General features: G+C 47.1%; 46 protein-coding genes and 4 pseudogenes (1 of these 50 running past the window's edge). 48 read left to right on the top strand and 2 right to left on the bottom strand.

The features are described from left to right. Window positions 1-442: 442 nt before the first annotated feature. Window positions 443-556 (top strand): DUF4362 domain-containing protein, encoded by a 114-nt coding sequence (locus HH215_RS35905; RefSeq protein ID WP_169284799.1) that lies wholly within the window; start codon window positions 443-445, stop codon window positions 554-556. Between the two features lie 516 nt (window positions 557-1,072). On the opposite strand, the gene HH215_RS35900 is transcribed toward HH215_RS35905, so the two are convergent. Next, a complete protein-coding gene (locus tag HH215_RS35900) occupies window positions 1,073-1,321 on the bottom strand; it encodes a hypothetical protein (protein ID WP_169279584.1) in 249 nt (82 codons plus the stop codon). Between the two features lie 1,541 nt (window positions 1,322-2,862). Here HH215_RS35900 and HH215_RS35895 point away from each other — a divergent pair. From HH215_RS35895 to HH215_RS35815, 17 genes and pseudogenes are all read left to right on the top strand, one after another. After that, on the top strand, window positions 2,863-3,237 hold the full coding sequence (locus HH215_RS35895; RefSeq protein ID WP_169284798.1) for a hypothetical protein: 375 nt from the start codon (window positions 2,863-2,865) through the stop codon (window positions 3,235-3,237). A 353-nt stretch (window positions 3,238-3,590) separates the two neighbouring features. Beyond that, window positions 3,591-3,752 (top strand): hypothetical protein, encoded by a 162-nt coding sequence (locus HH215_RS35890; RefSeq protein WP_169284797.1) that lies wholly within the window; start codon window positions 3,591-3,593, stop codon window positions 3,750-3,752. Window positions 3,753-3,769: 17 nt separating this feature from the next. Next, a complete protein-coding gene (locus tag HH215_RS35885) occupies window positions 3,770-4,126 on the top strand; it encodes a hypothetical protein (protein WP_169284796.1) in 357 nt (118 codons plus the stop codon). A gap of 207 nt (window positions 4,127-4,333) precedes the next feature. Beyond that, a complete protein-coding gene (locus HH215_RS35880; RefSeq protein ID WP_169284795.1) occupies window positions 4,334-4,936 on the top strand; it encodes a hypothetical protein in 603 nt (200 codons plus the stop codon). Window positions 4,937-5,541: 605 nt separating this feature from the next. Then, window positions 5,542-5,682 (top strand): hypothetical protein, encoded by a 141-nt coding sequence (locus HH215_RS35875; RefSeq protein ID WP_169279579.1) that lies wholly within the window; start codon window positions 5,542-5,544, stop codon window positions 5,680-5,682. An 862-nt stretch (window positions 5,683-6,544) separates the two neighbouring features. Beyond that, complete coding sequence (locus HH215_RS35870; protein WP_254450653.1) at window positions 6,545-7,075, top strand: class I SAM-dependent methyltransferase; 531 nt, start codon at window positions 6,545-6,547, stop codon at window positions 7,073-7,075. 403 nt (window positions 7,076-7,478) lie between these two features. Continuing rightward, window positions 7,479-8,242, top strand: a pseudogene (locus tag HH215_RS35865) (creatininase family protein). A gap of 95 nt (window positions 8,243-8,337) precedes the next feature. Beyond that, complete coding sequence (locus HH215_RS35860) at window positions 8,338-8,781, top strand: NUDIX hydrolase (protein ID WP_310735630.1); 444 nt, start codon at window positions 8,338-8,340, stop codon at window positions 8,779-8,781. 169 nt (window positions 8,782-8,950) lie between these two features. Then, window positions 8,951-10,042: a hypothetical protein gene (locus HH215_RS35855; RefSeq protein WP_169279576.1), complete on the top strand. Its 1,092-nt coding sequence runs from the start codon at window positions 8,951-8,953 to the stop codon at window positions 10,040-10,042. 326 nt (window positions 10,043-10,368) lie between these two features. Next, window positions 10,369-10,593: a hypothetical protein gene (locus tag HH215_RS35850; protein ID WP_169279575.1), complete on the top strand. Its 225-nt coding sequence runs from the start codon at window positions 10,369-10,371 to the stop codon at window positions 10,591-10,593. After that, window positions 10,577-10,846, top strand: coding sequence for a type II toxin-antitoxin system RelE family toxin (locus HH215_RS35845; RefSeq protein ID WP_169279574.1), 270 nt, complete (start codon window positions 10,577-10,579; stop codon window positions 10,844-10,846). The genes HH215_RS35850 and HH215_RS35845 overlap by 17 nt, the downstream gene beginning before the upstream one ends. Window positions 10,847-11,406: 560 nt before the next feature. Beyond that, window positions 11,407-11,592 carry a hypothetical protein gene (locus tag HH215_RS35840; RefSeq protein ID WP_169279573.1) on the top strand — a complete coding sequence of 62 codons (186 nt, stop codon included), beginning with the start codon at window positions 11,407-11,409 and terminating at the stop codon, window positions 11,590-11,592. Further along, window positions 11,574-11,789, top strand: coding sequence for a type II toxin-antitoxin system RelE/ParE family toxin (locus tag HH215_RS35835; RefSeq protein ID WP_169279572.1), 216 nt, complete (start codon window positions 11,574-11,576; stop codon window positions 11,787-11,789). Before HH215_RS35840 ends, HH215_RS35835 begins: the two co-directional genes overlap by 19 nt. A gap of 575 nt (window positions 11,790-12,364) precedes the next feature. Then, window positions 12,365-13,514, top strand: a pseudogene (locus HH215_RS35830) (IS3 family transposase). A gap of 768 nt (window positions 13,515-14,282) precedes the next feature. Beyond that, complete coding sequence (locus HH215_RS35825; protein WP_169279571.1) at window positions 14,283-14,540, top strand: hypothetical protein; 258 nt, start codon at window positions 14,283-14,285, stop codon at window positions 14,538-14,540. Window positions 14,541-16,073: 1,533 nt separating this feature from the next. Continuing rightward, window positions 16,074-16,624 (top strand): annotated as a pseudogene (locus HH215_RS35820) (nucleoside/nucleotide kinase family protein). A 263-nt stretch (window positions 16,625-16,887) separates the two neighbouring features. Beyond that, complete coding sequence (locus tag HH215_RS35815; protein WP_169279569.1) at window positions 16,888-17,409, top strand: 2'-5' RNA ligase family protein; 522 nt, start codon at window positions 16,888-16,890, stop codon at window positions 17,407-17,409. 631 nt (window positions 17,410-18,040) lie between these two features. Here HH215_RS35815 and HH215_RS35980 read toward each other — a convergent pair. Beyond that, window positions 18,041-18,910 carry a hypothetical protein gene (locus tag HH215_RS35980; protein WP_174887716.1) on the bottom strand — a complete coding sequence of 290 codons (870 nt, stop codon included), beginning with the start codon at window positions 18,908-18,910 and terminating at the stop codon, window positions 18,041-18,043. A gap of 394 nt (window positions 18,911-19,304) precedes the next feature. Here HH215_RS35980 and HH215_RS35805 point away from each other — a divergent pair, with 394 nt between their 5' ends. From HH215_RS35805 to HH215_RS35660, 30 genes and pseudogenes are all read left to right on the top strand, one after another. After that, entirely contained in the window at window positions 19,305-22,565 is a 3,261-nt protein-coding gene (locus HH215_RS35805; protein WP_169284794.1) for a hypothetical protein, read from the top strand. An 835-nt stretch (window positions 22,566-23,400) separates the two neighbouring features. Further along, window positions 23,401-24,228, top strand: a complete 828-nt coding sequence (locus tag HH215_RS35800; protein WP_169284793.1) for a ParA family protein — start codon at window positions 23,401-23,403, stop codon at window positions 24,226-24,228. Then, window positions 24,176-25,120, top strand: coding sequence for a ParB/RepB/Spo0J family partition protein (locus HH215_RS35795; RefSeq protein ID WP_240908720.1), 945 nt, complete (start codon window positions 24,176-24,178; stop codon window positions 25,118-25,120). Before HH215_RS35800 ends, HH215_RS35795 begins: the two co-directional genes overlap by 53 nt. A gap of 83 nt (window positions 25,121-25,203) precedes the next feature. Continuing rightward, on the top strand, window positions 25,204-25,374 hold the full coding sequence (locus HH215_RS35790) for a hypothetical protein (RefSeq protein WP_169284792.1): 171 nt from the start codon (window positions 25,204-25,206) through the stop codon (window positions 25,372-25,374). Between the two features lie 2 nt (window positions 25,375-25,376). Further along, the gene (locus HH215_RS35785) at window positions 25,377-25,988 is read left to right on the top strand and encodes a hypothetical protein (protein WP_169284791.1); all 612 of its coding nucleotides are present in this window, start codon (window positions 25,377-25,379) and stop codon (window positions 25,986-25,988) included. Between the two features lie 47 nt (window positions 25,989-26,035). Continuing rightward, window positions 26,036-27,157, top strand: coding sequence for an SAF domain-containing protein (locus HH215_RS35780; protein WP_169284790.1), 1,122 nt, complete (start codon window positions 26,036-26,038; stop codon window positions 27,155-27,157). An 11-nt stretch (window positions 27,158-27,168) separates the two neighbouring features. After that, window positions 27,169-27,876 carry a hypothetical protein gene (locus HH215_RS35775; protein WP_169284789.1) on the top strand — a complete coding sequence of 236 codons (708 nt, stop codon included), beginning with the start codon at window positions 27,169-27,171 and terminating at the stop codon, window positions 27,874-27,876. Window positions 27,877-27,890: 14 nt separating this feature from the next. Further along, entirely contained in the window at window positions 27,891-28,730 is an 840-nt protein-coding gene (locus tag HH215_RS35770) for a CpaE/TadZ family protein (RefSeq protein ID WP_169284788.1), read from the top strand. Next, complete coding sequence (locus tag HH215_RS35765; protein WP_169284787.1) at window positions 28,727-30,589, top strand: Flp pilus assembly complex ATPase component TadA; 1,863 nt, start codon at window positions 28,727-28,729, stop codon at window positions 30,587-30,589. Before HH215_RS35770 ends, HH215_RS35765 begins: the two co-directional genes overlap by 4 nt. Beyond that, complete coding sequence (locus HH215_RS35760) at window positions 30,586-32,655, top strand: hypothetical protein (RefSeq protein WP_169284786.1); 2,070 nt, start codon at window positions 30,586-30,588, stop codon at window positions 32,653-32,655. Before HH215_RS35765 ends, HH215_RS35760 begins: the two co-directional genes overlap by 4 nt. Window positions 32,656-32,728: 73 nt before the next feature. Further along, window positions 32,729-33,208: a hypothetical protein gene (locus HH215_RS35755; RefSeq protein WP_028598712.1), complete on the top strand. Its 480-nt coding sequence runs from the start codon at window positions 32,729-32,731 to the stop codon at window positions 33,206-33,208. Between the two features lie 67 nt (window positions 33,209-33,275). Beyond that, a complete protein-coding gene (locus HH215_RS35750) occupies window positions 33,276-33,668 on the top strand; it encodes a hypothetical protein (RefSeq protein ID WP_169284785.1) in 393 nt (130 codons plus the stop codon). Beyond that, the gene (locus HH215_RS35745; protein ID WP_169284784.1) at window positions 33,665-34,213 is read left to right on the top strand and encodes a hypothetical protein; all 549 of its coding nucleotides are present in this window, start codon (window positions 33,665-33,667) and stop codon (window positions 34,211-34,213) included. Before HH215_RS35750 ends, HH215_RS35745 begins: the two co-directional genes overlap by 4 nt. Beyond that, a complete protein-coding gene (locus tag HH215_RS35740) occupies window positions 34,200-35,183 on the top strand; it encodes a hypothetical protein (protein WP_169284783.1) in 984 nt (327 codons plus the stop codon). Before HH215_RS35745 ends, HH215_RS35740 begins: the two co-directional genes overlap by 14 nt. A 68-nt stretch (window positions 35,184-35,251) precedes the next feature. Next, window positions 35,252-36,223 (top strand): DUF916 domain-containing protein, encoded by a 972-nt coding sequence (locus HH215_RS35735; protein WP_169284782.1) that lies wholly within the window; start codon window positions 35,252-35,254, stop codon window positions 36,221-36,223. 126 nt (window positions 36,224-36,349) lie between these two features. Next, window positions 36,350-37,462: a copper amine oxidase N-terminal domain-containing protein gene (locus HH215_RS35730; protein WP_169284781.1), complete on the top strand. Its 1,113-nt coding sequence runs from the start codon at window positions 36,350-36,352 to the stop codon at window positions 37,460-37,462. Beyond that, complete coding sequence (locus tag HH215_RS35725) at window positions 37,463-41,296, top strand: DUF5704 domain-containing protein (RefSeq protein WP_248551617.1); 3,834 nt, start codon at window positions 37,463-37,465, stop codon at window positions 41,294-41,296. Window positions 41,297-41,326: 30 nt separating this feature from the next. Then, window positions 41,327-41,815 carry a hypothetical protein gene (locus tag HH215_RS35720; protein ID WP_169284780.1) on the top strand — a complete coding sequence of 163 codons (489 nt, stop codon included), beginning with the start codon at window positions 41,327-41,329 and terminating at the stop codon, window positions 41,813-41,815. Window positions 41,816-41,829: 14 nt separating this feature from the next. Then, window positions 41,830-42,096: a helix-turn-helix domain-containing protein gene (locus tag HH215_RS35715; protein ID WP_084781212.1), complete on the top strand. Its 267-nt coding sequence runs from the start codon at window positions 41,830-41,832 to the stop codon at window positions 42,094-42,096. A gap of 13 nt (window positions 42,097-42,109) precedes the next feature. Continuing rightward, window positions 42,110-49,316 (top strand): annotated as a pseudogene (locus HH215_RS35710) (helicase-like domain-containing protein). 78 nt (window positions 49,317-49,394) lie between these two features. After that, window positions 49,395-49,682, top strand: a complete 288-nt coding sequence (locus tag HH215_RS35705) for a hypothetical protein (RefSeq protein WP_169284779.1) — start codon at window positions 49,395-49,397, stop codon at window positions 49,680-49,682. Between the two features lie 100 nt (window positions 49,683-49,782). Beyond that, window positions 49,783-50,718: a DUF3991 and TOPRIM domain-containing protein gene (locus HH215_RS35700; RefSeq protein WP_169284778.1), complete on the top strand. Its 936-nt coding sequence runs from the start codon at window positions 49,783-49,785 to the stop codon at window positions 50,716-50,718. Window positions 50,719-51,457: 739 nt separating this feature from the next. Next, window positions 51,458-51,841: a plasmid mobilization protein gene (locus HH215_RS35695; protein WP_254450652.1), complete on the top strand. Its 384-nt coding sequence runs from the start codon at window positions 51,458-51,460 to the stop codon at window positions 51,839-51,841. A gap of 14 nt (window positions 51,842-51,855) precedes the next feature. Beyond that, window positions 51,856-53,247, top strand: a complete 1,392-nt coding sequence (locus HH215_RS35690; RefSeq protein ID WP_169284777.1) for a relaxase/mobilization nuclease domain-containing protein — start codon at window positions 51,856-51,858, stop codon at window positions 53,245-53,247. Further along, window positions 53,189-54,151 (top strand): PcfB family protein, encoded by a 963-nt coding sequence (locus HH215_RS35685; RefSeq protein ID WP_169284776.1) that lies wholly within the window; start codon window positions 53,189-53,191, stop codon window positions 54,149-54,151. Before HH215_RS35690 ends, HH215_RS35685 begins: the two co-directional genes overlap by 59 nt. After that, the gene (locus HH215_RS35680; protein WP_049868196.1) at window positions 54,148-55,062 is read left to right on the top strand and encodes a hypothetical protein; all 915 of its coding nucleotides are present in this window, start codon (window positions 54,148-54,150) and stop codon (window positions 55,060-55,062) included. Before HH215_RS35685 ends, HH215_RS35680 begins: the two co-directional genes overlap by 4 nt. 46 nt (window positions 55,063-55,108) lie before the next feature. Then, a complete protein-coding gene (locus HH215_RS35675) occupies window positions 55,109-55,300 on the top strand; it encodes a hypothetical protein (protein ID WP_021877380.1) in 192 nt (63 codons plus the stop codon). Further along, the gene (locus HH215_RS35670) at window positions 55,287-57,056 is read left to right on the top strand and encodes a VirD4-like conjugal transfer protein, CD1115 family (protein WP_169284775.1); all 1,770 of its coding nucleotides are present in this window, start codon (window positions 55,287-55,289) and stop codon (window positions 57,054-57,056) included. The genes HH215_RS35675 and HH215_RS35670 overlap by 14 nt, the downstream gene beginning before the upstream one ends. Beyond that, window positions 57,056-57,361 (top strand): glutamyl-tRNA amidotransferase, encoded by a 306-nt coding sequence (locus HH215_RS35665; RefSeq protein ID WP_169284807.1) that lies wholly within the window; start codon window positions 57,056-57,058, stop codon window positions 57,359-57,361. Before HH215_RS35670 ends, HH215_RS35665 begins: the two co-directional genes overlap by 1 nt. A gap of 68 nt (window positions 57,362-57,429) precedes the next feature. Beyond that, window positions 57,430-57,671: the beginning of a VirB6/TrbL-like conjugal transfer protein, CD1112 family gene (locus tag HH215_RS35660; RefSeq protein WP_094869230.1), read on the top strand. 598 nt of this gene lie beyond the right edge of the window; 242 of the gene's 840 nt are visible here — the first part of the coding sequence; it begins with the start codon at window positions 57,430-57,432; its stop codon lies beyond the right edge, outside the window.

Raw genomic sequence — 57,671 nt, 5'->3', positions numbered from 1 at the left:
CCGTTATTTTCACGTTGTGTGAGTAGTCAGGTGATGAGAAGTTTCTACTATACTGTAACGGATCGGGAGGGGATTGGGAAGATAGATCGTGGAGCAGGCAGGGCGGGGTTTATTTTATTTTCCAGAAGTTAGAATGTTTTGGTAAAATGGGAGGGTGCGAAGGGGAGCGGGAAGGCACGGCTTAATCGGGAATGAGGAAGTGGACCGAATTGAAAAAGCGAATGCGAAAAGGTTAATTGGATGGATGATCGTTTCATTAATATTGTCGTCATGCAATTCTCATCTAAATCTGAACCGACGAAACTTGAATCCTCTCACTCTGACTTGTCTTACGGCGAAGCGACGAATCAAGGTTATGTCGTTGCGGGGCCGGCGGGATTAGCGATGTGGCTAAATTAGAGGCGTTCTTCGAGGACTATAGGAGTAAGAGAAAAGTAGCGTTATGATCGTTCGATATACCGATGAGGGGGACCCCATCTACGTGGATTTGGACTTCGACGGGGAAAACATCGAGTACACTTACGATAATTCCTGGATGGATTCGGCGACAAGATAAAGGAGTAAGGAAAACCAGTTGCAAAGAAATGGGCAGAGAATCGGACCTCGAGGAGACATGACGGGCACGGAATATTACCTGAGCTCTTGCGAAGATAATATTGGATATAGCGATGTGGAGAAAAAAGAGTATTTTATATTGTTTGTGAGCAGCGATGCGAAACATGAATTGATGGCAATGCTTGAAGGCGGGATGAGGTTAATAAATTGAATGTAACAACTTCGACCTTAACATTCGGTATTGTTCCATTTGTAATTGGGGTTCTTGCGGTTATTGGCCAAAGCAAATTTTATAAGCAATCTGTGGAAAAATTGAAGGAGGAAAATAAGAAGTTTAAGGCAATGTATGAGAGTGAAAATAGGAATGAATGATGGAGGAGAAAATAGTGAAGAGGGGAAATAGTGCGGGAGAAAATTAGTTCTAGGACAAAAGAAAAACCGCCCATTGTATTGAGCGGTCAATCCCGAACTATTGTTCATGCTAACTTATGGTCAAATGTCCGTCGAATGTATGGGTTCACGCGGCTTGATCGGTTGCTTCCCGATTTTCCTGATTTATCTCGCTAGCAGGTTCGTCGTCCGCGATTTTATAGTATTTTTCGTAGATGATAACCGGGACGATCAAACATAAACCCACGAATACTAAGCAGAAGGCGAAGAACCCAGAAATGCTTGATATGTCGATAATCAGCTGATTGCCTTCCGAGGCCAATTTGGCAACACTTTCGCCGGTAGGGGGCAGGTTAGACATCATTTCGATCTTCATTGATGTTTCCTCCAATTTGGGTTGATTTGTTGGGAATCGGAGTCGCCGGATAGAGATAGAATCGCAATAGATTTATGACCTGCAACTCCGCTATTATTCGGTTGCTTTCAACAACAGTGAATGATGTTCTTTCTGATTTCTATATTAAACGGTAGACGGAGATTGGATGTGATGGAAATCACAAAGTATTAAAATCATATGATTAACAGAACTTGGAGAAGGTTAAAAGTAACAAAGGTTATGCCGGATGATCACTAGACTGTATTATCGTTGGATGATGCTTTCGTGTAGATTGGATAGCCCGAAGGAGTGAAAATGTACGAATAGTACAGCTTTAAGCTTTCGACTTAGTGAAGGACGATAATACGTAGTAAACTAAAAGAGCTCACGTAATCGCGTGGGCTCTTTTAGTTGAATCGGTAATAGCTCGGTTACTTCGGTTTTCGGACTATTTCGTTCAACGCAAATGAACAACCCCGCTTGCCATGTGGCTGGCGGGGTTAGATATGATAAAAACTTATAACTTAAATCCTTCAAGTTTAACTCATGTTAGCTTTTGAGTTTCCCATTCTAGATGCAGGTTCACCATTTTTCTTTGCTTCATGTTCAAGGTTGCGAAGCCGACTTGAAATATCCATCAAATACTCGACCATCATACCTAATGCATACAATACGATAGCTGTTACAATTCCACTTACCACCACGAAATTGCTAAGCCCCACCTGAATCCCGATTCGTAATATCTACCCACCAATTCACGCATTACCTCGTCAGCTTGATTCGCTTGAATAATGCCCATAATTATGGCTGCTAGGCAGTGACGTACGCCAAACCTTTTAAGAGTTTATCCACAAAATCACCGGAAACGATCCTCATCGGTTGAGGGATTTGCTAGAGTTACCAGACGACAATATTATACATGAGAAGCTCTTATTTTGGCGATATGTGGAAGAAAAGATTGCAGAATGATAAATTCTAAAATGGACTTATTGGAAATTTCTATGAGCAACCGTTTGTAATTATCCGACAAATTTAGCCAAAAATAAACCTATAATCTGTATAATATTCCTGTGCCTGCGTTTAAAAAATCGGGAGCCGCCCTCGGTCTGAAGCGGGGCGAGGCATTTCAGCAGCAAAGAAGCAGAGCCAGTCGGACATATCCGCACCACCTAGCCGCATCGCGACCAGTCACTTCGTGACCTTAAGGTGGTGGGAAGTCGTGAACACGGAAACGTTATAGGAAATCAACGCAAAGCAATAATCATACAGGGAGTAGTTTCTGTGAAGACAAAATTAATAATAATTGATGGCATACCTGGTCGGGCAAGTCAACGACCGGAAGCTTTATAAGTGAAAGATTGAATGAGTCAAAGATCCCTAATAGATTTTATCACGAACTAGAAGACAACCATCCATTGAGAATTTACGACAAGCAGTTTATTCTTTTACTATTCTAGAAAAGCAGAATGGTTCGCTGCAAAGGTCGAGCAACTCTTTAGTGATTTATTAATGATAAATTAGATCGAGAAGAAATCACAATTATGGAGAGCTATGTATTTCAAGACACAATTGGATTTGCTTTTAACATGCAAATGGAAGAACAAAGATTGTTGGATCTGACAAAGAAAATACAATCTATTTTAAGTCGGCTTGATCCCGTTCTAATCTATTTTTACCAAGTGAATGTAGAACAAAATTGGAGATGGATTTGTGAGATTCGTGGACCTGAATTCACTCAAGGTGTATGTGGAATTCATACAGATAACGATTTTGTAGAAGCCGGGAAGTTCTGGACTATAAATCAGGATTTTGTATTCAAAATCGTTCAGGAATGGGATATTTCAAAGCTAATAATAAGAAATGAGAATTACAAATGGGATGAATATAAAGACAGAATAATTGATTTTCTGGGGTGAACTCGAAGAAGGCGCTGACATCCTATAACACCATATTCACGCATCGGGCATTCGCCCCTCGGTCCGGCAGAAGTTGGAGAGGATTCGATGGAAGTGAACTCAAACACAGGGAAGCAGAAGCAGCCGGACACATCCAACTCCCTAACCGCATCGCGGCCGCCCCGTTGGGGCTTAAGGGAGTTGGACGTCGTGAATACAAGAACGTTAGATGAAATGGCTGAAAGTTCTTAAAATACATTAATAATGAGCGTATCAATAATACTTTCATCAAATTCCAATTACATTATTTAGAAGGTAAATGGAATTTTATGTCGAAATTATTTCTATCTTGCAATATGGAGGGTTATATTTTTATGATTAAGGGACAGTTTCTTGTTCAACTTAAACAAGATCTTTTGATTAGTATTCCGAATGCCGTAAAGCGTATTAAACTTGATGAGGGAGATAAAGTTTGTTATATCGCACTATATGGTTCTGATGACGAACCCGTCATTGGATTGATACAATTAGGGTAGAATCCTACCGAAAGCAGATGATTGAAGAAGAAGGTACTGATGACAAGTGGCTTTTATGGAATTTTGGAGAAATGCCAGTTAATTATCAAATCGGTCTAGAGTCGGAAGATCCAAATTTCCCAGAAAAGCAGAATACACTTATTGAAATATTTGGTGGACAAGAAGAATATGAAGAGTGGTGGGAAGTATCACAAAATCTTCGATTCGAAATAGCATATGAATTAAATAACTATGACTGGAGTGGAATAATACCTACTTCAGATGATTTTGTAATTTATTCGTCCTGGGAAGCTATTGATGTAATCAATGGTGATTTGACTCGCAGTATACCAAAAAATAAATACGAATTACTTGAATCAATGGGACTAATATAACTACAAAGTTTATTTGATAAAACCGCAAATTGCGGTTTTAATTTTTTCATTAATGTGTAGTCAGTGAAGTCAGCCACATCATCTAACAGCATATTCGCGCTGCGGGCCATTTGGCCCTTGATCTGCCCGGAGAGATTTCGAGGAAGCCGAGTCAGTCAGATACATCCATTCCCCTAAGATAAGAGCTATCTAAGGGAAATGGACGTCGTGAATACACGAACGTTATGCGCAATTACTGCAGAGCTTAAAGATCAATATGAAAGAAGTGATTCTTATCTGCAATTATTTTTTTTGAAATTGCTGATATTTGTAAAAAAAATATGTTTAGATCTACGACCAAGCTCTATTATTGATTCTAACAAATTCGAAAATTTGTATTCATTATTTTCAAGATATAAGAATGATCTGTTATCAAATAAATTAGTAAGAGCAGATTTTGTTTGGATTCTTTTTTATACATCAAATTCAATGATTGTTCAATGTAACTACTCAAAACATAATAGGCAATTACTTGAGGAATGGGAAAAGTATAATCAGGCATTATTGAGTTTACAAGAAGAATATAATCCAGAAGAAGTTGATGATAAATGGATTGAATCAAATATTATTTATGAAGACGGACGAGCAATTACAAGTGATTTCTTTACTTTTTTAAGGTATCAATATAGCCTACTAAATCAATCTGAACTGATGACAAATCCTAACAAATTTACTGAAATAGGTTCATTATTTAAGTCAGAAGATAATAATTTAAGAGACTATTGGAAATTATCTAGAAAAGTACAAAATCGTCTTATTTCAAATAAATAGTTAAGTATTTCAAGTAGGCAGTAACAGCGTATAACACAATATTCGCGCTGCGGGCCATTCGGCCTTGATCTGCCAGGAGAGTTTTCGAGGAAGTGAATTCAGGCAGATACATCCATTCCCCTAAGATGAGCGAAAAATTTAATCAAATCCAGGTGCATAAAATGAAAATCATTATTTGAGGCTGAACACTACAGGATCGGTATGTTTATAAGCTGTCCCTTATGTAGCATAGAAACCGAAGTGACTGTTCATAAGTACAGTCAAAACTCGGGATATGAAATAACATTTAATGATTTAAAGAGAGCATTGAAAATGAAAAAGAAAGATTAGAAATATTACCACTGATTGAAAGGTGGTATAGCAATAAATTAGTATTAGAAGTTAACCAATATGTCTTTTTTAAGTAAAAAAGAAAAGGAAAGCATTGAAGAAATACATTTAAGAATAAAGACGAATAAAGAAAATCAATACACTATCTATCAAAAACTAATGAATATATGGAGATGAATGTAGATTCATAGAAGGAGGATCCTTCGTCTAACACCATATTCACGCATCGAGCCATTCGGCTCTCGGTCCGGTAGAAGTTAGAAGTGGATTCTAAGATGCAATTGGCAGTAGCAGAGAAGCGGAATCAGCCGGACACATCCGCACTGTCTAACTGCGCAAGCGCAGCCGGTTCCTGCGGAACCTTAAGCCAGTGGGACGTCGTGAATACGGAAACGTTATCCGAAACCTCCGAGTGACTATTCTGATTGTAGATGCTTGAGGAAAAGATCGGTTACAATCAGCTCATCAAGCACTTGTATTCTTGGTATGTGATACTCATTAATGAAATAAACTTACAATACTTGATTAAGAAATCTACAATCCAATTTTGGAGGGGAGGAACTACGCGAATGGAAACGTTGGGAAGAGGGTGTCTCTGGCTTATTCTTGGTTCCATAGGATTGTTGGGTCTCGCCTTTATCACAGAAAGTACGATCAACATTCCATGGTTCATCTTTATCCCAATTGTGATACTTGTCTTCTGGATGGCATCGAAGAAAAGTAAAAAATGAATAGATGGAATCATAGGTTTGTAAATTAGCTAATTGATTGAAGCGTGTATTACTCGTGACACGATTTCTACAAATCGGACAGAGACAGAATCGTAAACCGTGTATATGTAAATAAGTGATGATAAACGCTCTGATATGGATTACAATTCCATTTAAGGGCTATTTTTTATTTAAATGAAAACTCAAAACTCACGAAGATCAAAAACTCGAAGAGATCAAGATAATCATGATGATTTAGGGAGTCATGAAGAGTTCAAAGAATTATATTAAGAACTCATATGTAAGCAAATTCAGGAAGACAGAGGCATCGGATAACATTATATTCACGCATCGGCAGTCAAGCTGCCTCGGTCCGGACTGAAGTAAGAAGTGGAATCGATGTTGTAATTTCAGCAGCAGTAAAGCAGAATCAGCCGGACACATCCGCACCGACTAACCGCATCGCGGCCGGCGACTTCGTCGCCTTAAGTCGGTGTGACGTCGTGAACACACAAACGTTAGCTGAAACCACCCAAGTGCGAATAAACTATATAAGATAAGGTGATCTATGAATAAATTTATTCAAGCTCGCACAGAAGAGATCAAATACCACGAATCTTTTTACCTAGAGAGTACGCTCTTTGAACCTGGAACTTGGTTAGCTAGGCCAGTCAAGATCGTATTGAAAATGCTAGACTTACTGAATAACCCAAATATACGAATACTTGATCTTGGTTGTGGAGTAGGTAGAAATAGCATTCCAATAGCTCAGATAGTAAAGAATCTTAATGGAATGATTACTTGTGTTGATTTGATCCCAACTGCAATAGATTTATTGATTGAAAATTCTAGGAAGTATAATGTTCAAGATCAGATCATTGCGGAAGTTGCTGATGCAGAAGAGTACTTAATAACCCCTAGAGAATTTGATTACATAGTCGCTTGTTCTTGTTTAGAACATGTATCTTCAGTGGAAGCATTAAAGATGGTAGTAAATCGGATGATTACAGGAACAAAAGACAACGGAATAAATGCAATATTAATGAGTACTGAAGTAAAGGAAATAGATATTGAAACTCAAGAAACTGCTGACGGTTAATAGAACTTAATTTAGAAACAGACAGAACAATATTACTACTAGAGAATCTATATCATGGTTGGGAGATCCTTTATAAGAGCTATCTACCTCAATCTATGAAAGAAAAGAAATATGATAAGGAAATAGAATTCAAAAGCAATTGGATCACGTTTGTAGCTCGAAGAAGGGGTGGCATCAGCTAACACCATATTCACGCATCGGGCCATTCGGCCCTCGGTCCGACAGAAGTTGAAGAGGATTCGATCGGAGTGAACTCAGAACAGGGAAGTGGGAACAGCCGGACACATCCAACTCCCTAACCGCATCCCGGCCGCCCTTCTGGCTTAAGGTAGTTGGACATCGTGAATACAAGAACGTTATCCGAAATTCCTGAGACCATAAAAGACAAGGATGAGATTCTTTTATGTTGAACTATACGAATACAACCAAAGAATTATCAGAAAGCGGTATTGATACCGCTATTATTTCTGTAGGTGCAACCGAACAATTTGGTCCATATTTGCCCATGCACTTGGATACTGTAATAGCTGAACTCTATGCCGAAGAATATGGCAAGCATTAAATGCTTATGTATTACCCACTTTACCGTTTAATACCTCTGAGGAACATGCGAATTTTAAAGGGACAGTAACAATTAGCCCGAACCAAATAACATTATTATTAGAAGAGATTGTGACTGGACTAATACGACAAGGATTTAAAAAGTTTGTTTTATGTTCAGGACATGGTGGTTCCTATTGGGAAGGATCTTTTATCAAACATATTAACTATAAATATCCAGAAATTATATTGATTCATCCAAATCATAATGGAGATGCTTGGCAGACAGCTATTCAAGCCTCAGGACTGGAAGGGCTAAATGAAATGCACGGCGGGTTATTGTCTGTATGTACAGCAATGTGGTTATGTCCAGATAAAGTGAAGTTACTTTCAATGGGTTCTCAAATTCCTACAGAAAACAGAAAATATGCTGATTTTATGGGCTGGGATAAGCTTACAACAGATGGATGTTGGGGGAGTTTTGATCCAGATGGTTATTCGCCGGTAGAATTAGCGCGTAAAGGACAGATTTTTTGGAATACATTCATAACGAAGAAAGCTGAAGGAATTAAAGAAATATTAGAAGATGCATATAAGAGAAAGGTTTCATTTCGGGGTAACTCATAGAGGTCAGGAACTTCGGATAACACCATATTCACGCATCGGGGCATTCGCCCTCGGTCCGGCAGAAGTTGAAGTGGACTCGATAGGCGTGAACTCAGATACAGGAAGCGAAGCAGCCGGACACAATAGGCGGAGTTCACTGCATTCCACTCCTTGATAATGGTAACTTGATGATGGTCTGGGATCGAGAAGAGAAAGTACTCACAACAATTGGTGGGAGATTAGAACAGAACGAAACAATAGAAGATGGATTAGATAGAGAAGTGATGGAAGAAGCAGGAATTGAATTAACTGAAATTAGAGTGCCCTTCGCTAGCTGGTTTTGGAAGGAATCTAACGGATACACTATTTATTTCTTAACACTTGTAAAAAGGATTTGTGAAATACCAAAAGGATATGAAAAGACTGGATATGTAATAATGAATTTTGAAACCGCTTTAGATATGATAAAGAATATTGAAGGCAGAGAAGAAAGAATAGAAATTATCAGAAGAGCAGGGATATTGTCGGGCAATCTCAAGGATGAGGGCAACAGCAGATAACACCATATTCACGCTGCGGCCATGCGGCCCTTGATCTGCCAGGAGTGATTTCGATGAGGTAATTCAGGCAGATACATCCATTCCCTAAGATAGGAGCTATCTAAGGGGAATGGACGTCGCGAATACATGAACGTTATCGGAAATCCAAGCAATTAGGAGGAAGCAATTCATGGTAGAGAATGTATTTATTCTAGGTGCTGGTGCATCTTTTGAATCTGGAGCACCATTAATGAATAATTTCCTTGATATATCCGAGGAATTGTTAATGACAAATGTACTAAATGAAAAAAGAGAAGCATTTCAAGAAGTTTTCTCTATCATATCTGATTTGCAGATTATTCATTCAAAATCTTATTTAAAATTGGACAATATTGAAACGCTTTTCGGAGCTATTGAAATGGCTCGAATTATCAATAGACTTGGCACGAGGACGGGCAATGAAATTGAAGTTGCTAGAGAATCACTTATCAAATTGATTGTTAAAACCCTTGAAAAAACAATAAAGTTACCAGCATCGGATAAGCATATAAGACCGACAAAATCATATCTAGAATTTGCTAATCTAATAAACGATCTACAAGCTTCAAATTCAAATAACAGTACTTCTTCAATAATTTCATTTAATTATGATGTTGCTTTGGATTTTGCTTTACATTACACGAGTCAGAGTCCAGATTATTGCTTGTCTCACTCTAATGACAGAAGTCGACTCCATTATTTAAAATTGCATGGATCAATTAATTGGGGTAGATGCAAACATTGTAAAGAAGTACTTCCTTATAACTTTAATGATTATTTTAGAAAGTACAATTGGAGTCGGTTATTAGGTGAAGTAAAGAATGTATTACTTACTCCAAGTGAACATTTACACGACTTAAGTCATTGTAACGAATCTGTAGAAAATATTCCTGTAATTGTCCCTCCAACTTGGAACAAAACAGATTATCAAGGCACTCTTACAAATGTCTGGACCCAAGCGGCAGAGGACTTAAGTACTGCTAGAAATATATTTGTAATTGGTTACTCTCTTCCAGAATCCGATGCCTTTTTTAGATATTTATTTGCATTAGGAACAGCTGGCAAGTCGAGAATAAAACGATTTATGGTATTTGATCCGAATAACACAGGGGAAATTAAAGGACGTTATGAAACCTTAATTGGCAGAGGAATATATGATAGGTTTGAATACCGTGAAATGAAATTTTCAGAAGCAACCCCATTTATTAGAAATATTCTAAATGTAAAGGAAAATAAATATTGAGTTTATCAATGAAGGCTGGGACATCCGATAACAATATGTTCACGCATCGGCGGACAAGCCGCCTTGATCCCGGGAGATAAGTCGAAGAAGCAATCGCCGGGACACATCCATTCACCCAACCGCATCGCGGCCGGCCGAGATCGTGCTAGTCGCAGGACTCTTGCAGCTTAAGGTGAATGGACGTCGTGAACACGGAAACGTTATAAGAAATTGGTGCAAGATCGATTTCTACGAGTAACTCGAGATGAAGTATAAAAACACTAAAATCTGGAGCATCCTTATATATTGGCGTATAATAAGAATGATAATTCAAAGGGGTACAAGTCATGAGTGTCCCAAATGATGAGCTTGAGCAAATTTTAGATCATTTGAATGATAAGAATAAAGTTGTAGCGAAGAGCTTTTTGTCCTGGTTACTGGAAAAACAAATAGATGAAGAAGATGACTATTTAACACCTGAAGATATCCAGGCTATTGAACAAGGACAACTTGATCTTCAAAGCGGCAGGACTAAATCATTGGAGGACTTACAACGTGAGCTCGAAATATAGGGTAATCTTTTCGGGTGAAGCAGAGAAGTCACTAAAGAATCTAGAGAAAGATACTATTAGAAGAATTTTTAATGCACTTCAACAATTGAGTGAGAAGCCATACGAAAACCCACATACTAAGAAGATGAAAGGTAAGGAAGGCAATTATTATAGACTTCGTGTGGGGAGTTACCGAGTTATCTATGAAATCAAAAACAATGAATTAATCATATATGTAGTACGCCTAGGTCCAAGAGGAGACATATATAAATGACAACTAGAGTAAGTCCCTGACATTATAGTTAGGGACATTTTTTATAGTTGTGGAGTATTTCAGAGAAGACGCCAACATCTTATAACACCATATTCACGCTTTGGGCCATTCGGCCCTCGGTCCGGCAGGAGTTAGATGTGGATTCAGAGATGTAATGTCCCTAACCGCGTCGCGGCCGCCCTTCGGGCTTAAGGGAGTTGGACGTCGTGAATACAAGAACAACTATGTGAGCCATGCATGCAGTCAATAGAAGATGAAATAGATATAACAGAAATAGTGTACTAATCGAGAGATTTTAATAGCTTATTCAAGATGGCAGATACTTCTGATAACACCGTATTCACGCATCGGCCATTCGGCCCTCGGTCCACAGAGGCATTTCGAGGAAGATTATTCAACGGACACACCCGCACCACCCAACCGCGTCGCGGCCAGTCGCTTCGCTCCTTTAGGGTGGTGGGACGTCGTGAATACAAGAACGTTATCTGAAAGAGCGAAGCTTATTTGAAATTCATCAAACCAAAACCCTTATGATATAATGTAGCTGAGGTGATGCTAACATGTTAAAAGATGATGTAAAACAAATGATTGATAAACTTCCTGAGAACTGTTCAATTGAAGACATCCAGTATACATTGTATGTCAGATCCAAAATTGAAAAAGGACAGAAGGACATTGATGAAGGCAATTTACTATCCCATGACGAGGTTAAAGCGAGGATGGATAAATGGCTGAACAAACAATAATATGGACCGTAACGGCGTATAAAGATTTACAAAACATTGTAGAATATATTTCTCAGGATTCCATGTATTATGCCTTAGCATTTTATGATGATGTAATGGATAAAGCACAGACACTAAATGATTTCCCGCATCGAGGACGTGTAGTTCCAGAAATGGACGATCCTGAGGTGCGGGAAATTTTTATACATCGGTATTGATTGATTTATCAAATACATAATGATCGGATAATCATAAAGACCATAATACATGGAGCAAGAAATTGTCTTAATGAATAAAGGCGAATTGTGGGTTTAACAGGAGCTCCTTCAGATAACACCATATTCACGCTTAGGGCCACTCGGCCCTCGGTCCGCCCGAGGCATTTTCATGGGAGCATAATCAGCTGGACACATCCGCACCATCTAACCCCATCGCGACCGGTCACTTCGTGACCTTAAGGTGGTGGGAAGTCGTGAACACGGAAACGTTATAGGAAATCAACGCAAAGCCAATAGATCATACAGGGAGTAGTTTCTGTGAAGACAAAATTAATAATAATTGATGGCATACCTGGGTCGGGCAAGTCAACGACCGGAAGCTTTATAAGTGAAAGATTGAATGAGTCAAAGATCCCTAATAGATTTTATCACGAACTAGAAGACAACCATCCATTGAGAATTTACGACTAGCAGTTTAATTCTTTTACTATTCTAGAAGAAGCAGAATGGAGTTAGAGTGAATAGTAGACACAGATTATACTAGATTCAATAACTGAGCGGAGGACACTGTGTCTATGAAACAGATCAAGCATGATGAAGCGTACAAAAAGCAAACAGTTAAATATATAAAGGAGTGGGAAGTCGGTAGCAGAGATCGGTCGGGAACTTAAGATTAATGCAAATACTTTGTATGGCTGGGAGAAAAGGTATGGCGGTGAGCCAGAAATCGTTGCTATACAAGCGCTAGTCCCAGAAGATCAGAGAATAAAAGAGATGCAAAAATATATTCGTGATCTCCAAGAGGAGAATGAAATCCTAAAAAAGGCGATGCACTTCTTCGCGAAAGACCGTCGGTAAAATATACGTTCATCCACGAACACCGCTCCGAGTACCGACTGGAGAAGATGTGCCGCATAATGGAAGTATCTCGTAGCGGCTATTACAAATGGTTAGGACGCCCTGAGAGTGAACGTGAGCGTCAGCACAAGGAATGGACGGACCAAGTCAAGGAAGTGTACGACCAGAATAGGCAGCTATACGGAAGCCCTAAAATTACCGAACGATTGCATCAACAAGGTGTCAACATCTCTCGTCGTACCTTCACCCGTATCATGAAGGAGAATGGAATCCGTTCCAAGACCGTAAAGAAATACAAGGCAACAACCAACTCCAAGCATTCCCTACCGGTTCAAGAAAACGTAATGAACAGGGAGTTTGCTGCAAGTAAACCGAATGCGAAGTGGGTGACTGATATCACGTATGTCTCCACCGATGAGGGTTGGCTTTATTTGGCGAGCGTAATGGACTTGTACTCGCGTAAGATTGTCGGTTGGCACATGAGTGAACGGATGACGTAAGAGCTTGTGCTACAGGCTCTAAGGCAAGCCCATGGCCGTCAACAGCCAGGCGCAGGATTGCTGCATCACTCGGATCGCGGAAGCCAGTACGCATCCCATGATTACCAGAAGCAACTCAAGATTTATGAGATGACTGGTAGCATGAGTCGCAAGGGAAACTGTTACGACAACGCTTGCATCGAGTCGTTTCACAGCGTATTGAAGAAGGAACTAATTTACCTCAATAAATACCAAACACGCGAAGAAGCGAAAAAGAGTATCTTTGAATACATCGAAGTTTTTTTACAACAATCAACGTATCCATTCTACGATAGGGTACCACACGCCTTCTGATTACGAACGTATGTACCCTGGTCAAGCTGTATAGGAAGAAAATCTGTGTCTACTATCTTGACAGAGGTCCAAATTAAAGAGTCCAACATATTTCGACGATTTTGGAGGAACAGCATATTTTTATAGTGGATTAATAGTAAATTTCATTAATGACAAATATGGGGTGAAAATATTAAACGAAATTATCAGAAAACCTGAAGAATTTGAACAGATATTGAATGAATCTATCGAGGAATTTTATAACGAATGGATTACAACTTTGAAGTGAAATGTGAGTTTTTCAGAGAAGGCGCTGACATCCTATAACACCATATTCACGCTTCGGGACGGCTTTTCCGCCCCCTGGTCTGGACCGATGAAGAAGAGCCGAGGGTAATTCAGCCGGACACACCTGAACCACCTAACCGCATCGCGGCCAGTCGCTTTGCTCCTTTAAGGTGGTGAGGCGTCGTGAATACACGAACGTTATAAGAAACTGGCGCAAATATTAAATTCATGGAGTGCTCAATATGTGTAATAAATGCGAAGATATCTCAACAACAATTGAAATTAATCATCCATACGAATATTTTAATATTGTTTCGCAAATAAAAACGTTTATTCAAGATAGTGTACTTATCTTAGTAGATTCAAATTGTGATCTTGAACAGATACAAAAAGGAAAATCACTCCCAGATGATGTTCTAGTTCACAAGTTTGAATGTACAAACTGTTTAAGATTGTTTGAACTCAGCGTTGAAACATATCATGGAAGTGGTGGGACATGGAAGCCTATAATTTCTAAGTAAAAGGATTGATACATGTGAGTTGGAGCACCTATTTATTTAAGGAAATAGAAAATGATGAAGAGGTAATCTATTACTTCTCTCCTAATAAGAATGACTTGAAAGAAAACATGGGAAAAATAAGACTAGATAAAACAGCCGAGATGATTTCAGAATTAAAACCTTATTCAGGTGATAATGGGCCCTATGGATTTTATATAAAGCAAGCCGGATACTGCCTTGCGAAATGTTTCAAAAATGGTGAGTACCCTGAAACTGTTTCAAGATACATATGATAATGGAATCTGCAGGTATCTCGAGAAGGCGCCAACATCTTATAACACCATATTCACGCATCGGGACGACTCCGTCGTCCCTCGGTCCGGCAGGAGTCTGATGTATTTCGAAGAGGCACTTCAGTATTCGGAGAAGCAGAAACAGCCGGACACATCCGCACCACCTAACCGCATCGCGGCCTCCCCTGGTGGGCTTAAGGTGGTGGGACGTCGTGAATACAAGAACGTTAGACGAAATTCCTGAGAGCATTACAGAATTCAATCAAACACATTATTTTTCGACTCTTTCTCCGTTTGAGAAGGAGTTTTTTTTCTATATACAGAATTTGTAAAACGTAGGGGTAAAGATTATGGTTTGAATATTAACAATATCCTAGAAGAAGTCGCGAATTCCAGCGACGGAGCGCTTGATAATAAATATTGTGGATTAAACCTTAATAGAGAAGGTGAGATCTTGATGTTCCTTTACATTTTGTTTTTATTTCTAATGATCGTAGGATTAGGGACCATTCATTACACGCTAAAGATACAGGTAAAGAATGATGAAAGAATAATAAATCGATTGGATTTAATCATTAAAGAACTAAGTATTCTCAATAGCAAGGAAAGGGACAAAGAACACTAGTGAGTGTATATCAAGAAGCCAGGAACTTCGTCTAACACCATATTCACACATCGGGGCATTCACCCCTCGGTCCGGACCGAAGTTGGAGAAGATTCGCTAGAAGAAATTTCAGTAGGCAGGGAAGCAGAATCAGCCGGACACATCCAACTCCCTAACCGCATCGCGGCCGCCCTTCGGGCTTAAGGGAGTTGGACGTCGTGAATACAAAACGTTATCCGAAACCTCCGAGTTCGAACCCCAATTTTGAAAGGTGTGATTAAGTTTGAAAAATAATCATTCTAGTTTCGTTTATATTTGGATTGTAATTTTGATCATAGAACTTTTTTGGTTTTTCGGAATAATTAATAGAGTTCATGATCAAGAGGAAGTGCTCTTTATCATGACTGTAGTGTTTGTCACCTTGATAGTTGGAGCAGTATTACTTTTACATTCGGTTCTAACATCAAAAAAGAAATATTAAATTACTCGCTTCACATGCGTGGATTTGGGGGCACCATACGGTGCTGCGGCGCTCTTTTATTTAATTCAGATAAAGAAATAACCGAATGCCAACAGAATGAGAATGGGATACAATTCCAGATAAGAGCTTGATTTAAGAGCTTGATTTAAGGGCTTGATTTAATAGATTTAAGAATGATTTGTGAGTAAAGCGAAGAAGTCGGAGGCATCGGATAACACCATATTCACGCATCGGGCCATTCGGCCCTCGGTCCGGCAGGAGTCAGAAGAGGATTCAATTTTCAGTAGCAAGGAAGCGGAAGCAGCCGGACACATCCTACCACCTAACCGCATCGCGGCCAGTCGCTTCGCTCCTTTAAGGTGGTAGGACGTCGTGAATACAAGAACGTTATGCGAAACTCTTGAAGTGCCACAACATATTGTTTAACTCTTTTTGGAGGATGTATATTATGAGTTCTGCTAAGAAACCTACGATAATTTCAATTTCCTCCGTTTCTGGGGAGGAAAAACAACCATAACTAATTTGTTGAAAGAGAAATTAGTAAGTGCAACAGCACTTTACTTTGATGATTATGATTTTGAGGAAAGTCCAAATGATATATGTGATTGGGTAGATCGCGGAGCAAATTATAATGAATGGAATCTTAGTCCTTTCACTCGAGATGTCATATCCCTTTTAGAGAATAAAGACTTGAAATATGTATTGCTTGATTATCCTTTTTCTTATCTCAATATAAGCATGCGGGAATATTTAGATTTCACGATATACGTTGATACACCGCTTGATATTGCAATGGCAAGAAGATTAATCAGAGATTTTAAAGACAATCCAAATGACATTCAGAATGACTTAGAACAATATTTAATAAAGGCAAGAACAGCATATTTAGAGATGGTAAGATCAGTGAAACCTGATTCAGATTTTGTTATAGATGGAACACTTACAACATTAGAAATTGTTGAAAGAATAAAAGGACAACTAATAATGAAGAATTTGTAAGTCATTGCAAGGGAGTTAAGAGCTTCGCATAACACAATATTCACGCTTCGGGCCATTCGGCCTCGGTCCGGACAGGAGTTAGAAGTTGATTAGAGGAGGCATGTTCAGCAGCGGGGAAGTAGGATCTGCCGGTCACATCCAACTCCCTAACCGCGTCGCAGCCGTCCTTATGGCTTAAGGGAGTTGGACGTCGTGAATACACGAACTTTATCCGAAATTCCCCAAAAGCATTTAATAACATATTTTATAGAAGGGGTAATCTAATGATTCATAGATGCATTATGATCTTCACTCATTTTACTAATCAAGAAATGATCGAGAAGATTCGAAAAATCTACGATCCCCTATATGGTTATGTTGACCCACATATTACCCTAGTATTTCCTTTCAAAAGTTCAATTGCAACATGTGAACTAGAGGGACATATTAGGAAATCGATAAGACATATAAAGCAATTCAAATTGACGCTTCAAGGAATAACGATAGAAAAAGGAAATTATTTGTTCTTAAATATCACGAAAGGAACGGAGAGTCTGGTAGAACTACATAAACAACTTTATACAGAAATTTTAAGTGATTATTACCCTGATTTCTTGAAGACAACAAATTACAAGCCTCATTTAACTCTCGGAAGAACGAAAGACTTAAACGAATTAGATGAAGCATATAAAAATTGTAAAAGCCTAGTGGAATCTTTTTCTGAGAGAATAACTGAAGTAACAGTTGAAATAATAGATGAGAATGAAAAATCAGAAATTGAAATGACAATAGAACTGTGTAAGTAATTCGAGAAGAGGGGAACATCCGATAACATTATATTATACGAACCTTTTTTTGCCCCTTCAGAAATGCCCGAATCCCTTTCCCCGCAAGGCGTTCTCCACTTTTCCCACTTCGCTTTTGTCGCTTTGACTTCGCATAACTTGAATTTTCTCAGCTAAGATATACGAACCAGGCGCTGAAAAGATAAGCGAAAAACGAGATATACGCACCTGTTTTTTTCGAGATATACGAAGCTGATAATTACAATATATCTTGTATCAATGAGTCTTTCAAAGGTGTGGAATTGAAGCGGTATATTAATGTCATATGAAAATAAAGCTATAAACTGAGGGTGATGAGATTGAAAATCGTTAGTCTTCAAATTGTAAGTTTGAGACTGGAAAAATCAAACAGCGGTAGACCAAGACTTGAAAAATAAAATCTTAGACTGCCGCTGTTGTTATTGAACTAACGTTACTCGTTAGCGGAACGTTAGTTCAATAAATTTCAAATTCAAAGTATTTTTGTGCCCGCGAGTATACCTGATAACGTTGTATCTTCACGAATCCGAAAGACTGAGACAATTTAATTGCCTGATGGCTTCGCCATCTTGCCCTGCAAGATTTTCTGCCCGACTCTACTACTTCGAAAAACTTAGTTTAGTTCTTTCAAAGCAATTTTTGAAATGTATATAACATAAGATAAAATCCTATCAATAAAGTACCTTGATTCATCCAGTGTAATAGAACTTATATCGAAATCACCATGTCTAATATCTGTGTAGTCTTCATGAAATAACTTCCATAGCTTATGACCTTCTGTCACTATCACTTTGGGTCCCCATACTTCACGGTTGTTTACCATATGATTATTGGCTCCACTTACATCTTTTGTATCTGTTATCCGCTTCATAAGTGCTTCCATTGCTGATAAACAGTCTCTAATAGCATCTTTTCTTGCCCTTGGATTTTCAGATCTTTTTAATTGTTCTTTTGCTTGTTCTATATGATCAGCTGTTTGCTTACACAGCTTTCTTGTTAATTCTGCTACACTTTCAATTTCAATAGTTTTTGTAGTATTGTGATTGATACATATCCAAGGTTCTTCCAAATTGTCACTTAATCTATATCCGAAATTAACAAATTCGAATATCTCGTTAAGATCATCAACTATAAAGGCTTCAAGAAAATTAAACGTGATATCACTAACTGCATCCATAAATCTTGCAAATGGTACTTCTCCGAGCGAATCAATATTTCTCTCAAGATCGCGTATTAGATAATCCCAGCCCCAGTTTTTTGTTCTTTCAACGTAAGAATATTCTGCAATTTTATTCACTATTACTTCCATTACTGAATCATTAACAAGTCTTCCCGGTCCTGAGTAAGAGTCAATTTTCAAACGAGCTCCCTTTATCAAGATACTGGGCATGCTTGTTAACAGCTTATTAGGTACTTCATTCATTATGTATGTCTCGTTATCATACGACATATGGTCTGGGTAAGATTCTTTGAATTTTTTCATATTTACCTCGCTATCTTCATATTTCAAATACGCTTTAGTTAAGTACTTCACAAAATTCCATATCCGAAGTATTCGCGAAATCATAGTAAGACACCTGCCGCAGGTAGGAGAAATGGTATAAATTGAGCATAAGGAGGTAGCAGATCAGGTTTGGTTCTGCGCCTCCTTTTTGTTTGATATTTCCAATTGTGATTCGCCGTGTTAAAATTTATGGAATGGTGTATTTAGGTTACTTCTCTACTGAAATAAAAAAGTTATTAAAGCAAGAGCAGATGAAGTTTTTGATCCCGACTTCCCTTATGATGAAAAGTTTCCAGAGATTAAATTTCAATGAAGTCCAAAATAAAGAAATAATGTGCAAGAGAAAAGAAAATGTTTGGAGGTGAGCGATGTAATGAAAAAATCCATATCCCCATATGAGCTTTTAAAAGCTAAAAGACCTGAAAAATACTCCGACTCTACAATTATCCGTAAAGCAAATTTAAATAGAGAAATATTTGACTTTTATCTTGATAGCTTAACAAGCAGAGGACAAGAAAAGAATTTTGAGGTATTCTGCAGACGCATGGCAGAACATGAAATATGTCCAAACCTTCTACCTCAGACTGGACCAACCGGAGGAGGAGATAGTAAGGTGGATTCGGAAACATATCCGGTATCCGATGATTTATCTTTATCATGGTTTAGTGGTATAGGAAGAGAAGCATCTTCCGAAAGATGGGCTTTTGCGATAAGTGCAAAAAGGGACTGGAGATCCAAAATCAAATCAGATGTTAAGAATATCGTTTCCACATCCAGAGAATACAAAAAAATCTTTTTTATAAGCAATCAATATATTCCTGATAAGAAACGAGCAGCTATAGAAGACGAATTATCCAATCAATATAATATTGAAACTAGAGTGCTTGATAGATCATGGATATTGGATAAACTGTTTTCAAACCATCGTGAACAAATAGCGGTTGAGTCTTTTGGGCTTTCAGATTCATTTGCTGATGAACGGAAAGTAGGCCCATTAGATTATAAACGTCAGTCAGAGTTGGAGAAAATAGAAAAAGAGATAAGTCAATACATCGTTGAAGGAATAAACAGTATTGCTCTTGTAGAGAATGCAACACAAGCAGCAATATTAAGTAGGGAACTAGAACTGTCGTTTGATATTACAAAGGGACGTTTTGAGAGAGCTATTGCGCTTTCAGATAAATACGGAACGATCATTCAGCAAAAAGAATGTGCTTATCAATGGGCATGGACTTTGTATTGGTGGTATGAAAAGTTCGATCTGTTCTATGAAAAGTATTGTATATATGAAACTATTATTCTTGATGGTAATAATTTCTTTGACCTTGAACGATTAACAAATCTATGGATGAATCTATATACTATAACTGGAGGCAAGTTTGAAGTAAGCAAGTTTGAAGTACACACTAAAACGTTGATAGAAGAATACAGAAGATTTATTGACAATAAGACACGCCCTAATGCTGCTTTGGAAGCTAGGGCTAACTTTGTCTTTGTAAAATTAATGCTTGGGGATAATGTCGATGAGTTAGTTGATGAACTAACGCAGATCATTAATGATTGTGATGGGGTTCTTGATTTTAGCCTTGATACACTTTCTGAATTGATTATGAATGTTAGCCCAAATTTAAAGGATAGTCCCCAATATGATTCCTTATTTGATACAATAATTTCAGCTTCAAGCAGCAGAAAACAAGAATTAGTTTCTGCAAAATTACTCTTAAAACGAGGAGAGCAACTAATTGAATCAAAACCATATAGCGCTATACGTTATATTGGTCGTGCCCTCCAAAAATTATATAAAGATGAGAGTAAAAATGAGTACTTGTTGGCAATGACTTTAATGGCTCACGCTTGTGAAAAAGCTGGCTTATTGTGGGCGGGACGTGGTTATTACCTTAATGCTTTCTTTATCGCCTTTATTGATTACATGAAGTTTGGAAATGTCAGTCCCTTATTAGTTGGTTGTTCTACCGAACTAAAGATGATTGAACTTCGGCATGGGAGAATTCCTCATTCGCTAGAATGGTATAAGTTAGATCGACTGGTAAAAGGTCTCCTAATATCAAGTGGTTACGATGCAACGAGACTAAACGAAATCGATGATATCAACTTATACGATGCAATATTGGGAATGCTTCTTTTAAGAACATCTTTTGAGGATCTCCACTCACTTGCATCATTACCAGATGTATTAGATCATGAAGGTCTTCATATGGCTGCCATTGGATTGAAATATGCACTAGGCTATATAGATGAAGAGATTCAGAAATCTTACAACGATGATAAAAAGTCTATAGAAGAATTTATGCAGCAATGGTATAACCAACCAGCAAAAGAGCAAATACCGGATATACCGATATTTGTTATCGATGGCACCCAGTATTTTTCTTCAAAAATAATGGGATGTCTGATTAATATTGAATCAGATGCCAAATTTCCATGCATCGAATTAGCCGAAAGTATATTAGCTGCAATCGAAAGCTTCCTTGCAACGGCTATTTTAGATGGATTGGTAGGGATGATTCCCCGAGCAACGATTAAAGTTAAATATGTTGAGTCGGTAAAATACCATCTTGACTTCAAAAATGAACCCAGTGATATTGAACCTATATTCACTATTACTTGCTCTGATTTTGGTGAGGAAGAATTTTTTGAAGCGCAGCAACAAACTAAACAGTTTATTCTTAATTTCTTTGCGGCATTTATTGCTCAAATAATAATGTTTAGAAATACAGAGCAGCTTGAAAAACTGATAATTGAGGATCAAGCTTTCGAAAGATCATTGAATTTTACAAGCAGTATTTTTATCATTGCTGATTTATTCGGTAAGAATATGCTCTCTTTAAATAAATGGCTAAATCCTGAGGGGAATAATTATCCGTTAATACGAGATAGCACAATTAGATTTCAGTTAGATAAGTTGGATGTAGGCCAGACAGATAAGAAAAAAATAAACCGTGGAAAGTCGGATAATAAGGAGAAGTTTGATACTGAATCAGTAAGTCAAAAAGACATTGAAATTACAAAAATAATAAATATACCATTATGGAACAGGGCACAGTGGAAAGGAATTTTCTTTGGTTGGACTAATGATAATGGGCCTCCTTTATTAGCTTTAGCATTTAATAATAAAGAAGCAGCTATTTCGATTTTCAAACAATGGCATACCTTAGTGGGTAAGGCTGATGAAAATGATAAAATACGAGTTGGAATAATAAAAGGAATTGATAATAAAAATCCCTTCTTTTATAAGGCGATATTAACCGCAAATCTTGAGAACTCATTAGATTCGCAAAAAGCTGGATTGATTACTGTTCTTTCAAGGTTTCATACAATGGATGTTGACAATGATTTTAATCTTAGAAATTTCGAAAGTGCCCTAAAAAAGGTAGAGTCAACATGGAAATACATTATACTTCCTGCTTATATAAATCCCAAGAACCAGAGGCCAGAATTGTTATTTGACTATCATATCCTGAAAAAACATATTAAAATAAAAAATGCATGGGAATTAGAAGAAGATGACTGGCTTACTTACGCTATTACTCCTGATGATAAGCCGATTATTCCGCCATTCGTTAAACATGCTCGGATTATGGATTATATTGAAAATTTAAAGCGAACCCATTAAGTCATATGAGTTGTTATATGAAAGGCCACCTTTGATAGGTGGTCTTTCACTTTCTTGGCTATGATCATCAATCACTTGCAATGGCAAGTGAACCCTCATTAACCCTTAGCTAAAGCTGCTGAAAATGTAGACTTAACCTAAATTTAGTTCTAACCTCAATTCAATTAAATTGCCCATTAATAAATTGTCGCAGCACCAAGCTCTATTTCGAGTTTGGTGCTGTTTTTTTTTATTTTCGATTTTTTTTTGAAAGAAGGGTCCGGTTTGACCTCAAAAATGAAAAGGATGGTAGAGGGACACGTCCTCGACCGTTCTTTGACAATAACATAACTTCTCATCCGGTACGTTCCCCGCATGCCTGAAAGGGAAAGCCATTTTGCAGGTACGCCACGACCATCCTTATTTATAGGGTGCTAGCGATCATTACCTAAGCAAAAATAAATGGTGGTATCATTTAGGCGATAATCCGTGCGGAGGGGATAATGATACATCCGTCTAGCCACAGTTATCGCAATGGGGGCGGCTTGCAGTGATCCTGGGAGAGGCGACAGCCTATGAGGACGGCTAACCACTGTCCGCCGGACGAGATTATTTTTGTTATGCAAACCCCTGTTTAAAAACATTGGCATTGTGACCATTGAAAAGTGATGAGAAGCAGATTTGGATTTCAACACTTTACGACGGTTTAAGACCTCCGCGAAACGACGACAAATTAAAATAGGAATATCCAAGAGAACGATTTTTTTGGCGTTCTCTTTTTACATAGATATTCTTTATAAGCCGGTTGCCCTGAATGCCAGAGCAACCGGCTTTATGCGTGAAAGGAGATTCTAACATGTCCAAAGTAATCGCCCTCGCCAATCAGAAGGGCGGCGTGGGCAAGACGACAACTGCAGTTAATTTGGGAATCGGGCTGGCTGCCGAGGGCAACAAGGTTCTGCTGTTGGATGCGGATGCGCAGGGCAACCTGACGGATTCGTTAGGCTTCCATGAACCGGATAGTCTGTCCATTTCACTCGCCACAATGCTAGTGAAAAGCATGACGGAGGAGCCGTATGAACCGAAGGAAGGCATTCTGCATCATCATGAAGGTATTGACCTGATGCCGGGAAACATCGAATTATCGGCAGTCGAAGTGGCACTCGTCAATACGATGAGCAGGGAAACGATTATGCGTTCGTACATTGATTCCGTAAAAGCAGATTACGATTTTATCCTGATCGACTGTATGCCGAGCTTGGGCATGATGACGATCAACGCATTGGCAGCGGCGGATAGCGTCATCATCCCGGTACAGGCACACTATCTGCCCGCCAAAGGCATGACGCAGCTTTTGCAGACGGTTGCCCGCGTTCGGCGTCAAATTAATCCGAAGCTGGCTGTGGACGGTGTGCTGCTCACGATGGTAGACAGCCGAACCAATTTCGCCAAAGACATTTCTTTAGTTTTGCGCCGAGATTATGGGGATAAGCTGCGTGTATTCAATACAGAAATCCCCCTGTCCATCAGAGCGGCGGAAACAAGTGCCAAAGGCAAAAGCATTTATGCCCACGATCCGAACGGACAGGTTGCTAAAGCCTACGCTGCACTTACGAAGGAGGTGCAGGATATTGGCAGCGAAAGAAGATCGGCTCGCCAGCATAAAACTGACCAAAGTCGATGATTTATTCTCGACAGAGGAAAGCCGCAACGATTCGCAACGGGAAAAGGTGATGGATATTCCATTGGCTGAAATTAGTGAATTTCCCGGTCATCCCTTTAAGGTAAGGGCGGATGAAGCGATGTTAGAAATGGCGGATAGTGTCAAGCAGTATGGTGTCCTTGTTCCCGGCTTAGTTCGGCCAAAGGTAGGCGGTGGATACGAGATGGTATCCGGACATCGTCGAAAGAAGGCAAGTGAATTGGCTGGTATGGAGACAATTCCATGTCTCGTTCGCGAGTTGGATGACGATCAGGCGACTATCATCATGGTGGATAGCAACCTGCAACGGGAGTATATTTCTCCGAGTGAAAAAGCTTTTGCCTACAAAATGAAATTGGAAGCTATGAACAGACAAGGACAACGAACAGATTTAACTCGTTCCCAAGTTGGGAACAAGTCTGCTGCAAAGAAATCAAGCGAGATATTAGCAGAACAGATGGGTGAAAGCAAAAACCAAATATTTAGATACGTTCGCCTAACCGAACTCACTCCTCACATTCTCGAAATGGTAGACGACAAACGGATTGCCTTTAATCCTGCCGTTGAGTTATCTTACTTGGCCGAGAAAGAACAGCAAGCCCTATTCGAGACCATGCAGGCCGAGGACTGCACGCCTTCACTTGCTCAGGCTCAGCGTATGAAAAAGATGAGTCAAGAAGGGAGGCTGAATACAGATGTCATTTACACCATACTGACGGAGGAAAAGCCGAATCAGAAAGAAAAAATGAGTATTCAGCGAGAACGAATCGACCGCTTTTTCCCACGAGATTTCTCGGAAAAACAAAAGGAAGACCTAATCGTGCAACTGCTGGAAAGCTGGTACAAAAGGCGGCAGAGGGAGCACGAACGGTAATTCCCCCGTTGCCGTCCTGTTCATGCGCCCTCTCCCCTGACGGAGAGCTTTTTTTATGCCCATTTTCGGGGAGGAGATCATCAATGGACTTTACGAAAGGAAAACGGCGTCAGTATGAACGTCTGATGAAAGAAAAGCCGGGTTTTGCGCGTAGTAGGCCATCCGAGGAGGAAGAAGCACAACTGCGCAAGCAGGCTCAGGAAGCCGAAGGCTGGCACAAGAAACGTGACCACAAAAAGAACCGGGAGGGCTGACGATGGAGCAAGAGAAACGAATGGCCGGTGACTACGAAGTCTATCAAGCGCTACCCATTGGCAGGGTGGAGGTTGTTTTAGGCATCGACATCACGAATACCGAAAAGCCCTATTTGGTTTGCTACTGCTCGCAGAATAATTTGTTTGGCATCGATCAGTATTACGGTGCAGAAGGATATGCGGATTACCTGGTCGCAATGCAGGAATTTACTAAGCTATTGCAATGGGAAATCGAGAAACTCCAGACCGAGCGCGCTACGATCACGGAGCCGATGCCTCCCATTCAACCCGACCAATGCCTGCCCATCAAAAGTGACGATGATCTCGGCGGCAGAATTGTTGTGACCCGTTTGGATTGGTTGCGACCGGAATTTCGCACGGCAGACCATCAGTTGATTTGGGTAACGGGAGGCTTCGGTGCCTCCGGGAACTCACGTGGGCGGGCGGTCTATGCGGAAACCCTCTATTCCGGCGATGAATACCGCTATAACCGGGAAGACCTGATGGGGTTCCTGAAGCCGGAGCATACGCCCACATGGGCGGCCGAGAAGCTGGCACAACGACAAGCGGATCAAGTCCCATCAAAGCCGCGTCCGCGAGGCGAAGCGCGTTAAGAGAAGCGCTAGGTATCTTCTATATAAATGAAAGGAGATCGTGAACGATGTCATGGACGTATCGACACCGCAAGACGCTCATCATGGGAGCCATCGCGATCAGCGTGGCGCTTCTGGTAGCAGCGGCCTTGTATATGCTGATGCAGCACACCGATCAGCAGCAAAAGCAGCAACAGATGAAAGAGGAGTATGAGCGGCAGATTCAGCAATTGAAAAAGGAGGAGCAGCAAAACAGCCGAAATGTCTGGACGACTGCAAAAACAATACCGGCAGGCGTCTCGCTCAAAGCGGATGACCTCAAGGCTGTTCCGATGCCCGTCAGTTTGGTTCCGCCGGGCGTCATCACCGACCGGGAAAGCATCATCGGCAAAAACGCCAAGATCGAGCTTGCATCAGGAACGCCGCTACTTTCCTCTTTATTGTACGAAGGGCAGCCCATTCCGAAGGATTTGCGCATACAGGAGTTTCAGGTCATTCAGCTTCCCTCTAATCTCAAACCTAACCAATATATAGACGTTCGAATCGGCTTTCCAACCGGCGAGGACTTTGTTCTCTTATCTAAAAAGAAGGTACAGGAGCTGTCCGGTACGGTTGTGTGGCTGGAACTGAATGAGATGGACATCCTCCAAACGTCCAGCGCAATTATTGATGCGTACTTGCAGGGAGCGCGGTTGTATGCCCTCCCGTACATCGAGCCGGGCTTACAGGAAGCGGCTGTGGTCAACTATCCGGCCAATCAGAAGGTATTGAACCTGATGGCGTTCGATCCCAATCTGCTCGAAACTGCAAAAATCGAACTTGCCCGCGCGCTGCGTCAAACGCTGGATGGCAATTTGAAGGCGGTCAGCGACTCGGACAAACTTCGCGTCACCAGCGGTAGTGTAACCGTGCAGCAGCAGTTGCAAAACGAACGGATGACGACGCGGCAGGGCAATGCCATGAGCGGAACACAGCCAGTAGGCACACCGCAGTCTGGAGAATCAGCAGTTTCGACGAATGGTCCCCAGCCTAGCGTGAGTGATGCTGCTGGTGCAGCAGCTACGCAATCTCCGAAAAATCAACAGACGCCCCCTCCTGCCGTTTCGCCGTCGCTGCCATCGAGTATGCCTCCTGCAACCGAAGCGCCTCCGGCAAGCGAAGATAAGTGGGAAAACATCTTCAATCAATGAGGAGTGCGGATATGAAAAAAATTGTTTTTATCGGCGTAGCGGACAAGACGCATGCTTTGTTGGTGCTTGGTCGCTTGTTTGTGGCATTGGGGAATAAAGTGCTGTTGGTGGATTCCACCGTCACGCAGTCGATTCGGGGTTATCTGCCGCACGCCTATGCCAATAGCGCCGTTCAGGATTATGAAGGTATGGATGTGGCCTACGGCTATCTCACTCCCGAACAGCTTGAACGAGGCTTGGCACAGGCAGGGACGACACCGGCATACGACATCATGCTGGTGGACACTGACCATACGGAATTTGTTTTCCACCACAACCTGTCCCAGTTTGATAAGCGGGTGTGGTGCTGGGATGGAAGGCGGTTATCGCTGGAGAAAAACGAGGAACTGATGCTTCGTCTCGGCTTACAGAACACGGAAGAGCCTATCTCTTTTTTCGAGTTGCTCTCCCCTGACATACCGGGAAAGTTGGCAGCGTGGCGAGCCGAAAAGCGGTTGCGGCATATCCAGTTGGAGGATACGGTGTTTCGCTTCCCTTTGGACGAACGCGATGCAGCCGTCGATTTGAACAATCAACACCACGGCCGCATCGACCTTCGCGGGCTGACCGGGGCGTTTCGCGAGATGCTGCTGACGATGCTGGAGCAGCTTGGCGATTGCGACCGCAAGACAGCGCGACGAGCCTGGGCAACCGCCCGTAAACGGGTGCGGGTGTGGTAGAAAGGAGAACGTTTATGGGAGCTACCGTTGTATTTTGGAGTCCTGTATCCGGTCAGGCCGGGACAACGACTAATCTGCTCGCCGCGGCGACGTGCATGGGTTTGGAATATTCGGCGCGATTGCTGTTGCTTGGGCATTTGCTAAGCAGCTACGCCGCTGTCGAACGAGCCTATTTTCGACCTGCCGGAAGAGAGGACATGCAAAACCCGGACACGGGAATTGATGCGCTCTTGCGTCTGCTGAAAAACCGCAAGCTGGAGCCTGTCATGCTGCGTGACTATGCCCATCCGTTACTGCGGGATCGCCTGGATATTTTGCCCGGCTCCATCAAGCAAGAGGATATTTTTATTGAAACGGCAAAGGAATGGCTCACACCGCTGCTTGCGGTTGCCCGCCGCGCTTACGATGTAGTGCTGTTGGATGGGGGGAGCGGCAGCGGGTCGGCTTGGGACGAAATGCTGCGGCAGCAGGCCGACGTATGGGTCGTCTGCCTGCCGCAAAACCGTCTCCTTCTAGAGCGATTTTTTCAATCGGCAGAAGCAGCGATGCTGCAAGGCCGAAGAACGCTGCTCGTGTTCGGACAGTACGACCCTTATTCGACGCTTACTTCTAAAAATCTCATGCGTCAATTCCGTATAGGACCGACCGTGTACCCTGTTGCACATAATACAGGCTGGATGGATGCGGCACAGCATGGCGAAGCGAATCCTTTCTGGTTTCGCAACAGGAAGATAGCAAGCGGTCATGAGAACCACCTGTTCGTGCAGCAGGTGCGACGATTGGCGCAGGCTGTGATCGAAAGCGCAGGCGCAAGGCAGCATCTTTTCGGAGGGAAGGAGGGCGACACGCCATGACGGCTATGCTCAATGCCTTCATCCTGATCGCGCTCTTGTTGCTTTCAATCTTCTTTCTTTATTTGCGCCTGAGCCGACGATTGCCGGAACGGACGGACGACACATCGGTATATACGCTGGAAGCGATGACCACTTTCGTAAAAGCAACGCTACACGAGTTAACCAGCAGCAACCTGGCCGACTTCGGTTTGTCGGAGGAAGAATACCGCCGCCGAAAAAGCAAACGGGCGGAGCTGAAAAAGGCGCTGCGGGGCTGCACCTCCGGTGATCTGCGGGACAAGGAATACGTCAAGGAGATCATTGCCGACCTGCTCGCGCAGCGCTATGAGTTGGACGATGCGCATTTGAACCTCCTGCTGCCTTTTCATCAGCCGGAGTCCCTCTCCGCGCAAGACCAGTTTGATATTCTGCTTTACACATATAAAAAGGAAGCCGGGCTTCATGCGCTCGACCGGCTCGTTCAAACCTATGAATGGGATCGGCAAAGACGAAACGAGGAAGGCCAGCTTGAAACGTACCGGATTACGGCGGAGGATATTCGTAGCGTCTTCGCCCGTGAAGCGCCGTGTTTGACGACGGACGATAAGCTCCAACTTGTCGTCCAGCGGATTTATCAGCATTACAAAGGATTCAGCGTCGTGGACGAGCTGCGCGACATGCGTGTGGACGGCGTATCCGGGGGTGTATCTGGTCTGCCGCCGCTCATGTGGGAGGGCGAATGGTCGCTGGAGGAGGACGCACAACTTCAGTCGCTGCCCCGTTCGCATGATAGCGTATGGCTGTTTTACAAAGGGAAGTCCATCCACCTGAGCTTCTTGTCCTTCGGCTCCGAGCAGGAACTGCGACGCGTTTGCCAGATCATCTATAAGCACAATTTTCCCGGCCAGTTGTCCGAGGCGAACGGATTTAAGGTCAATGAAATGGCAGACGGCTCCCGCGTCGTCGTGCTGCGCCCCCGATTCAGTGAATCGTGGGCTTTTTTTGTGCGCAAATTCGACGTGCAAAGCGCGACGCTAGAGCAGTTGATTCAGGACGAAGGCGCGGAATTGCCGATTGGCCTCATTCGTTACTTGGTATCGGGTGCGCGGATCACCGCGATTACCGGCGCTCAGGGCAGCGGCAAAACAACGTTGCTCATGGCGATGGTGCGTCATATTCCAGAAGTGCTGCCCATCCGGGTACAGGAAATGAGCTTCGAGCTTCAGTTGCGCAAAATTTACCCGGAACGCAACATCGTCAGCCTGCGCGAAACCGAGACGATTTCCGGTCAACAGGGGCTGGACATCCAGAAGAAGACGGACGGCTCCGTCAATATTTTGGGAGAGGTAGCGACCGATCCGGTCGCCGCTTGGATGGTTCAGATGGCACAGGTGGCATCATTATTCACCTTGTTCACGCATCACGCCAAAACCTTCCGTGACCTTGTGCTATCTCTCCGCAATTCCTTGTTGAAAACAAAGGTGTTTACGAACGAGCGTGTGGCAGAGCAGCAGGTCGTCAGCGTCGTCAACTTCGATATTCACCTTCGCCGCGACCTGGACGGACGACGGTATATCGAGCGCATTACGGAATGCGTCCCAGTGCCGCAGGAGACGGCGTACCCGGAAGCCTTTCGCGGGAAAATGACAAAGGACGAACGGATGGCAGCCTTTATGGAAACGACGCTCGAATACTTCCGCCGCTCGACGGATCGCCCGCTGTACACCGCCCAAAATCTCGTCGAATACCGCGACGGTCGTTACGTTGCCGTTCATCCCCTGTCCAAGCAAAGTCGCTGCGAGATTGCGGAATACCTGAGCGGCCCCGATCAGGCCGTCTTTGATGCGTTTCTAGCATCCCATTGGGGGGATGAGACATGATTCGGGAATGGCTCTCCCCTCTGCTTGGCATCGCAACCGTGCTCTTTTTTGCCGCTGTCGCGGCCTTCCTGTGGCTGTCCCGGCGTGATTCGGAGGTGGCGGCAGTCCGGCGCTACGAAGCGCTGCGTAAGCCGGGGCAAGCGCCTCGCAAGCAGGCGGTTTACAGTTTCATGCAGCGGCTATACAGCGTTTGCGAGCAGATGCCGGTTCTAAGGATGTACTTGCAGCACCTTCGCAGGCGATTGGTCATCCTGCGGCTCGGGGACGAATGGAAGCTGCGGCTTGAGGTGATGAAATCGGCGCTCTTGATGTGGCTTGTCCTGCTTTTGGCCGCGATTCCGCTTGTTTTGGCGGTGCGCGACCCTTACACGCTGGCGATGCTCGGCATTGGTCTTTGGGTCGGCCACGGCATCCTCTCGGATATGGGTGTTTATCGGCTCGAAATGAGGCTGCTGCGACAACTTCGTCTGTTTCTTGGGGATGTGAGACATCATTACCATCGTCACGGGATGGTGGATGAAGCCGTCTATGAATCGGCGGACAGCGCGCCGTATGAAATGGCACTGCACGGGCAAGAGCTGTACGACATGCTGACGGACAGCGACGCCGAAGATAAACTAGCGCAATATGTGGAGCATGCCCCAAATCGCTATTTGCAGGGCTTTGCGGGATTGTCGTATCTCATCAAGGAGCATGGCGATCAGCAAACGGAAAGCGGTTCGGTCTACCTCAAGGGACTGGAAAAGCTGTCCATCGAACTGAATCTGGAATTGCTGCGTCGCGAGCGTCTCAGCTTCTTATTACAGGGGCTGACCGTTATCGCGCTGCTGCCGCTGCTATTTACCCGTCCGATTGAAGCCTGGGCCAGCCACTTTTTTCCGGCAATGGACACGTTCTACGCCAGCGCTTTCGGTTGGGCCGTCAAACTCTGTCTGCTTGTCGTCGTGTGGCTATGCTACGTGCTGCTGCGCAACCTGTCGGAGCTGGGTGCGACCGCAAGGCCCACCAGCCGAAAAAGATGGGAGCAACGGGTCTATGGCTGGCCGTGGATGCGCTGGCTAGCCCACAGGCTGGGGCCGGTTCCCGGCTCGCGAGAAGCGGAACGGATAACCCAGCTGCTCAAGGATACAGCCTCTCCCTTACGTCTCGAATGGTTTTACGTGCAGCGGATCGTGGCCGGGTTCGCAGCCTTTTTGACGGTGCTGGGCTTGTTCGTGTCCTTGCATGCAGCGGAGCGGCATCAGGTGCTGTATGCACCAGTGAAGCCGGGAACACTTTTCGGGCAGTTGTCTCCGGAGGAGGAAACGAAGGCGCGGGAAGCCGCCGCTCTGGATCGCAGGATGCTCGATCAATTAAAGGAGGTGAGGCCGCGAAGCGAAAATAGCGTCATCAGTCTGCTGCGCAAGGACCCGGCTGCACAGATCAAGGAGGATCAGCTTCGAGAGGCGGCGCGGCGCATCCTGGGCAAGCTGGAGAAGCTGAATCAGCCTTTTCTGGCGTGGTGGGAAGCGTTTTTGGCGTTCGCCGCAGGATGGGGCGGGTACACGCTGCCAGTTGGTATTCGACTGTTCCAGCGGCGTATGCGGCAGATGGAGATGAAACACGAGGTGGATCAGTTGCAGGCCGTGATTGCCATGCTGGCCGGGATGGAACGGATGTCGGTTGAACAGCTTCTGCTATGGATGGAGCAGTTCGCGCAGGTCTTCAAGGAGCCACTGCAATCCTGCCTTCTTCATTTTGAACAGGGTGAGGAGCAGGCGCTTGCGCAGCTCAAAGAAGATGCACCGTTTCTGCCTTTTGTTCGGATCGTGGAAAAGCTGGAAATGGCTTCGCAGCATTTGACGATCCGGCAGGCATTCGACGATCTCGAAGCAGAGCAGGGGTTTGCGCGAGAGCAGCGCAAGCAGGAGTATGAACAGTTAATTGAACAAAAGGCAGGCTGGGGCCGCTGGATCGGGTTTGCCCCCTTGATGACGCTGATATTCGGGTATTTGGTCATTCCGCTTGTCGTCGTCAGCCTGCATCAGATGACCGTGTACTACGATCAGCTTCAACGCATCCAGTAACCCATACAGACGCTTTCCTTCATCAGCGGGAAGGCGTTTTTTTTATCCCCCCAATCAAAGGAGAGAATTGTACATGTCCAATGCGCAGAAGGCACTTGTCATGGCAGCAGGAATTTTCCTTGCCATCGCACTCATTACACTGGCTGTCGTGCTGTTTATTTCCGCCCAGGATTCGACCAAGGCGGCTCAAAGCAATTTCAGCAATATCCAGACGGAGCTTTCACAAACGGCGTTTACGGTGTATGACAATACGACGCTTTCGGGCAGTCAGGTTGTCAACGCGCTTCGCAAGTTCCGCGATCAGGACCAATTTGGCATCCAGATCGTTACCGGCAAAAACCCGACCGGTCAGTGGTACGGCAAGGTTGTCAATACCGGTGTGCCTCTGGATAGCGTCACCTACGGCGCAATCGTCGGAGCCGCACCCGGCCAGATTAGCCAGACCGTAGACGAAGCGGACATCAACTACGTTAATCCAAGCGGCAAGTTCCGCAGCACGCTGGTGCTGGACAGCAGCAATGTCATTCGCGGCATCATCTTCCGGCAGCAATAAGGTCGGATGAAGTTACGAAAGCGTCCGGCCCAGGTTGGACGCTTTCGTCATGAAGGAGGTGTAACGCATGAACTATGTGCCTAGAACGATGCTGGAGATGAGCGCAGCATTGCTCGTTTTCCTCATGGCCGCAGGAAGCGGTCTGATTTTGTTTCAGACCGGTGCCTCACTCAATTCGCTCGCCTATGTAACCGGCCAATCGCAGGATCGCAACTTGCAGCAAATCGCTGTACCGCTCTCGGGCGACGGTTCGGTATCCGGTGCGGAAGTGCTGCAAGCTATCGCTCGCCTAGATGAAGGAGATGCGGAAATGGTGGTAGACGGCATTCGATTCGCGCCGCCGCTGGAACGGGAGCAGCTTTCGTCCGCAGGCATACGTCTGAAGGGGCGATATCAGCCCGCCTATGAGCGGGACGCTTCCGGTCACTTGCAGCGCCTGACACTAAGGAGCCTGCCATGAACAGTTTGATCAAAATTTTCGCCGTATTGATCGCTATTCTGCTGCTCTACCTCTACCCGCTCTCTGCCGCCTTTGATCAGCAGGACGATATTTCGGAACTGGTTGCCTTGCGCGCGACGACAGCCTTCGTTGATGCGGTTCGGGACAAAGGCGGCATCACGCCAACGATGTATAACGAATTCATGACCGCACTTGCGGCGACCGGCAATAGCTTTGACGTTCAGATGGAGCATGACAGCAAGAAGTATGTACCGGTTTACGACGATCCGACACGGCCCGAAACCTTTAAGGGCAACTACGAGGTACAGTACGATGCGTTTTTCAATTCGCAGATCCTGCCGGTGCTGTTCCCTGACAATCGGGCAGCAAAGGATGACCCAAGCCGACGTTATCGGATGCGCGCGGGTGACAGCTTCACGGTGATTGTGCGCAATACGAACCGAACGGCAGGCACGCTGCTCTTCGATTTTCTGAATAATACCATCAGCCCAAATGAAAAAATCGTGATTCCGTATGGCGGGGTGGTGCGCAATGAAATGGATTGAATGGGCAATCGTCGGTGCGCTGTTGTTTCTCCCCCTCGCGATAGTCAACCGGAATGAGACAGATACCCTGCGACGGACGGTGCTGACAGAGATGAGATACGACGCTGCGCTGGATGCCGCGGTGGACGACGCCGCGAGGTTGCTCGTCGTTAACGCAAGCCAGCAGCAGGAAGCGCAATATGCCTCGGCCAAACATGTCGCGCTGAACAAGGAAGAAGCACTAGCGGCGTTCTACCGGACGCTGGACGCAGGCTTCGGCGCTGGGGATGATCCGGTGTCGCAAGGTGTCCTGCATCGCTACATTCCGGCTATCGTGATCATCGGGTACGACGGCTTTTACGTCTATTCCGAGCAAGAATGGACGGGGACTGACGGAAAAACCGTCATGAAACCGGCTTGGGGAACGAAGAAGCCTTATGCGTATTCCGATTCGGCGGGTAACAGCCTTTCCTTTACGCTCGACCAGCAGGTACTCGCTTACGATGCGGTCAGCCGAAGCTGGCATGAGGGCTTGCGTCAGGACATTCGGCAGCAAGCGACGATTCCGCTTTTGCAGGATGCTGCGCTCTTCGAGCAGGTACGACGAAGCACGATTGTCCGGGCGATCCAGGACGAGTTGGCCTACCGGATCAATCGATATAACGAAACGGTCTCTCGAAATGGCCTGTCCTACACGTTCACCCTGCCTCTGATCTCTGATGAGGACTGGCACAATACGGTGGATGATGTGGGCGTTTTGGCTTTTGTACAAGGTATCCCGATGGGAGCAAAGGTGTACAACAACTATGCGCTTGGCGGGAGCCGCATCGTGAAACGTCCAACGATCATCGGGGCCAGAAAAGGCAGTATGAAGGTGTACTACCGCAGTTCCTGCGGTTACACCTATCCGGCCGAAGAAACGTTTGCCAGCGGGCAAGCAGCCGCGCGCAAGGGATATATGCCCCTGCCTTGCCTCGGCTCGGCCTTCTAGCAGGAACGTAGCCTATTCGCTCATGTGAGCGATGGCAAGCGGAATAGAAGTAAAGGAGTTCATCAATCATGTGGATTCGACTGTTGCTGGCGGCAATCGTTTTTTGTATAGCCGCCGGATTTACAAACCCTATGGATGGGCAGCAACTGGTCATCAGCGGGGATTCCGACCGGATCAATCCGGAGTTGGGCGCATATGTCGAGGATATAGTACCCGGCGATAAGCGCGAGTACACGGTTCACGTCACGAATCCCACAGATGAGGAAATAACAGCGCTGCTCTATGCGGCCGATGCCATGCCCGCATTGGGCGGCGGTAAGGATTTTACTTTACCGAGCGATCCCGATACCGGTTCGGCTGCATGGTACAGGGCGCCGGATCGCAGTATAACCCTCAAGGCTGGCGAGACGCAAAGCTTTACAATGGAAATGCAGATACCTGATAGTGTGGAGCCGGGCCAGTACGTGTCCGTCATCGGCGTCTACGATCAAAGTATGAGGGAATCGGCGGCACGTAAAATCGGGTTGCGGGTCGTCCTCAACTACAAGTTGGACGAAGCGAAGCCTCCTGAGGCTGTCCCGCACGCAGCCGTATACACGCTGGAGAACGGAAAAGCGAGCTTGACGATTTTGCTGGTCAATGAAGGCGAAAGCTTGTCCGAACCGGAGATCGAGGTGCAGCTCAAACAGCAGGACGATGTCAGCGAGCTTTTGATTGAAAGGAAATCAACGGTTGATTCCATTTATGCAGGCACGGTCGCACAGTACATGGCGGAGCTAAACAGGCCGCTTTCTCCCGGTTCTTACACGGTGGAAGTGAAGACTACGCTGGGTAACCGTATAGAACAGAAGGAATTCCCTTTTGAAGTAACGGACGGTCGGACTATGCCATCAGGAACCGTGATTCAGGCTACTGGGGACGGTTCTCCGCTTCATGAAGGTTCATTTGGACTGCGCCCATCCTGCGTCTACGGGAGCTCGCTGCTGATTCTTGTCATCGTCGTTGTTGTTATAAGAAGAAGAGCTTCACGCACGGAATAACGAGCGGCTCCTGGTTCCTGCTGAGGAGAGGCTACCGGACAGTGGACAGGCAACAGAATCGGCACTATGATGTAGGCAACAGAAAGTTTTTCCAGTTTCGCACATTTTCTTTAGGGAGTGAGGCATTTGAAAAGAAGGTTAGTATCCCTCCTCATTGTGACACTTTTCGGAAGTATATTCAGTTTGACGGCAAGCGCAGCCAGTAAACCGCCAACCTTTGTCAGCGTCGTCATGGACGGCCAAAAAATCTGGTTTCCAGACGCGCAGGCGTTTATTGATGAGAACGGGCGAACGCTCGTCCCGGTACGCTTTGTCGCCGAATCGCTCGGAGCGAAAGTCGGCTGGGAATCGAAAACACAAACGGTTCCGATTACGAGTGACGATCAATCTATCGTTCTGACGATTGACCAAAATGTTGTGCAGGTAGATGGCAAAGCGGTCACTTTGGATACGAAAGCCATCCTGAGCGGCGGTCGAACGTTTGTGCCGCTCCGTTTCGTCAGCGAGGTATTGGGTGCGAAGGTGGATTGGGACAATCCGACAGACACCGTGTTTATCAAGGCCAGCGAAGATAGCACGGCGCAGACCGACCAATGGGGGCGCTTGATACGCACGACCGACTTACCGAAGAATGCGAGCGATTATCCATACATTCTTGCGGACGTTCCGAACGAAATGTACGAGATGGGCTATCCATTTTCGCATCCAACAGACAGCAAAGTTTCATCCGTCCTTTATTCGACGAAGCCGGAATTCAACAAGAAGAACGTGGATATTTGGATGGGAAGACTGAAAGCATTCGGTGTGCTTTGGCTGAATGTAAATTACAACACGATTGATGACGCGTGGGCGCAGGCGGTTTTTGCTACCAAAATGCAAAACTCTGATGCCGAACTGAAGCATATTCGCCGCTACGCAGAATGGGTCAAAGAGAACCAAATCCAGATGGAAGGCTATCTTGATCCCGAGCCATCCATGATTTATAAAGATGGGTTTGGCAACAACTTTGTGCGATCCAAGTTCAGGATTAAATTCGTCTCGTACAAGGCAAGCAATGACTTGCTTTACGATGAGTGGTTCCCGAAAAAACAAACGTTTGAGAAAGGTGTTTGGTACGAAGGCTACGCCGATATTTCTCTATCCACTAATGTAGGCGGCGATTGGGGAAATACGTTGAAGGTCGATCCGAATGCAAGTTTGTTCCGCAATCATATCATTAGAAAGGCGGACTCGAACTAGATGCGCAAACCTAAATTCATACGAATCACGTTGAGCATGCTGCTGGCATGCTCTTTTTTATTGTCGTGCTTTCCGTTTCTTACGAATGCCGCGACACCGGCTGTCCGGGTAGATGAGGGTAAGATCAAATTTGAAATCACTAGCACAGCAGCAACCTCGTCCATCCGCTACAGAACGGTAGGTTGGACGGTGCGTCGTGACCAACTCTGCACGAATACATCATCCAAACAGTGCAGTGATCCGCGTAACGGCAGTCACGCATCATTTGTCAATCAACAGGTGCGTCAAGTCGCGCAAAATCCGAACCCCCCAATTCCCGGAGAGCCGGTCACGACCTACTACGAAGTCAGTGAAGATTTAGTAACGGACGGCATGTGGCAAGCAGGCATGGGAGACATCAAGGACAACGACGACCTGTACTTGTACGCAATCATGGTTTCCGTCGATGGCAATGGAAACGTGCGCAAAGGCCCATTTTACACGTTAGAAGGAATCAAGAACGCTGAACCTTGGGCGCACCCGGATGATCTCGATGATTACTTTGGGATTCACGTCCCCTATCGCAGCGCGAATTTTCCTGTCGATGTCGTTGCGAAAACCGTGGGAGGAACGATCCTCAAGCAGCCTGAGGTCACGTTCCATAAGGGTGACTACAAAGTCGGCGAGACGATCAACCACGAGTTTCCTGCGACGATTGAGGATAACGGGAAAACGTACAGTATTGTCCGCTCCTACCTATCGCCGAAGAAGGACCTAACGCAGAAAAGCTGGTTACAGGAAAATCCGGATACAAATCCGAAGGTGCGAACGCGAAGCTTCACGGCGGCGCTTGGCGGAACGGACGCGATTGCCGAATACGCTGAAAATAACCCGGTAAAGGCGATCTATCAAAAGGAAGATGGTACGAAGCTCAAGGAAGTCGACAAAGGCGTCTACGAGACTGGAGAGGAAGTGAACTATACGTTTGATCCGCAGCTCACATCTGGCGGCCAGACCTATGAAATTGTTCGCACATATATCACAAACAACAAGAAGCCGGATGAGAAGCTATTCATACAAGAAAAAGGCGACGCGAAGCTGCTCGAACGCTCCATCTTGGTTGGCTCTGGCGGCTCCAATTTCGTCGGCATCTATAAAATTCCTTCCCCGATTACCGTGACCTCCCGTATCGACGCACCAGATAACGTCGAGGCTTCAGTTACCACGGTTGATGGGAATTTTGTATTTGAAGCGAAGTCACCCGTGCCGCTCAAAACGTATGAGATCACAAAAATAGAGAACGCAACATTCGTTACGCCTAACGATAAGTCCGGCTCACTCAGCGGGCTGACGGCAAGTAAATCGCTGCCGATCAAAATTCCATTCACATCCGGCTCCAGCATTACCGTCAAAATCACGGTCGTCGTGAAAGATGCTAATGGTAACAGCGGAGATTCCACCTCGGATCACACCGTACGCAAAGGCGACAGTGACGGCGGCGATACCTCGTTACCTGGCACGAGCCAGCAAGTCGAGGCGATGGATGCCACGGCATCGGCGATCATAAAGGCGGATTCTCGCGGCGCTGAACGATTTGACGTTTTAAAGGGAATACCGACCTCTGAAAGCCTTTATGTTAACGCGAGCGCCAAAGCGTATTTGTATCGCAACACGTTCACAGAAGTGAAAGGCTCGAAATCGTATCCGATTACAGTCAGTCGCACCTATACGCTGAGATGGACGGAATATGTTCCCGGCCCGCCGGATAGCGAAGGTCATTCGACCACGATTCCGGTATCCCGATCCGACACGCAAACGGTCACCCAAAGCTACAGTGTGGAACGAAAGTACAGCTATTGGCTGGTAGACCGTTTGGAAGTGTACGGCTTACAGAAGGCGACAGTCGCCAACTATGCCCTGCCCTCCGGTTCGGTAACGCTGCAAGCAAACGGGTATACCGCACCGTCTGTTTCCGCCACCCATGATGCAGCGGTCTCGTCCCATATTACGGACCCGGTGTATCGCAACGTTGTGCTTTCCGGTCAAACGGTTTACGGCGGCTCCAGTAGACCTTCGGTTCCAAGCGAGAACTGGAAGTCAGAGGCTGAAAATGCGGTCGGGAAAATCAAGGTCAAGAACGACACGGTCGTCTTTAATGGACAAACGATCATGGACAATCGGACGGTGGAGGAAACGGCTCCTGCTCCGGGGGCGATTCCCGCATCTCCCATGATCGGTCAGGATGTTTTATATGGTTCGGGATTTGTCATCGATGCGACTAAAACGAACAAGGGGAGCCAGCCAAGCACGGGGACGATTTATTATACGCTGGTCAAGGGCATCGGAGGCGGGTCGAACCAAAGCTTCCCGATCAACGGCATCAATCCGGTGACGGTGCATACCCCCGTCGTCAATCTGGCATCTGTAGCCGACGATCAGGCGCACAATCAGAAAACGGTGCCGACAGCCGATCGTTCGGCGCTTATTCTGGATCGCTCCTTTACCGTGACGATTCCTACCAGCGGGCCGCACCGAGACATTATCGGCTACGGCAATCGGGACTATGCCAAATATGTGCGAGACAAGCAGGTAAGGTTCCCATTCGATGTATACAAGGCTGACCACGCAACGTTGATTCCGAAGGACACCTGGACTTCGATTCCTGTCGGCCAGCTTACAACCACTTTTTACATGCCCGTTTGGGTAGATGAGGGAAATTATGATGTACTATTCCGAACGTTTGCCGAAAACAGTCCGGCTTCATTCACATCACAAAGTAATGCCAATTTGGACTTAACTAATCATGTGGCGACGCAAGTTGTGGCGGTTGAGGTTATTGGCCGTCTGTTCGACTTCCGAATTACCGATGTTGCCGACTACCAGTGGGAAAAGGTGTTCAGAACGGCGGCAGGCAGTGCGACGCCGACCGGAAATAGCTATTGGGTTGGTACAAAAGGTATCGACGGCGCGACGCGCGGCAATACGGCCCCTTACGTGCTGCCGATTCGGCCCGGCAGTCACCCGGAGAGCGGAAAGAAAAATGTTGTTGTAAAAACAGGCTATCACTTCAAATTTGAGGTCAAAACGCTCGGCAACATGTTCAGCGCGGGCGACGGGATTAAAATCACGCCTACCTTTTATTTCGTTGACAAGCAGGGCAAAAACCGACAACAGGTGGACTTGTACTATCATTCGGGAACCAAGCGGTTTATTCGGATCGGCTCCACGGAAGACACCGAGCAGCGGCTGGTGACGCTTGATACCCGTATGCGCAATGTGTCGCAGCAGGAGTTATCCAATACTGCCAGTTCACTTTGGAGGGTGAATGGTTCTTCTGGCAGTCAGACATCGTATGTACAGCAGTATTTGAAGGAAGCGGCGCAAAAGCGGATTTACGTCGGCGGCTACGACGGAATGTTACTTCCTTCGCAGCTTCGGATGTTTATCGGCAGTATGCAGGTGCCGTCCGGCATTGATACTGCACGAGCTAATGCCTCGGTGCAGCGCTGGTTTGGCGAGTATAGCCTTCCCGCTGCTCCCTATGCAGTGCCAGCAGGCATGAATCTGGCCGAGTACGGACGTACCCACCGGTTGGACGACAATGCGCCGATCTTCCTGCGTGACGGCTATTTTGTAGTCAATTTTGACATCGAAACCATTCGCAATAAGGACATTGCTCACCCGCATTTGCAGTATAAAAATGCGCCGCTGGACAACCAGTGGCAGATGGAAGGTTTTCAGCGCAGTTTTGTCGATCCTTACGGGGGGATGTTCTCTTTGCTAGACGGGGACGTTGTGTTTTATCACGCCGACTTGTCTAGCTACGACGATTTTGGTACGGGCGGCACCCATTAAAGACAGCATATCGTTTGGGAGGAAAAGAGCATGATTGAGAAGTTGAAGATTGCCACATCTGAGGATGAGGCTTATTTTTATTCCGCCTCCATCGAGAAGGATACAGAACGCGGTTGTATTGGGCATGTGCGCGGTGATTTCGGCAAAGATGGGGAGGCATTCTGGGCGACTTGGTTCGAACATATCTCTTCGTTGAAAACTCCTGATTTTCGGGAGGAGCTTGGAGCGGTCATTCAAGCGTTGACGGAACAGGGGCTGCTTCAAAACCGCAGTGGCATGCACGATTTTTGTATAAAACATCCAGAGGCCCGTCTACCAAGCGCACGGCACAGCGATGTCTATGGCTTTTGTTTACAGACGGCAAAGCATCGTTACTATCTGCGATGCTTTCCGCGTGCCGGCGACTATAACTTCTATTTATATTGCTTTGCCCGGCCGGAGCGAATGAATGAATTTTCGTCGCCCCTCCATTCCCCTTCATCGGCACCACTAAAGCAGAAGTCTGAACTGGAACGATAGGAGGATGCACTTCTATGAATGATCTTGCCCGTTACCGGTTGCTGACCGGAGCATCTATTCCCCCTGCAGCGAAGCTGCTGTACAGCTATTTGTTGGATCGTGCAGGCGGGCGAAACGGCGCGGTACTGCTTTCGTCCAGGCGACTTGCGTCAGAGGTGGGTCTTTCCACTTCTGCTGTGCGTCGCAACCTACATCGGCTTCAGCAAAATGGACTTATTCGGCTCACGCCAAGATATTCCGAGGAAGGCATTCGTCTGACGAACCAAATTACCTTCGTATAAGGAGGTGCGACCGGTGACAGCAAAGTTACAGCGAATCGCCGAGCTTGCCGCGAGTACGGCCCACGCGGTTTCAGATCATCCCGAGCGCTGGGCCGATTTTTTACGGACGGCAGCCTGGAACTACAAGTATCCGTTTCAGGATCAACTGTTGATCTACGCGCAGCGTCCAGATGCTACAGCCTGCGCGGCGATTGAAATCTGGAACAATCGGTTGAACCGGTGGGTAAAGCGCGGCGCAAAAGGCATCGCGTTGATCGAGGATCGGGGCAGTCATTTGGGGTTGCGTCATGTCTTCGATGTGTCAGATACGCAGAGCCGAAGCCGACAAACCGTCCCCCTGTGGCGCATGGAGGTGCCGGACACGGAGGCTGTCATTGAAACGCTGGAAAATGCGTTTGGCAGTGAATCGGGATCGGGGATGGAACTGGTTGACGCGCTGTTGTCCGCTGCCCGAAACGCGGTGGAGGATCATAGCGCCGATTACGTGCGGATGCTGCTCACCGAACGCGACAGCAGCCTGCTGGAAGAACTGGATGAGCCGCATGTAGAACTGCTGTTCAGGGAAGCCGCACAATACGCGGTCGCCTTTATGGCGCTGACACGCTGCGGTTTGGAACCCTCCCATTACATCAGCGTTGACGATCTGTCCGGCGTCGGCTATTTCAATACGCTCCCTGCGCTCTCTCATTTGGGCGCGGCGATCAGCGACGTAGCTGAAACCATGCTGCGTGAGATTGAATCCACCGTCCGGGCGATGCGCCGCGATGAGCAGCGAAAAAAAGAGCGTCAGGCCAGCCGTACCGTTGCAAGGCCAGAATCCTTGCCGCAAAATGAAGCTAAAGCACGCGAAAGGATGATGAAACATGGAACTGACCTACACGCCGAACGGGGATTACCTCCTGCCCGACCTGACGATGGCCGATCCGATGAGGTTCGGGAAATATGGGATGTTGCGCAAGACGTTTCTCAAGGACCAACGGAGGGGAACCTACGCCCATCTGATGCTGTCGGAGCAGTTGAATCAGCATCTGGCGGACATCGACCGGACAGCGCGGGAGCAGATCGACCTGACGATGCAGGAACTGATCCGGCAGTATCCAGCACCGGAGAAGGCGACCGACCCGATGGGCTGGATGGGTCACATGAACAGCCTGAAGCAACAGGCCGAGGAACTGATTCTCGCAGAGTTGATTTATCACTAAAATGGTACGACCGGGAAACGGAGGACAGAAGTCTTCCGTTTTTTCATGACCAGACGGTCATCAACGACATGCTCCGCGCTGCACCGCTTTCAGAGAGCAAGGCAGCTATAGAAGCATTTTACGGCATACATGAGGACAATCGGGAACGAACGCTGTATATACGCAACTTGTTCCCAGCAGGAATCACCGAGTTGACACTAGCCGACGGCACGCAAGCCGGATTTGAGCCGTACCTCAACGTGTTGCGTCTTTGGACAGGCACGGCAGAACGCAAGACGGCGCAGAGCTTTTACGATTGGTCGGTTATTGCCGGGCATATCGACAGCATGATCATCCTTAACGAGTTTGATCCTGCTCGAAAGTCGATGCCTTCTATTCAGCAACAGACCTTATGGGTGGAACAAGCGGAGAGCGATAAAGCCTCCGCTTTTTCACTTCCACAAGCTGCAATCGACACCGTTCTGCAAAACGGCAGCGGCATTGAGAACGGGAAACTTCGCGTTGCGCTCTTTTTCCAACAGTCGTTATCCGCGCAAGAAAACGCGGATTTTCTGAAACGGGAATATGGCACTGGCGGACGCCTTTCTGCCTTGATCGGCACGGATATTCATGAAAATCACGATAGTAAGGGGATTACGCTGACACGCGGTTCCATTATGAACCCGAATGTACGGGTTGTGTTGCCGTGGATCAAGGTACAGAAGCGTATCGGTGAGTTGCTGGCAGCAGGTCGCTACCTGAACCGTCAGGAAGAAGAGCGATTGCCTGCTTATGCCGAGCAACAGGAGGAGCAGCGCAGGCAACGAATATCGGAAACAACGGAACACATCCAACCGCTATCCGAATGGCAATCGAATGAATCACAGCAAATACAAACACCCAATCGGGTTCATGCGCATTATGCCTATGCCGAGGGCAGCAAAGTCTTTATCGGTGCGGATGAATTCGAAATTGCGCAACTGGAGCCGCGAAAGGTTGTGCTGCAGAACGTTCAATTTCCGTTATTCATGCAGGAAATGAACCGCCGGGATTTCGAACGCATGCTGCGCGAGAATCCACTGAACGATCATCTAATTTCCGGCCAGCAGGAATTGGATTCGGAACATGCGGAATGGGATATGGAACCGGTGGACGAACCGGAGCAAGCGACACAAGCAGACGAGGACAGGATATCTCTCGGCACTTCTTCTCCTGCCACGCCCGAGAACCAACTTGAATCGACTACAGCCAGCAACTACCGGATTACGAATAACGATTTGGGACACGGCGGAGCGAAAACCAAGTACAAATGGAACGTGGAAGCCATTCGGCTGCTCGGGCAACTGGAGAAGGATAACCGTCAGGCGACAGTGGATGAACAAACCGTGCTTGCCCGCTATGTTGGTTGGGGCGGGATTCCACAGGCATTCGATGAAGGAAATCCACAATGGGGAACGGAGTATGCGGAACTGCGAGATTTACTGGACCCGGAGGAATATGAGTCTGCCCGTGCCTCCACGTTGAATGCGCATTACACCTCTCCAATCGTCATCAAGGCGATGTACGAATGCCTGGAGAGGATGGGCTTCCGTAGCGGTAATATTTTGGAGCCGTCTTGCGGCATCGGCAATTTTTTCGGTCTATTGCCGGAGTCATTTCAGGACGCTCGGCTGTTTGGCGTGGAGTTGGACAGCATCACCGGGCGCATCGCGCGGCAGCTTTACCCACAAGTATCGATTGCTGTCAGCGGCTACGAGCAGACCAGCTTGCCGGACAGTTTTTTTGACCTCGCGGTTGGCAACGTGCCGTTCGGCAGCTACGGCGTGGCCGACAAAAAATACGATAAGCACAAGTTTCTGATTCACGACTACTTTTTTGCGAAGACGCTGGATAAGGTTCGTCCAGGCGGGATTGTCGCCTTCATTACGTCGAAAGGGACGATGGACAAACAAAACCCAACCGTCCGAAAATACATCGCGGAACGGGCCGCGCTGCTCGGCGCGGTGCGTCTGCCTAGCAATGCGTTCCTGGCGAATGCCGGAACCGAAGTGACCGCCGACATTTTGTTTTTGCAAAAACGGGACCGGATGGTGGCTGTCAGCGAGCAAACCGAGGAATGGCTTTCGCTCGGCGTTACGGCAGAGGATGTGCCGGTGAATAGCTACTTTGCAGCCCGCCCCGAAATGGTGCTTGGTACGATGGCCTACGATGACCGGATGTACGGCAATCAACAGGAAACGACCTGCCGGCCCTACCCGGACGCTCCTTTGGACGAGCTTTTGCGTGAGGCACTGACGAACATCCATGCGGAGTGGGTCGAGTTGGAACGGGAGGAACAGCCGGAGGAGGAAGAGGTCTCCCTGCTTGCCGACCCGTCCGTTCGTAATTTCAGCTTTGCGCTGGTCGAGGGACGAATCTATTTTCGGGAAAACAGCCGGATGCGGCCGGTTGAAACATCAGCAACTGCGGCGGGTCGTATCAAGGGCATGATTCAGCTTCGGGACACGGTGCGCGAACTGATCGAATACCAGACCGAGGATTACAGCGACGAAGCGATAAGGGAGCAGCAGCGCAAGCTGGATACGCAATATGAACGGTTCACAGCGCAATACGGCCTGATTAACAGTCGCGCCAATAGCCTTGCCTTTTCGGATGACAGCTCGTACTTCCTTCTCTGTTCGTTGGAAGTCATAGATGAGGAAGGACGGTTGCTACGTAAGGCGGATATGTTCACGAAGCGTACCATTCGGCAACGAGCCAACATCAAACAGGTGGATACGGCCTCGGAGGCGCTGGCGGTTTCCATCGGTACGAAAGCTCGCGTCGATCTGCCGTATATGGCAGAGTTGACCGGACTCGCGCAGGAACAGCTTGTGCAGGAGCTTCGCGGCGTGATCTTCCCGAATCCTGAGAATCTGGACGAAGAAGGACAACCGACCTACGAAACAGCGGATGCGTATTTATCGGGCAATGTGCGTGAAAAGCTGCGCGCTGCCAAACAGTTTGCGGCCTATGACACCGAGCGGTACGCTGAAAATGTTAGAGCGCTGGAAGCCGTGCAGCCGAAGGACTTGGACGCTTCCGAGATTGATGTGCGACTGGGCGCAACCTGGCTGCCGCCGGAAGTCATTCGGGCATTCATTTTCGAACTGGTGGATACGCCGTATATGTACCAAACCTCCATCAATGTGATGTATTCTGGCTACACAGCAGCCTGGAACGTCAAAGGCAAAAGCGATGATCGCAGTAACAATATTAAGGCTAATGTCACCTATGGTACGAATCGCATCAATGCGTACAAAATTCTCGAAGACACGCTGAATCTGCGGGATGTAAGAATTTTCGATACGGCCGTTGAGAACGGTGTGGAAAAGCGGGTGCTGAACAAGCAGGAAACGGCTATCGCACAGCAAAAGCAGGAAGCCATGAAGGAAGCGTTTCGAGACTGGATATGGCAAGATCCGCAGCGCCGGGAGCAGCTCACGCGACTGTACAATGATCGGTTCAATTCCATCCGTCCGCGCGAATATGATGGAAGTCATATCCGCTTCACCGGGATGAATCCGGAAATCCGGTTGCGGCAGCATCAGGTCAATGCGGTTGCCCGCACGCTCTACGGCGGCAATTCCCTGTTCGCCCATTGCGTCGGCGCGGGCAAAACCTTTGCAATGACCGCCGCGGCTATGGAAAGCAAGCATTTGGGCCTGTGCAACAAAAGCATGCTGGTTGTTCCTAATCATCTGACCGAGCAATGGGCAGCGGAATTTTTGATGCTCTATCCGTCCGCGAACGTGCTGGTCGCCACCAAGAAGGATTTTGAAACGAAGAACCGGAAGACGTTCTGCGCACGGATTGCCACCGGCGATTACGACGCGATTATTATCGGCCACTCGCAATTTGAAAAAATTCCGATCTCGGCGGAGCGCCAGCGGCAGCAGCTTTACGAGCAAATATCCGAAATCACAAGCGGCATCCGCGAGCTAAAGGAAGCCAAGGGCGAGCGGTACGCCATCAAGCAGCTTGAGCGGACAAAGAAGACGCTGCAGGTCAAGCTGGAGAAGCTGAGCGACGCGAGCCGTAAGGATGATGTGGTCACCTTCGAGGAACTCGGCATAGATCGATTGTTCGTCGACGAAGCAGACTCGTATAAAAATCTGTTCCTTTATACGAAAATGCGCAACGTCGCCGGGCTGTCGCAAACCGAAGCGCAGAAGTCGTCGGACATGTTTGCCAAGTGCCGCTATTTGGATGAATTGACCGAAGGACGGGGCATTATTTTTGCCACGGGTACGCCGATCTCCAACTCCATCACCGAGATGTACACGATGCAGCGCTACTTGCAATACGAGCGGCTACGCGGGCAAGGCTTGCAGCACTTTGATTCGTGGGCTTCGACATTTGGCGAAACAGTTACCGCCATCGAATTGGCACCAGAAGGAACGGGCTATCGCGCGAAAACGCGGTTTGCCCGTTTTTATAATTTGCCGGAGCTGATGAACGTTTTTAAGGAAGTGGCGGACATTCAGACGGCGGATATGCTCCAGCTTCCGGTTCCCAAAGCCTACTTCCACAACGTCGCTGTGCCGCCGAGCGATTTTCAGCGTGAGATGGTCGCGGATCTCGCCAGCCGCGCCGAACAGGTGAGAGCGAAGCGAGTAGAGCCGCATGAAGACAACATGCTCAAGATCACCAACGACGGACGCAAGCTGGCCCTCGATCAACGGCTGGCAAACGCCATGCTACCCGATGACGAAGGCAGTAAGGTAAGCGCTTGCGCGGATAACGTCTATCAGAAATGGGCCGATAGTCGTGAGCAGCGGCTCGCGCAACTGGTCTTTTGCGACCTTTCTATCCCTAAGCAAGACGGAACCTTTAATGTGTACGACGAGCTGCGGCGAAAACTGACGGAGAAAGGCGTTCCGGCAGAGGAGATCGCCTTTATTCACGACGCCAACACAGAAGTGAAGAAGAAAGAATTGTTTGCGAAAGTACGAACGGGGCAGGTTCGGGTGCTGCTTGTGAACGAACGTTCAAACCAAGTTGATCGCGCTTCATGACCTCGATTGTCCGTGGCGACCACGCGACCTGGAGCAGCGCAGCGGGCGGATTATTCGGCAAGGCAACCAGAACCGCGAGGTTCACATCTTCCGTTATGTTACAGAGAACACGTTCGACGCTTATCTTTATCAAACGCTGGAGAACAAGCAGCGGTTTATCTCGCAGATTATGACCAGCAAATCGCCGGTACGGTCTGCCGAGGATATTGATGAGACGGCGTTGTCCTATGCCGAGGTTAAAGCGCTGGCGACCGGTAATCCGTACATCAAGGAGAAGATGGACCTCGACATTCAAGTGTCGAAGCTCAAGCTGCTCAAGGCCAATCATTTAAGCCAGCGATATGCGCTGGAGGATCGGCTGCTCAAAATGCTGCCGCAACAAATTAAGTCAACGGAGGAACGTATTGCCGGGTATGAGCAGGACGTGGCCTTGTTCATGCGCACCCAAGTGTCGGATAAGGCTAGCAGCGACGATTCCCGTTTTCCCGGTATGACCATCAAAGATTTTACGTATACGGAACGCGCTTCGGCGGGCGCAGCGCTATTAGAAGCCTGCAAGGGCATGACCTCTCCCGATCCGCAGGAAGCAGGCAGTTACATGGGCTTTTCTTTATGGCTATCGTTTGATAGCTTTGCAAAGGAATACAAAGTGACACTGCGCGGCGCTTTGGGCCATACGATTACGTTAGGACCGGATGCAGGTGGCAATATGAGTCGAATAAACAATACCTTGTCGGATTTGCCGAATAAGCTCGCTTATTGCCGTGAGCAGCTCGCAACACTCAAGCAACAGATGGTAACGGCGAAGGAGCAGATCGAGGCACCGTTCAAGCAAGAGCAGGAACTGCAAACCAAGTCCGCGCGGCTCGCGGAGTTAAATGTGCTGCTGAACATGGACAAACGGGAAAACGAAGCCGTGGACAGCGTGTCGGATGAAGAACCGGAAGCACCCGAACGGCGGGTTGCGGATCGAGAGCGATAGCAGCAATGGAAAGGTAAAATCACATGACGAAATGGACTCCGGCTTTGGGGTCCTTTTCGCATTTCTGGAGGAACGCACATGTTGTATGCCATCCCAAGCGGCGGCGGATGCTTTTGCCCAATTCTACCGCCTATTTGTTACGGAACCGATCCGACCGAGGAGGGAGAAACCGTGCCAGCATTAGAATTGATATCCAAAGGGAAGAACGGATTTGGCGACACGTATTATTACATCCGTGATTCGAACGGGGTGACCAGTCAAGTCTATGAAAGCGAGTTAGACGCATTCATGAAACAGAAAGGCGCTACAGAGTTGAGGGAAAGAAGTGCTTATCTGTATCCCAAAAAGAAGGGTAAGGCACGATGACCAAGTGCGGCAGGATGAAAGAAAATCAGCCTTACGATTAAGAGACACGAGTAATAAAGCCGTCGTCTCTTACTTACTTTTTTAGAGAGGAACTACGGTAATGAGCTATGTAAACAAGGAACAAATCGAACGTGCCAAGCAATGGGATCTGCTCACCTATCTACAATGTTTCGAACCATACGAACTGGTTCGTTGCTCACGCAACGCCTATTCGACCCGAACCCATGACAGCCTTAAAATCTCCAACGATAAATGGTTCTGGTGGTCTAGGGGGATCGGAGGTCGTTCTGCGCTGGACTACCTCATTAAAGTAAGAGGCATGTCGTTTCCCGATGCGGTGCTGCAAATTGACGGTAATCCGCCAGTTCACATGGCTCCGGCTACTTCTGCCATCCAGCAAGATGGTTCAAATGCGCGGCTGGAGCTTCCCGAACCGTATGAGACTTCGAATCGCGTCGTCGCTTATCTCTCCAAACGTGGCATTTCTCGCGATGTAATCGATTTTTGTCTCAAAACGGGACGACTGTACGAAAGCCGAATGTACCACAATGCGATTTTTGTTGGGTTTGATTTGCAAGGCACTCCGCGCTATGCGGCAATTCGCGGGACAACCAACACTCGATATCTGGGCGAAGCGCCAGGCAGCGATAAACGGTATTCGTTCGCTATACCGGCCGATGACAACGGCACCGAGCTGCATTTGTTTGAAAGTGCAATTGATCTCTTATCCTACTGCACCCTTGAGACAATTGCAGGGAAAGACTGGCGACAATCGCATCAACTGTCGCTGGCCGGGATATACAGCGCTAAGGAAAGCATCGCACCGGCTGCACTCACTAACTATTTGCAAAGCTACCCGGAAGTGAAGCGTCTGGTGTTTCATTTGGACAACGACGAACCGGGCCGTTCTGCGGCAGCGATGATTCGGCAATTATTCAGTCAAACTTATGAGATTTCTGACGAGCCGCCCTTCGTGAAAGATGTAAACGACGACCTGATGGTCTATCGTAAACAGCGCGAAGAGCCAACTCGATAAGGTATTCTGTATTTTGCTCGGCGTCGGGTGAAATCGCTGGGAACACAAGCGGTTCTGTGTTCTATTAATCTATTTCTTTGTTTGTTATAATACGGATGTACAACTGACTTGGGTGGGAAAGTATCGCCTCCAGAGCGGAGGTGATGCTTATGCAATTTTCGCTTACAGAAGTGATTATGCTCGGCATGTTCTTGCTGGCATTGCTCACATACCTGAAAAAGCGAAAATAACCCGCCCAGGTTAGCGCCGAGGGTACGGGTTATTTTCGAATAAGTCTTCTCTGGGAGGCTTCCCACCCAAATGTTGTACAGGGGAGTCGGATGGCGTCCGACTCCTTGTTTCTATTCTTATGATAGCACGGGACAATTATACGTGCAACTGATGCAAAGCATTGCGCCAATCAGACGCCTCTTTCCACCGTCAGATTATGGAATATTGCGCCATGCAGCAAAGGATGTGTGAACAACTTTAAGTGACAGACGCTGAGCGATCAGCGTCTTTTTGTCGTTTCGATGCCCCTCCCTTTTTCCCGGCAGGTGCCTTGAAGGGCAACGCGAGACGAATGTCTCGTGTTGTAGCAAGCACTGAATTTGGTCTCCCAAATTCGCTTGTTAGGGGCAAACCCCTAATACCCCTACCTCAACAGCACGCTGTTTTGTCAAGAATATAGGTTCAACAATGATCGGTATTTTTCAGAAACAGCAGAAACCATTCAGCTATTTCATGCGGGCCATTTCCTTTGAAGAAAGAAGTGAACATGATGAGAAGACGAGCGATTCGCATTCAGGTATGGGTGAACTATGATGAAAACACTAGACTCCAAGCGAGCGCGAAAAAATCGGGACTTTCACAGGAGGGTTATATTCGATCTCTCATTAATGGCTATGTTCCGAAGGCGATGCCGCCAAAAGACTATTTCGCGATGATGCGCGAGCTCCATGCCGTCGGCAATAACCTAAATCAACTCGCAGCGAAGGCCCATGCGACAGGTCATTTGGATCGGGCAGTTTTTCAGCAGGAAGCAGATCACTTGCGCCGCGCCGTCCAGCAGATTCAACAGGCCGTGACCGCACCGGAACCGAGAATCGAGCTACAAGGAAATTCTAACGTACATCCACCGTAAAGGGGACAGCGTACATGGCAACAACCGCAATATGGGATGTTACCGACCGCCTCAAGCGTGTGCTGGATTATGCCACCAATCCTGATAAAACCGATCAAGCGCGTGCAGCGCATGATGATTTACATCAGGTGCTCGCTTATACCAGCGCGGATGCGAAAACTGAAAAACAGCTTTACGTGAGCGGGATCAATTGCGATCCGCTCACCGCTTACGAGCAAATGCTGCGAACCAAACGACAATTTCAAAAGACCGATGGCATTGTAGCTTTTCATGGGTATCAGGCGTTTGCTCCGGGCGAAACGACGCCGGAGGTGGCACATGCCATTGGCGTCAAACTGGCACAGGAATTATGGGGGGAGCGCTTTGAAGTCGTGGTATCGACCCATTTGGACAAGGAGCATCTGCACAATCACTTCGTCTTAAACTCGGTGTCGTTTCTGGATGGTAAACGCTATTACGATAACAAAGCCTCTTACGCGCTGATGCGGCAAACATCCGATCGACTTTGCCGGGAGCATACCTTATCGGTCATCGAGCAGCCGGAACCGGGTAAGACCAAGCATTACGGCGAGTGGCGAGCGGAACAGGAGAGCAAGCCGACTTGGCGCGGGTTGATTCGCGAGGACATCGACGCCGCTATCGCCGCTGCCATGACGGTGACGCAATTCTTCGCGATCCTTAGAAAGCAGGGTTATGAAATGAAGTCGAACGTCAAGCATTTGGCGGTACGTCCGCCGGGCAAAGAGCGGTTTGTTCGATTGCGTAGTCTTGGCGATGAATATACGGAGCATGCGATAAAAGAGCGTATTCTGCAAAACCAGTTACCGCAGCGTCAGCCACCCATGCCGTTGCCGCGGCGCAGGCGAGCCGTCATCGTTCGCAGCACCCTGCACATCAGACGTAGATTTAGCGGTCTGCAAGCCTTGTATCTGCGGTACTTATTCAAGATGGGGATTCTGCCCCATTCCCGCGCGTCCCTCAAACGGACGTCTTTTTTATTGCGCGAAGACTTGCGGCATCTGACGGCCATTACGGAGCAGACCAGGCTGCTGTGTCGTCACGGCATTTCCAGCAAAGCACAATTGTTGGCTTACCACGCTGAGCTGCAAACAGAATTGCGGCAAGGATACGGCTCCCGCAAAATGCTGTACAACCGGCTTCGCCGCTGCCAGCATCCTGAGCAAATCGAATCGTACAAGTCGCAAATTGCCGAACTTTCCCGTCAGCTTGCGAAGCTCCGAAAGGAGGTGAGGCTTTGTACGGGCATTCTTGCCCGATCCAACGAACTGGCAAACAAGCTGCAACGTAACGAGGAAGACCAATCGACACGAAGGGAGGCCAATGTCCATGAGCAGCGGAACCGAAGCGGCCGATCAGGTCGTCAGCATGAGTCTTCGTGGCATTGAGGTCATGGCGAAAATCTCCGGCGAAGGCGCGAAGCATCTGGCCGTTTATTTGTTCGCCGCCCTGCAAGGGCAAAAACGAACAAGAGGCCGCATTCGCCTGGAAAGCTTGCTGCGCAGCGGCAAGGAGCTGAAGGTGTTTGCAGTACGAAATGAAGACTTGCCGACTTTTTGCAAAGAAGCGAAGCGGTACGGTGTCCTCTATTGCGCGCTGCGTGACAAGAAAAATGTGGACGGGCTTTGCGATGTCATGGTGCGGGCCGAGGATGCGTCCAAGATCAACCGAATCGTTGAACGCTTCAAGCTGGCGACCGTAGATACGGCCAGCATCAAGCAGGAGATTGTGAAGTCCCGCAGCGAGAAGCAGTCGGACGAGCGTAAAGGAGCGGCGCAACCACCAGAGCAACATGCCGTAACACCCGAAGAAGGAACCAGCGAGCCTCCAGCTTCAAACGAGGGCGCGGCAGTCAGTGAGGATTTTTTGGACGATCTGTTGGGAAAGCCCGAGCCGGCGGCGGAGGTTCAGCCGGTAAACGCGCAGCAGGGAGCCAATCAACCGGCGGCCGAGGCGTGGGAGGTCGAGCGAACGGAACCGGAGCGTCCGCTTCCCCTCCCGCCGACACAGGAGGAGAGGACAACGGAACCATCCTCTCCGTCCGCGCCTACCTCCGAGCGCAGCGCGGCATACGAAAGGGTTACGATTGACCCTGAAAAGCCGAAGGAAAAAGTGTCCGTCCGCCAATTGCTGCGTGAAATTCGGGAGGAAAACCGGGCGGCAGAGAGCAGACGGCGGAAGCAGGTGCAGGAACCGTCGTTGCCTAAGCGCAGAGATCGCGGGAAGTCGGCGTCCGGCAGTAAAGCATCCGTTCCGATGGCCGGGAGTCGAAAGCGAGGGAAATCGAAATGAGCGAACTGGACGAGTTATTCCAGCCCCAAGTCACGACGGCCTCCGGTCAGCGTGAGCAGCCGTTCGACAAAGAAGCATGGGCGCAAAAAAAGCAAGAACTGCGGCAGTGGACGTATGAGACGATTGATACTGCCACAGCCGACATTGCGCAAAACGGCGAACAATTTCAGCATTATCTGGACGTACAAAGCCGTTTTGATCTCTACAGCGTCGCGAATGCGCTGCTTATTCTCGCGCAGCGCCCGGATGCCACTCGCATTGCTGATTTTGATAGCTGGAAAGAACAAGGCGTCTATATCCGTCGCAAGGAAACCGGCCTCTACATCTTGGAGCCAGGCGAGGAATACAAGCGGGAAGATGGGAGTACCGCAATCAGCTACAACCCCAAGAAGATGTTCGATGTTGCGCAAACAACCGCACCGAAAAAGGAATCGCCGATCTACCCGGATGACCGCACGCGCATCAAGGCATTGATGGACCGGTCACCTATTCCGATTACGATTGGAGATAGCTTGCCTGCGGAGGTTCATGCGCTTTATCAGCCGGATACGCGAAGCATCGTGATACGTCGCGGACTTGGGGCTGGTGACATTTTTCGGGCGCTCGCACAGGAGCTGGCGCATGCGGAGATTGATCGCGGCCATAACGACTACAGCCGTTCACATTACAATTTTCAAGCTTACTGTGCTGCGTATATGCTTTGCAAAAAGTTCGGCGTCGAGACGGCTACTTTCCGCTTCGGCCGGGTTCACGAACGGCTCAAGGAGTTGGAGCCGCAGCATATTCGCGCCGAGCTGACGGTGATGAAGGATGCGGCACACGACATATCCCGTCGAATGCACCGTATGCTGGCCCAGCAGCGACAGCAGCAACAGCAGCAACAGAATCGCAGCGATTCCACCACCCGCTAGTCGTGGCATGAATCTGCTTTTCATTTTTCCGTTGGGAGGAGTGGCGATGAAAGAGGAAGAACGCATCCTGAGAATGGATCATTACGAGCATGGCATTGTCATCAACGCCTTAAATGCGCTCCGCAACGACTTGATCGGCCAGCAGCGGCCGACCGATCCTGTTGACGATTTACTGCTCAAAGCGATTGACGCTCCCTATCAAAAAATAAAGCGCCGGAGTCATCATGCGGCGCGCTGAAACCGCAAGGAGTAATCTTTTACTCTTTGCGGTTTTTTTTATTCCGGTCGTGTGGGCGGCGCTGCTTGCCGCCCCTGCTTTGTCAAAGGGATTACCTGCACTTCTGCTGCATCTCAGCGAAGCGATTAACCATCCCTTCCAGATTCAATGGGTCGAGGATACGCCGCGAAGCTTGTTGCTGTTCACGCTGACTTATGGGATTTCGGTCGGCATCTACTTGGCGTCCCCGCGCAACTATCGGCGGCGCGAAGAGCATGGCAGCGCACGATGGGGCAAGGCCGGACGGATAAATGCCAAGTATCGCGACAAGCAACCGGAACAAAACAAGATTCTGACGCAGCAGGTACGCATCGGCTTGGATGGCCGCAAGCATCTCCGGAACCTGAATGTTCTTGTCGTCGGCGGTTCCGGGTCCGGCAAAACAAGGTTTTACGCCAAGCCGAATGTTATGCAGGCGCATACGTCCTTTGTCGTGCTTGATCCAAAGGGCGAGATTCTTCGCGATACCGGCCATTTGCTCAAGTCCAAAGACTACGACATCAAGGTGCTGGACCTCATCAATCCGCACCGTTCGCATGGCTACAATCCATTCGCCTATTTGCAAGACGACAAGGATGTTCTCAAGCTGGTTACCAATCTGATTCGCAATACGACTCCTAAGGGCAGCAATACAAACGATCCCTTTTGGGAGCGTTCCGAGACCGCTTTGCTGGAAGCGCTCGTGCTGTACCTCCTGTATGAAGCGCCGCCGGAAGAGCAGAACTTTCCGATGGTGATGGATATGATCGCTGCTGCTGAGGTGCGGGAAGAGGACGAAACGTACCAAAGTCCACTTGATGAGCTGTTCGAGCGGCTGGCCATGCGCGATCCGGAACACCTTGCCGTCAAGCAGTACAACATTTTCAAGCTGGCGGCGGGCAAGACGGCCAAGTCCATTTTGATTGGCCTCGGCGTTCGGTTGGAGAAGTTCAACTTGCATACGATTGCGGGGATGAGCATAGTCGACGAAATGGAATTGCCCGTTATGGGGGAGAAGAAGACGGCGATGTTTGCCGTCATTCCCGATAACGACAGCAGCTTCAACTTCATTGTCGGCATGCTCTACACACAGCTTTTTCAATGCTTGATGTACGAAGCGGACTATCGGCACGGCGGACGTCTCCCGGTTCATGTTCACTTTGTGATGGACGAGTTCGCCAATGTAGCGCTTCCCGACGAATTTGACAAGCTGCTCTCCACGATGCGCAGCCGGGAAATTTCCGTTTCTATCATTTTGCAAAATTTAGCGCAGCTCAAGGCGCTGTACAAGGACGCATGGGAATCGATTGTGGGCAACTGCGACGAATTTTTGTACTTGGGCGGCAACGAACAGTCTACCCACAAATACGTCTCGGAGCTGCTTGGTAAGGAAACGATTGACACCAATACCTACGGCCAGAGCAAGGGGAGAAACGGCAGCTACTCGATCAATTACCAGCAATCAGGCCGCGAATTGCTCACACCCGACGAGGTGAGGCTGCTGGATAACCGCTTTTGCCTGCTCTTTATTCGTGGCGAACATCCAGTCCAGGACGACAAATATGATTTGCTCAAGCATCCTCATGTCTCGCTAACGACGGATGGTAACGGTCTTCCCTTTCAGCATGGCGGCGCGGAACACGCTTTGGACTGGCAATCCGTGTTCCTTCATGAAGACGGGGATTATGAACTTCTTTCGGAAGAAGAAGTAGAGTCGCTATTTATACGAAGGGAATGATGAACTTGAAAATGAAAACGAAACGGCTGCTGGCCCTGTACATCGTGCTGATCTTAGCGGGAACCGTATTCACCTCTACCGCTTATGCAGAAGGCGATCCAATGACGACAATCAACAACCTATCTACTTTTATATTCGGTTTAATCCGTGCGATCGGCATGATTATTCTCGGTTTTGGCATTGTTCAAATTGGGTTGTCGCTAAAGTCCCATGACCCTTCTCAGCGCGCAAACGGATTTTTGACACTCGCCGGCGGAGTCATTATTACGTTTACGAAGGAAATCCTTGCCCTGATTGCCGGATGAGCTTGAAGCTTTAGCATAAGGGGGGGCGGACGATTCGTCTGTCCCCTGTTTACGGAAGGGGTGAGAATATGGCAAAAAACAGTTGGGTCATCGACAATCTCGAAAATGCCTTGGATACCTGGAACGATAAGATGAATGAAATCTGGAGCCTCGTTACGCAATCGCCAGCGGATTTTAAGGGTGGCGGCGTATGGCGTGTGATTATTGATATTCATGGTGCGTTGCAAGCTACGGGATTGGCACTCCTGGTCTTATTTTTTGTGATTGGCGTTGTGAAGACTACCGGCAGCTTTGCGGAAGTGAAAAGGCC

The organism is Cohnella herbarum, from assembly GCF_012849095.1.
Lineage (GTDB): Bacteria > Bacillota > Bacilli > Paenibacillales > Paenibacillaceae > Cohnella > Cohnella herbarum.
Note: the sequence above shows the minus strand (reverse complement) of the source record. Positions and strands in the feature narration are given on the sequence as shown.

What these genes read in the sequence shown, in the direction of transcription:
- HH215_RS35905 (WP_169284799.1), top strand. Translation starts at nt 443, where the DNA reads ATGATCGTTCGATATACCGATGAGGGGGACCCCATCTACGTGGATTTG.
- HH215_RS35900 (WP_169279584.1), bottom strand. Translation starts at nt 1,321, where the DNA reads ATGAAGATCGAAATGATGTCTAACCTGCCCCCTACCGGCGAAAGTGTT.
- HH215_RS35895 (WP_169284798.1), top strand. Translation starts at nt 2,863, where the DNA reads ATGGAGAGCTATGTATTTCAAGACACAATTGGATTTGCTTTTAACATG.
- HH215_RS35890 (WP_169284797.1), top strand. Translation starts at nt 3,591, where the DNA reads ATGATTAAGGGACAGTTTCTTGTTCAACTTAAACAAGATCTTTTGATT.
- HH215_RS35885 (WP_169284796.1), top strand. Translation starts at nt 3,770, where the DNA reads ATGATTGAAGAAGAAGGTACTGATGACAAGTGGCTTTTATGGAATTTT.
- HH215_RS35875 (WP_169279579.1), top strand. Translation starts at nt 5,542, where the DNA reads ATGCAATTGGCAGTAGCAGAGAAGCGGAATCAGCCGGACACATCCGCA.
- HH215_RS35870 (WP_254450653.1), top strand. Translation starts at nt 6,545, where the DNA reads ATGAATAAATTTATTCAAGCTCGCACAGAAGAGATCAAATACCACGAA.
- HH215_RS35855 (WP_169279576.1), top strand. Translation starts at nt 8,951, where the DNA reads ATGGTAGAGAATGTATTTATTCTAGGTGCTGGTGCATCTTTTGAATCT.
- HH215_RS35850 (WP_169279575.1), top strand. Translation starts at nt 10,369, where the DNA reads ATGAGTGTCCCAAATGATGAGCTTGAGCAAATTTTAGATCATTTGAAT.
- HH215_RS35840 (WP_169279573.1), top strand. Translation starts at nt 11,407, where the DNA reads ATGTTAAAAGATGATGTAAAACAAATGATTGATAAACTTCCTGAGAAC.
- HH215_RS35835 (WP_169279572.1), top strand. Translation starts at nt 11,574, where the DNA reads ATGGCTGAACAAACAATAATATGGACCGTAACGGCGTATAAAGATTTA.
- HH215_RS35815 (WP_169279569.1), top strand. Translation starts at nt 16,888, where the DNA reads ATGATTCATAGATGCATTATGATCTTCACTCATTTTACTAATCAAGAA.
- HH215_RS35980 (WP_174887716.1), bottom strand. Translation starts at nt 18,910, where the DNA reads ATGAAAAAATTCAAAGAATCTTACCCAGACCATATGTCGTATGATAAC.
- HH215_RS35805 (WP_169284794.1), top strand. Translation starts at nt 19,305, where the DNA reads ATGAAAAAATCCATATCCCCATATGAGCTTTTAAAAGCTAAAAGACCT.
- HH215_RS35800 (WP_169284793.1), top strand. Translation starts at nt 23,401, where the DNA reads ATGTCCAAAGTAATCGCCCTCGCCAATCAGAAGGGCGGCGTGGGCAAG.
- HH215_RS35790 (WP_169284792.1), top strand. Translation starts at nt 25,204, where the DNA reads ATGGACTTTACGAAAGGAAAACGGCGTCAGTATGAACGTCTGATGAAA.
- HH215_RS35785 (WP_169284791.1), top strand. Translation starts at nt 25,377, where the DNA reads ATGGAGCAAGAGAAACGAATGGCCGGTGACTACGAAGTCTATCAAGCG.
- HH215_RS35780 (WP_169284790.1), top strand. Translation starts at nt 26,036, where the DNA reads ATGTCATGGACGTATCGACACCGCAAGACGCTCATCATGGGAGCCATC.
- HH215_RS35775 (WP_169284789.1), top strand. Translation starts at nt 27,169, where the DNA reads ATGAAAAAAATTGTTTTTATCGGCGTAGCGGACAAGACGCATGCTTTG.
- HH215_RS35770 (WP_169284788.1), top strand. Translation starts at nt 27,891, where the DNA reads ATGGGAGCTACCGTTGTATTTTGGAGTCCTGTATCCGGTCAGGCCGGG.
- HH215_RS35765 (WP_169284787.1), top strand. Translation starts at nt 28,727, where the DNA reads ATGACGGCTATGCTCAATGCCTTCATCCTGATCGCGCTCTTGTTGCTT.
- HH215_RS35760 (WP_169284786.1), top strand. Translation starts at nt 30,586, where the DNA reads ATGATTCGGGAATGGCTCTCCCCTCTGCTTGGCATCGCAACCGTGCTC.
- HH215_RS35755 (WP_028598712.1), top strand. Translation starts at nt 32,729, where the DNA reads ATGTCCAATGCGCAGAAGGCACTTGTCATGGCAGCAGGAATTTTCCTT.
- HH215_RS35750 (WP_169284785.1), top strand. Translation starts at nt 33,276, where the DNA reads ATGAACTATGTGCCTAGAACGATGCTGGAGATGAGCGCAGCATTGCTC.
- HH215_RS35745 (WP_169284784.1), top strand. Translation starts at nt 33,665, where the DNA reads ATGAACAGTTTGATCAAAATTTTCGCCGTATTGATCGCTATTCTGCTG.
- HH215_RS35740 (WP_169284783.1), top strand. Translation starts at nt 34,200, where the DNA reads ATGAAATGGATTGAATGGGCAATCGTCGGTGCGCTGTTGTTTCTCCCC.
- HH215_RS35735 (WP_169284782.1), top strand. Translation starts at nt 35,252, where the DNA reads ATGTGGATTCGACTGTTGCTGGCGGCAATCGTTTTTTGTATAGCCGCC.
- HH215_RS35725 (WP_248551617.1), top strand. Translation starts at nt 37,463, where the DNA reads ATGCGCAAACCTAAATTCATACGAATCACGTTGAGCATGCTGCTGGCA.
- HH215_RS35720 (WP_169284780.1), top strand. Translation starts at nt 41,327, where the DNA reads ATGATTGAGAAGTTGAAGATTGCCACATCTGAGGATGAGGCTTATTTT.
- HH215_RS35715 (WP_084781212.1), top strand. Translation starts at nt 41,830, where the DNA reads ATGAATGATCTTGCCCGTTACCGGTTGCTGACCGGAGCATCTATTCCC.
- HH215_RS35705 (WP_169284779.1), top strand. Translation starts at nt 49,395, where the DNA reads ATGTTGTATGCCATCCCAAGCGGCGGCGGATGCTTTTGCCCAATTCTA.
- HH215_RS35700 (WP_169284778.1), top strand. Translation starts at nt 49,783, where the DNA reads ATGAGCTATGTAAACAAGGAACAAATCGAACGTGCCAAGCAATGGGAT.
- HH215_RS35690 (WP_169284777.1), top strand. Translation starts at nt 51,856, where the DNA reads ATGGCAACAACCGCAATATGGGATGTTACCGACCGCCTCAAGCGTGTG.
- HH215_RS35685 (WP_169284776.1), top strand. Translation starts at nt 53,189, where the DNA reads ATGAGCAGCGGAACCGAAGCGGCCGATCAGGTCGTCAGCATGAGTCTT.
- HH215_RS35680 (WP_049868196.1), top strand. Translation starts at nt 54,148, where the DNA reads ATGAGCGAACTGGACGAGTTATTCCAGCCCCAAGTCACGACGGCCTCC.
- HH215_RS35675 (WP_021877380.1), top strand. Translation starts at nt 55,109, where the DNA reads ATGAAAGAGGAAGAACGCATCCTGAGAATGGATCATTACGAGCATGGC.
- HH215_RS35670 (WP_169284775.1), top strand. Translation starts at nt 55,287, where the DNA reads ATGCGGCGCGCTGAAACCGCAAGGAGTAATCTTTTACTCTTTGCGGTT.
- HH215_RS35665 (WP_169284807.1), top strand. Translation starts at nt 57,056, where the DNA reads ATGAACTTGAAAATGAAAACGAAACGGCTGCTGGCCCTGTACATCGTG.